This window comes from Streptomyces sp. NPDC006923 (genome assembly GCF_040635655.1).
Lineage (GTDB): Bacteria > Actinomycetota > Actinomycetes > Streptomycetales > Streptomycetaceae > Streptomyces.
Map to the genome: position 1 here is coordinate 57672 of NZ_JBEYIF010000002.1, position 56145 is coordinate 113816.

At 71.2% G+C, this 56145-nt stretch carries 56 protein-coding genes (2 of these 56 running past the window's edge); 27 read left to right on the plus strand and 29 right to left on the minus strand.

Going from position 1 to position 56145, the window contains the following annotated elements; translation table 11 throughout:
- Positions 1 to 329, minus strand: the 5' portion of a protein-coding gene (locus tag ABZ707_RS03665) for a helix-turn-helix domain-containing protein (protein WP_360167140.1). 604 nt of this gene lie to the left of the window's left edge; only the first 329 of its 933 coding nucleotides appear in the window; its start codon is at positions 327 to 329; the stop codon falls past the left edge of the window.
- Positions 330 to 410: 81 nt separating this feature from the next.
- Between ABZ707_RS03665 and ABZ707_RS03670 the strand changes: the two genes are divergently transcribed.
- From ABZ707_RS03670 to ABZ707_RS03680, 3 genes are all read left to right on the plus strand, one after another.
- Positions 411 to 800: a cupin domain-containing protein gene (locus ABZ707_RS03670; RefSeq protein ID WP_360167143.1), complete on the plus strand. Its 390-nt coding sequence runs from the start codon at positions 411 to 413 to the stop codon at positions 798 to 800.
- A 517-nt stretch (positions 801 to 1317) separates the two neighbouring features.
- Positions 1318 to 3561, plus strand: coding sequence for a M4 family metallopeptidase (locus ABZ707_RS03675; RefSeq protein WP_360167146.1), 2244 nt, complete (start codon positions 1318 to 1320; stop codon positions 3559 to 3561).
- Between the two features lie 160 nt (positions 3562 to 3721).
- Positions 3722 to 4435 (plus strand): 1,4-alpha-glucan branching protein, encoded by a 714-nt coding sequence (locus ABZ707_RS03680; protein WP_360167149.1) that lies wholly within the window; start codon positions 3722 to 3724, stop codon positions 4433 to 4435.
- 89 nt (positions 4436 to 4524) lie between these two features.
- Here ABZ707_RS03680 and ABZ707_RS03685 read toward each other — a convergent pair whose 3' ends face one another.
- From ABZ707_RS03685 to ABZ707_RS03695, 3 genes are read right to left on the minus strand one after another with little or no spacing between them, the layout of a single operon-like run.
- Positions 4525 to 4806, minus strand: a complete 282-nt coding sequence (locus ABZ707_RS03685; protein ID WP_360167152.1) for a hypothetical protein — start codon at positions 4804 to 4806, stop codon at positions 4525 to 4527.
- Positions 4803 to 4991, minus strand: coding sequence for a hypothetical protein (locus tag ABZ707_RS03690; protein ID WP_360167155.1), 189 nt, complete (start codon positions 4989 to 4991; stop codon positions 4803 to 4805). Before ABZ707_RS03690 ends, ABZ707_RS03685 begins: the two co-directional genes overlap by 4 nt.
- Positions 4988 to 5335, minus strand: a complete 348-nt coding sequence (locus tag ABZ707_RS03695; protein WP_360167158.1) for an ATP-binding protein — start codon at positions 5333 to 5335, stop codon at positions 4988 to 4990. The genes ABZ707_RS03690 and ABZ707_RS03695 overlap by 4 nt, the downstream gene beginning before the upstream one ends.
- Between ABZ707_RS03695 and ABZ707_RS03700 the strand changes: the two genes are divergently transcribed.
- The 5 genes from ABZ707_RS03700 to araD all read left to right on the plus strand — a co-directional run bounded on the left by ABZ707_RS03700 (position 5259) and on the right by araD (position 9678).
- A complete protein-coding gene (locus ABZ707_RS03700; protein ID WP_360168471.1) occupies positions 5259 to 5588 on the plus strand; it encodes a hypothetical protein in 330 nt (109 codons plus the stop codon). The genes ABZ707_RS03695 and ABZ707_RS03700 overlap by 77 nt on opposite strands.
- The gene (locus ABZ707_RS03705) at positions 5585 to 6115 is read left to right on the plus strand and encodes a GNAT family N-acetyltransferase (RefSeq protein ID WP_360167161.1); all 531 of its coding nucleotides are present in this window, start codon (positions 5585 to 5587) and stop codon (positions 6113 to 6115) included. Before ABZ707_RS03700 ends, ABZ707_RS03705 begins: the two co-directional genes overlap by 4 nt.
- A gap of 295 nt (positions 6116 to 6410) precedes the next feature.
- Positions 6411 to 7055: a GntR family transcriptional regulator gene (locus tag ABZ707_RS03710; protein WP_360167164.1), complete on the plus strand. Its 645-nt coding sequence runs from the start codon at positions 6411 to 6413 to the stop codon at positions 7053 to 7055.
- Entirely contained in the window at positions 7052 to 7963 is a 912-nt protein-coding gene (locus ABZ707_RS03715; RefSeq protein ID WP_360167167.1) for a dihydrodipicolinate synthase family protein, read from the plus strand. Before ABZ707_RS03710 ends, ABZ707_RS03715 begins: the two co-directional genes overlap by 4 nt.
- Positions 7960 to 9678: an L-arabinonate dehydratase gene (araD, locus tag ABZ707_RS03720; RefSeq protein ID WP_360167170.1), complete on the plus strand. Its 1719-nt coding sequence runs from the start codon at positions 7960 to 7962 to the stop codon at positions 9676 to 9678. The genes ABZ707_RS03715 and araD overlap by 4 nt, the downstream gene beginning before the upstream one ends.
- A 36-nt stretch (positions 9679 to 9714) precedes the next feature.
- Here araD and ABZ707_RS03725 read toward each other — a convergent pair whose 3' ends face one another.
- Together ABZ707_RS03725 and ABZ707_RS03730 are read right to left on the minus strand one after the other, a co-directional pair.
- Positions 9715 to 10554 (minus strand): SMP-30/gluconolactonase/LRE family protein, encoded by an 840-nt coding sequence (locus tag ABZ707_RS03725; RefSeq protein ID WP_360167173.1) that lies wholly within the window; start codon positions 10552 to 10554, stop codon positions 9715 to 9717.
- Entirely contained in the window at positions 10551 to 11321 is a 771-nt protein-coding gene (locus tag ABZ707_RS03730; RefSeq protein ID WP_360167176.1) for an IclR family transcriptional regulator, read from the minus strand. Before ABZ707_RS03730 ends, ABZ707_RS03725 begins: the two co-directional genes overlap by 4 nt.
- Before the next feature lie 184 nt (positions 11322 to 11505).
- Here ABZ707_RS03730 and ABZ707_RS03735 point away from each other — a divergent pair, with 184 nt between their 5' ends.
- From ABZ707_RS03735 to ABZ707_RS03765, 7 genes are all read left to right on the plus strand, one after another.
- A complete protein-coding gene (locus ABZ707_RS03735; protein WP_360167179.1) occupies positions 11506 to 12669 on the plus strand; it encodes a mandelate racemase/muconate lactonizing enzyme family protein in 1164 nt (387 codons plus the stop codon).
- Positions 12660 to 13679, plus strand: a complete 1020-nt coding sequence (locus ABZ707_RS03740; protein WP_360168405.1) for an alcohol dehydrogenase catalytic domain-containing protein — start codon at positions 12660 to 12662, stop codon at positions 13677 to 13679. The genes ABZ707_RS03735 and ABZ707_RS03740 overlap by 10 nt, the downstream gene beginning before the upstream one ends.
- Positions 13680 to 13782: 103 nt before the next feature.
- Entirely contained in the window at positions 13783 to 14760 is a 978-nt protein-coding gene (locus tag ABZ707_RS03745) for a hypothetical protein (protein WP_360167182.1), read from the plus strand.
- 7 nt (positions 14761 to 14767) lie between these two features.
- The gene (chvE, locus tag ABZ707_RS03750) at positions 14768 to 15874 is read left to right on the plus strand and encodes a multiple monosaccharide ABC transporter substrate-binding protein (RefSeq protein WP_360167185.1); all 1107 of its coding nucleotides are present in this window, start codon (positions 14768 to 14770) and stop codon (positions 15872 to 15874) included.
- Positions 15871 to 17412, plus strand: a complete 1542-nt coding sequence (gene mmsA, locus ABZ707_RS03755) for a multiple monosaccharide ABC transporter ATP-binding protein (protein WP_360167188.1) — start codon at positions 15871 to 15873, stop codon at positions 17410 to 17412. The genes chvE and mmsA overlap by 4 nt, the downstream gene beginning before the upstream one ends.
- 5 nt (positions 17413 to 17417) lie before the next feature.
- Positions 17418 to 18665: a multiple monosaccharide ABC transporter permease gene (mmsB, locus tag ABZ707_RS03760; RefSeq protein WP_360167191.1), complete on the plus strand. Its 1248-nt coding sequence runs from the start codon at positions 17418 to 17420 to the stop codon at positions 18663 to 18665.
- 81 nt (positions 18666 to 18746) lie between these two features.
- Positions 18747 to 20099, plus strand: coding sequence for a 6-phospho-beta-glucosidase (locus tag ABZ707_RS03765; protein ID WP_360167194.1), 1353 nt, complete (start codon positions 18747 to 18749; stop codon positions 20097 to 20099).
- Between the two features lie 93 nt (positions 20100 to 20192).
- Here the strand turns inward: ABZ707_RS03765 and ABZ707_RS03770 are convergent, their stop codons facing one another.
- The 3 genes from ABZ707_RS03770 to ABZ707_RS03780 all read right to left on the minus strand — a co-directional run bounded on the left by ABZ707_RS03770 (position 20193) and on the right by ABZ707_RS03780 (position 22198).
- Complete coding sequence (locus ABZ707_RS03770) at positions 20193 to 20993, minus strand: SAM-dependent methyltransferase (protein ID WP_360167197.1); 801 nt, start codon at positions 20991 to 20993, stop codon at positions 20193 to 20195.
- A gap of 104 nt (positions 20994 to 21097) precedes the next feature.
- The gene (locus tag ABZ707_RS03775; protein WP_319683252.1) at positions 21098 to 21334 is read right to left on the minus strand and encodes a DUF397 domain-containing protein; all 237 of its coding nucleotides are present in this window, start codon (positions 21332 to 21334) and stop codon (positions 21098 to 21100) included.
- Entirely contained in the window at positions 21335 to 22198 is an 864-nt protein-coding gene (locus ABZ707_RS03780) for a helix-turn-helix transcriptional regulator (protein WP_360167202.1), read from the minus strand.
- Between the two features lie 209 nt (positions 22199 to 22407).
- Between ABZ707_RS03780 and ABZ707_RS03785 the strand changes: the two genes are divergently transcribed.
- The 5 genes from ABZ707_RS03785 to ABZ707_RS03805 all read left to right on the plus strand — a co-directional run bounded on the left by ABZ707_RS03785 (position 22408) and on the right by ABZ707_RS03805 (position 24839).
- Positions 22408 to 22869 carry an ATP-binding protein gene (locus ABZ707_RS03785; RefSeq protein WP_360167205.1) on the plus strand — a complete coding sequence of 154 codons (462 nt, stop codon included), beginning with the start codon at positions 22408 to 22410 and terminating at the stop codon, positions 22867 to 22869.
- A gap of 8 nt (positions 22870 to 22877) precedes the next feature.
- A complete protein-coding gene (locus tag ABZ707_RS03790) occupies positions 22878 to 23309 on the plus strand; it encodes a hypothetical protein (protein WP_360168408.1) in 432 nt (143 codons plus the stop codon).
- A 195-nt stretch (positions 23310 to 23504) separates the two neighbouring features.
- The gene (locus ABZ707_RS03795; RefSeq protein WP_360167208.1) at positions 23505 to 23816 is read left to right on the plus strand and encodes a hypothetical protein; all 312 of its coding nucleotides are present in this window, start codon (positions 23505 to 23507) and stop codon (positions 23814 to 23816) included.
- The gene (locus ABZ707_RS03800) at positions 23813 to 24337 is read left to right on the plus strand and encodes a DUF302 domain-containing protein (RefSeq protein WP_360167211.1); all 525 of its coding nucleotides are present in this window, start codon (positions 23813 to 23815) and stop codon (positions 24335 to 24337) included. Before ABZ707_RS03795 ends, ABZ707_RS03800 begins: the two co-directional genes overlap by 4 nt.
- 67 nt (positions 24338 to 24404) lie before the next feature.
- Positions 24405 to 24839: a cupin domain-containing protein gene (locus ABZ707_RS03805; protein ID WP_360167214.1), complete on the plus strand. Its 435-nt coding sequence runs from the start codon at positions 24405 to 24407 to the stop codon at positions 24837 to 24839.
- 70 nt (positions 24840 to 24909) lie between these two features.
- Here ABZ707_RS03805 and ABZ707_RS03810 read toward each other — a convergent pair whose 3' ends face one another.
- From ABZ707_RS03810 to ABZ707_RS03865, 12 genes are all read right to left on the minus strand, one after another.
- Positions 24910 to 25920, minus strand: a complete 1011-nt coding sequence (locus tag ABZ707_RS03810; protein WP_360167217.1) for a sugar kinase — start codon at positions 25918 to 25920, stop codon at positions 24910 to 24912.
- Entirely contained in the window at positions 25917 to 26810 is an 894-nt protein-coding gene (locus ABZ707_RS03815; RefSeq protein ID WP_360167220.1) for an SMP-30/gluconolactonase/LRE family protein, read from the minus strand. The genes ABZ707_RS03810 and ABZ707_RS03815 overlap by 4 nt, the downstream gene beginning before the upstream one ends.
- Entirely contained in the window at positions 26807 to 27448 is a 642-nt protein-coding gene (locus ABZ707_RS03820; RefSeq protein WP_360167223.1) for a bifunctional 4-hydroxy-2-oxoglutarate aldolase/2-dehydro-3-deoxy-phosphogluconate aldolase, read from the minus strand. The genes ABZ707_RS03815 and ABZ707_RS03820 overlap by 4 nt, the downstream gene beginning before the upstream one ends.
- Before the next feature lie 26 nt (positions 27449 to 27474).
- Positions 27475 to 28332 (minus strand): hypothetical protein, encoded by an 858-nt coding sequence (locus ABZ707_RS03825; protein ID WP_360167226.1) that lies wholly within the window; start codon positions 28330 to 28332, stop codon positions 27475 to 27477.
- Complete coding sequence (gene dgoD, locus ABZ707_RS03830; protein ID WP_360167229.1) at positions 28326 to 29471, minus strand: galactonate dehydratase; 1146 nt, start codon at positions 29469 to 29471, stop codon at positions 28326 to 28328. Before dgoD ends, ABZ707_RS03825 begins: the two co-directional genes overlap by 7 nt.
- Entirely contained in the window at positions 29468 to 30211 is a 744-nt protein-coding gene (locus ABZ707_RS03835) for a FadR/GntR family transcriptional regulator (RefSeq protein ID WP_360167232.1), read from the minus strand. The genes dgoD and ABZ707_RS03835 overlap by 4 nt, the downstream gene beginning before the upstream one ends.
- Positions 30212 to 30265: 54 nt before the next feature.
- Complete coding sequence (locus ABZ707_RS03840; RefSeq protein WP_360167235.1) at positions 30266 to 31024, minus strand: SDR family NAD(P)-dependent oxidoreductase; 759 nt, start codon at positions 31022 to 31024, stop codon at positions 30266 to 30268.
- 79 nt (positions 31025 to 31103) lie between these two features.
- Positions 31104 to 33236, minus strand: coding sequence for an alpha-galactosidase (locus ABZ707_RS03845; protein WP_360167238.1), 2133 nt, complete (start codon positions 33234 to 33236; stop codon positions 31104 to 31106).
- On the minus strand, positions 33233 to 34144 hold the full coding sequence (locus ABZ707_RS03850; protein ID WP_360167241.1) for a carbohydrate ABC transporter permease: 912 nt from the start codon (positions 34142 to 34144) through the stop codon (positions 33233 to 33235). The genes ABZ707_RS03845 and ABZ707_RS03850 overlap by 4 nt, the downstream gene beginning before the upstream one ends.
- Positions 34144 to 35043, minus strand: coding sequence for a sugar ABC transporter permease (locus tag ABZ707_RS03855; RefSeq protein ID WP_319683268.1), 900 nt, complete (start codon positions 35041 to 35043; stop codon positions 34144 to 34146). The genes ABZ707_RS03850 and ABZ707_RS03855 overlap by 1 nt, the downstream gene beginning before the upstream one ends.
- A 1-nt stretch (position 35044) precedes the next feature.
- Positions 35045 to 36331, minus strand: coding sequence for an ABC transporter substrate-binding protein (locus ABZ707_RS03860; protein WP_360167244.1), 1287 nt, complete (start codon positions 36329 to 36331; stop codon positions 35045 to 35047).
- 180 nt (positions 36332 to 36511) lie between these two features.
- Positions 36512 to 38641: a glycoside hydrolase family 27 protein gene (locus ABZ707_RS03865; protein WP_360168411.1), complete on the minus strand. Its 2130-nt coding sequence runs from the start codon at positions 38639 to 38641 to the stop codon at positions 36512 to 36514.
- A gap of 223 nt (positions 38642 to 38864) precedes the next feature.
- On the opposite strand from ABZ707_RS03865, the gene ABZ707_RS03870 reads away from it, so the two are divergent.
- The gene (locus ABZ707_RS03870) at positions 38865 to 40103 is read left to right on the plus strand and encodes an ROK family protein (protein WP_360167247.1); all 1239 of its coding nucleotides are present in this window, start codon (positions 38865 to 38867) and stop codon (positions 40101 to 40103) included.
- Between the two features lie 83 nt (positions 40104 to 40186).
- On the opposite strand, the gene xylA is transcribed toward ABZ707_RS03870, so the two are convergent.
- On the minus strand, positions 40187 to 41356 hold the full coding sequence (gene xylA, locus ABZ707_RS03875; protein ID WP_360167250.1) for a xylose isomerase: 1170 nt from the start codon (positions 41354 to 41356) through the stop codon (positions 40187 to 40189).
- A gap of 316 nt (positions 41357 to 41672) precedes the next feature.
- Here xylA and xylB point away from each other — a divergent pair, with 316 nt between their 5' ends.
- Together xylB and ABZ707_RS03885 are read left to right on the plus strand one after the other, a co-directional pair.
- Positions 41673 to 43148 (plus strand): xylulokinase, encoded by a 1476-nt coding sequence (gene xylB / locus ABZ707_RS03880; protein WP_360168414.1) that lies wholly within the window; start codon positions 41673 to 41675, stop codon positions 43146 to 43148.
- A 254-nt stretch (positions 43149 to 43402) separates the two neighbouring features.
- Positions 43403 to 44488, plus strand: a complete 1086-nt coding sequence (locus ABZ707_RS03885) for a hypothetical protein (RefSeq protein ID WP_360167253.1) — start codon at positions 43403 to 43405, stop codon at positions 44486 to 44488.
- 54 nt (positions 44489 to 44542) lie between these two features.
- On the opposite strand, the gene ABZ707_RS03890 is transcribed toward ABZ707_RS03885, so the two are convergent.
- From ABZ707_RS03890 to ABZ707_RS03910, 5 genes are all read right to left on the minus strand, one after another.
- On the minus strand, positions 44543 to 45457 hold the full coding sequence (locus ABZ707_RS03890) for a LysR family transcriptional regulator (protein ID WP_360167256.1): 915 nt from the start codon (positions 45455 to 45457) through the stop codon (positions 44543 to 44545).
- A 99-nt stretch (positions 45458 to 45556) separates the two neighbouring features.
- Positions 45557 to 46756: a glycine C-acetyltransferase gene (locus tag ABZ707_RS03895; RefSeq protein WP_360167259.1), complete on the minus strand. Its 1200-nt coding sequence runs from the start codon at positions 46754 to 46756 to the stop codon at positions 45557 to 45559.
- A gap of 111 nt (positions 46757 to 46867) precedes the next feature.
- Positions 46868 to 47896, minus strand: a complete 1029-nt coding sequence (gene tdh / locus ABZ707_RS03900; protein WP_360167262.1) for an L-threonine 3-dehydrogenase — start codon at positions 47894 to 47896, stop codon at positions 46868 to 46870.
- Positions 47897 to 48019: 123 nt separating this feature from the next.
- Positions 48020 to 49234: a hypothetical protein gene (locus tag ABZ707_RS03905; protein WP_360167265.1), complete on the minus strand. Its 1215-nt coding sequence runs from the start codon at positions 49232 to 49234 to the stop codon at positions 48020 to 48022.
- Positions 49231 to 50037 (minus strand): phosphatase PAP2 family protein, encoded by an 807-nt coding sequence (locus tag ABZ707_RS03910; protein ID WP_360167268.1) that lies wholly within the window; start codon positions 50035 to 50037, stop codon positions 49231 to 49233. Before ABZ707_RS03910 ends, ABZ707_RS03905 begins: the two co-directional genes overlap by 4 nt.
- A gap of 159 nt (positions 50038 to 50196) precedes the next feature.
- Between ABZ707_RS03910 and ABZ707_RS03915 the strand changes: the two genes are divergently transcribed.
- The 4 genes from ABZ707_RS03915 to ABZ707_RS03930 all read left to right on the plus strand — a co-directional run bounded on the left by ABZ707_RS03915 (position 50197) and on the right by ABZ707_RS03930 (position 54831).
- Entirely contained in the window at positions 50197 to 50793 is a 597-nt protein-coding gene (locus ABZ707_RS03915; protein WP_360167271.1) for a TetR/AcrR family transcriptional regulator, read from the plus strand.
- 478 nt (positions 50794 to 51271) lie between these two features.
- Positions 51272 to 52354, plus strand: coding sequence for a hypothetical protein (locus tag ABZ707_RS03920; RefSeq protein WP_360167274.1), 1083 nt, complete (start codon positions 51272 to 51274; stop codon positions 52352 to 52354).
- 98 nt (positions 52355 to 52452) lie between these two features.
- The gene (locus ABZ707_RS03925) at positions 52453 to 53346 is read left to right on the plus strand and encodes a helix-turn-helix transcriptional regulator (protein ID WP_360167277.1); all 894 of its coding nucleotides are present in this window, start codon (positions 52453 to 52455) and stop codon (positions 53344 to 53346) included.
- Positions 53347 to 53499: 153 nt separating this feature from the next.
- Positions 53500 to 54831, plus strand: a complete 1332-nt coding sequence (locus ABZ707_RS03930) for a serine hydrolase (RefSeq protein WP_360167280.1) — start codon at positions 53500 to 53502, stop codon at positions 54829 to 54831.
- Positions 54832 to 54880: 49 nt separating this feature from the next.
- Here the strand turns inward: ABZ707_RS03930 and ABZ707_RS03935 are convergent, their stop codons facing one another.
- Positions 54881 to 55666, minus strand: coding sequence for a pentapeptide repeat-containing protein (locus ABZ707_RS03935; protein WP_360168417.1), 786 nt, complete (start codon positions 55664 to 55666; stop codon positions 54881 to 54883).
- Between the two features lie 156 nt (positions 55667 to 55822).
- On the minus strand, positions 55823 to 56145 hold the 3' end of the coding sequence (locus ABZ707_RS03940; RefSeq protein ID WP_360167283.1) for an AAA family ATPase. It continues 2335 nt past the right edge of the window; only the last 323 of its 2658 coding nucleotides appear in the window; its start codon lies off the right edge, out of view — the gene reads right to left on this strand; the stop codon is at positions 55823 to 55825.

Genomic DNA, 56145 nt, shown 5'->3' on the forward strand with positions numbered 1-56145 from the left:
CCGGCCGCCGCCAGCGTGAAGGAACCGGTGCAGAAGCTGACCAGCCGGGCCCCGCGCGCGGCGGCCCGGCGCACGGCGGCCAGGACCGCCTCCGATGGATCGTTCTCGGGGTCGGGACGGTTGGGAACGATCACGGTGTCGGCACGGTCCACGGCGTCGAGTCCGGCCACTCCGGAGAGCTGGAAGAAGCCGGAGTGCATCCGCACGCTCGGGGACTCGGCGCACAACTCGAAGTCGTACCACCGCCGGTCCAGTTCGGGGCGGGCGAGGCCGAAGAGCTCGGTGGCGATGCCCATCTCGAACGGATTGGAGCCATCCGCGACGATCATGACCACACGGTGCGAGGATCCTTGCGCCATATGCAATTCCTAGCACTCGCACACGCTCCTCGCCAGGCCGATGATCGTTCCATGAGCCCTCACCCCATCTCGCTGAGCAAGGCCCTCGACTCCTTCGACGCCCTGTGGAGCCCACGCATCGTGACCCGCGTCAATGACTACGACGTACGGGTCGCCAAGGTCGCCGACGAGCACGTCTGGCACGTCCACGACCACACCGACGAGTTCTTCCAGGTCCTCGACGGCGAGCTGCTGATCGCGCTGCGCGAGGACGGAGCCGAGCGGACCGTCGTCCTGCCCCGCGGCTCGGTGTTCGTCGTCCCGCGTGGCGTCGAGCACAAGCCGTCGTCGCCGGAGGGCGCCTCGATCCTGCTGTTCGAGCCGACCGGCACCCTCTCGGTCGGCGACCGCCATGACGAGCTGCCGGCCCATGTCGATGCCACGACGGGGCACGGCCTCTGACGACACGGGCGCCCGGGCCCGTCGCGGCACCCCGCGCGGCGACGGGCCGCCGGGCCGCCGGGCAGCGCAGGGCGGCACATCGCCACATCACCGAGATAGGTGACGGTGCCCTCGCGGCCACGCCCGGCAGACCATGGTCCAGAACAAGCCAAGGTGACTGGTAAGCGCCGTGTTGCCACCGCGTAAAGGCCCACGTGATCCACGGCGCGCCCGAGCGAACCCACAGCGAACGGCTGACCGACTTTCGGACAACGATCTCCGCTCTGGTGACAATCAGACCTCCCGCTGAAACTATCTGCATACCGCATGGACGTCGCATCGCACGTTTCTTCCCCGGAGGACTTCCAGCCTCCGGTTCCCGCTCGCCACCGGCCGCCCTCTCATGGCCGGACAGAAGGAAGCCGCAGGAGTGACGAACTTCTTCCGTAGCACCAGGACAACGTTGTCTCACGCCTCTCTCCCCGCCCCTCGCCGGACCTCCGCGCGGGGGCGTGTGGCGGGGACAGCCGCTGTCGCCATGGCCGCGCTCCTCGTCTCCGCGCTCCCCGCCGCGGGCGCTGCCTCCGCCGCGCCGGCCGGCGCGGATCGGGCCCCACGACAGATCGCGGCGAAGCCAAGACCCGGCGCCGCCGCCGTCCGGCTCTCTCCCGGACAGCGGACCACGCTGCTGAAGGCCGCCACGGATTCGGCGTCCGCCACCGCCCGTTCGCTGAAGCTGGGCGATCAGGAGAAGCTGATACCGAAGGACGTCGTCAAGGACGCCGACGGCACCGTGCACACCCGGTACGAGCGCACCTACGCCGGACTCCCCGTCCTTGGCGGCGACTTGGTCGTCCATGAGCGCGCCGGCGCCCGTACCGTCACCAAGGCGTCGAAGGCGAAGGTCTCGGTGCCGACGACCAAGGCCGCCGTCACGGCCTCGGCGGCGAAGAAGTCGGCCCTCGCCGTCGCGGAGACGGAGAAGACCGAGGAGGCCGCCCCGGACGGAGCGCCGAAGCTGGTCGTCTGGATGGGATCCGGTACGCCCACGCTGGCCTGGGAGTCCGTCGTCACCGGTGTGCAGGAGGACGGCACCCCCAGCGAGTTGCACATCGTGACCGACGCCAAGAGCGGCGAACGGCTCCAGAGCCACGAGCAGATACACGCCGGTACGGGCAACAGCCAGTACAGCGGCACGGTGCAGGTCGGCTCCGTCCGTAACGGCGACGTCTACGAACTGACCGACGCGCAGCGCGGCGGCCACAGGACGTACGACCTGACCCTGGGCGGGAACGGCACCCTGCTGACCGACACCGACGACGTCTGGGGCGACGGCACGAACGCCGACCGCCAGACGGCGGCCGTGGACGCCGCCTACGGCGCGCAGAAGACCTGGGACTTCTACCACGACCTGTTCGGCCGCAACGGCATAGCCAACGACGGCGTCGGCGCCTACTCCCGCGTGCACTACGGCGACGGATACGCCAACGCCTTCTGGGACGACACCTGCTTCTGCATGACCTACGGCGACGGCATCGGCAACGCCAGGCCGCTGACCTCACTCGACATCGCCGCACATGAGATGACCCACGGTGTCACCTATGCCACCGCCGACCTGGACTACGAAGGCGAGTCCGGCGGTCTGAACGAGGCCACCAGCGACATCATGGCCGCCTCCGTGGAGTTCTTCGCCAACAGCTCCAGTGACGTGCCCGATTACCAGATCGGCGAACTGGACGACGTCCGCGGCACCGGCAAGCCGCTGCGCTATATGGACCAGCCCTCCAAGGACGCCTCCGCCAAGGGCACCTCCCAGGACTTCTGGACCCCGGAAACCGACTCGCTCGACCCGCACTTCAGCTCCGGCGTGGGCAACCACTTCTTCTATCTGCTCGCCGAGGGCAGCGGGAAGAAGACCATCGGGGGTGTCTCCTACGACAGTCCCACCTATGACAACAAGCCCGTCGCCGGCCTGGGTCTGCACAACGCCACCAACGTCTGGTACCGGGCGCTGACCCTCTACATGACCAGCGACACCGACTACGCGGGCGCCCGGACCGCCACCCTCCAGGCGGCGTCCGACCTGTTCGGCAGGTCCAGTGACGCCTACGAGGCCGTCGGCAACGCCTGGGCCGCCGTCAACGTCGGTCCCCGCTACGTCAACCACATCGCCGTCACAGCGCCGTCCACCCGGGACGCGGCGGTCGGCCAGCCGACCAGCCGGCAGATCGAGGCGACGACCTCCCGTCCCGGGGTCCTGACCTACTCCGCCACCGACCTGCCCGGCGGCATGGCGATCGACCCCGTCACCGGCCTGATCTCGGGCACACCCACCACGGCGGGCACCTTCACGACCGTCGTGAGCGTCAGGAACTCGGCGGCCGAGACGCTCAAGGTCCCCTTCACCTGGACCGTCCTCGCCTCCGGCGGCGACTTCTTCGTCAACCCGGCGCGGTACGACATCCCGAACTGGGGCATCGCCAGGTCGCCGATCACCGTCACCGGCCGGGAGGGCAACGCCTCCAGCGACCTCAAGGTCACGGTCAACCTCTTCCACGGCTTCGCCGGCGGCCAGGTCATCGACCTGATCAGCGAGGACGGCACATCGATCCGGGTGAAGGACTTCGTCTACGCCCCCGGTCCGGAGCTGCACGCGACCTACACCGTCGACGCCTCCGCGGTGCCGGCCAACGGCACCTGGACGCTCAAGGTCGAGGACAACACACCCGGCATCTTCACCATTCCGCCGGGCTACCTCGACAGCTGGAGCATGACCTTCTGATCCCGCTTCTCCACCGCATCACGCTTCTCACCGCATCAGCCAGCCGCCGCGTCCGGTCAACCGGGCGCGGCGGTGGTGTTCCCCGGAAAAGGCTCGGCGCCGCGAAGGGCAGGACGCGAATGGCAGGATGAGGGCAGGCCCAGGGAAAAGGTGTCGAAACATGGCAGTTGTCCACCACACCACCATGACGCCCGGCAAGCTGGAGCTGCTCGCCTCCTGGCTGCCCGCGCAGCCCTGGTACCTCGGCACGGCGGACACGCCGCGGCTCACCAAGGCCGGCGGCTTCCGCCTCGACGATCCGCAGGGCGAGGTGGGGATCGAGTTCATGGCGGTCACCGACGAGTCCGGAGAGCGGCCGGTGACGTACCAGGCGCCTCTTAGTTACCGTGGCGCACCGCTCGACGGTGCCGACCACGCGCTGATCGGCACCGCTGAGCACGGCACGCTTCGACGTCGGTGGATCTATGACGGAGTCCACGATCCGGTTCTCGCCGCTCAGCTCTTCGCCCTGGTCCTCGGCGAGGCCGAACCGCAGGCCCAGAGCACAAGCGACACCCGCGATCCGTCCGTCACCAGCCACTTCAGCGGCACGAGCCCGGGGGCGTCGATCGGTCCCATGGAGGTGATCGACGGGCCGCACGGGACCGATCTCCTCGTGGGAACCCTCTCCGTTTCCGGGCTGCCGCGACCGGCCGAGGGGCTGACCCTCCGAGTGAATCGCGTCCTGCGGCCGGAGCGGGCCGAGCCGTCCGCCGGAGCGGCAGCGGTCCTGGGACATGTCACCGCCGACTGGCTTCTGCCGGACGGCACCACGGCACGCGGGCCCTACACCGTCGTGCGCGCCACCCCACTTTCCAGGAGAACATCTACTTGAGAGTTTTCGAGCCCCCGAAAAGGCCCCAACCGTCCTGATGCAGACAGTTGGGGCTTTCTCTCCTCACGGGCCGGGGGGAGCCTCCTGGATCAGGTGGCCTCGGCTCCGCGAGGGGATCGGGGGAGCTGGATCATCCGGAGTGGGGTGTCCATCCGCTCCATTTGGCGGTCGTGCATTGTCAGCAGTTCCTGGACGCACTCCCGGCAGGCGTACAGAGGGGTCACACCCTCGGCGCTGGAGATCTCGCCGAAGCTGGTCACCCGGGTCCCCTTGCGAGGGCAGCGGAAGCACGAGCCCATTTTGTAGTCGTATGCCGCGATCAGGACGCCCAGGCAGTCCGTCGGGGTGGGCTCGGGGAGGGGAACGGTCACCTCGCCCCTTGGGCCGGCCCGGTCACGGTGAGCTTCTCGGGGTCCTCAGCCACCCAGTTCTCGCCCATGCCCCAGATGGGCCGGAGGATGAACCTGCTCCCTCCCTGGACGTCGGTCACGATGGCCTTCCTGTCGGTGGCCCCGTCGTGCACCTGATCGCCAACCCACGCCTTCCCGTCCTTCACGCCTCCTCCACCCGCATCTCGCCCCAGACCTGCTTGCCCCAGTTGTAGAGATCGGTGCCCCAGCGTTGGGTCAGCGAGTCGACGATCACGAGGCCCCGGCCCCGGATCTGGTCGCCGTTGGAGTCGGTCCGCATCATCGGGATGACCTTCGAGCGGTCGACGACACCGAGGCGGACGCAGCTCTCCGAGGGGCGGGAGACGATCACGCGGATCGAGTCGAAGCGGCCGTGGTCCACGGCGTTCGAGACCAGCTCGGTGATGATCACCGTGGCGTCATCAATCCGGGACCGGGTCGGCGACTCAGCCGAAGCCGAAGCCGCCTCCCACAACGCCCTGGCCAGCATCCCGATGGAGTTCCGCAGGAACCGGGCCCTGGCCACCACACGCCTCGCGCTGTGCCAGCTCCACCAGCGCGACATCAACCAGGCATGCACCACGGCCGCCACGGTCTTCCCTCTGATGTCCGGTAACCCGATCCCCGGCCGGATGCGCTCCCTCCTCGGTGACTACTACCGGGACTTGATCACTCTTGCGCCGGACGCCTCAGTCGCCCGAGAGTGGGGCGACCGTTACCGCACCGAATGGAGCCGACTGTGAGCGCCGCTGAGCTGGACATCCGCCGCTTCGGGCATGACGACCTGCCACAGATCCGGCAGACGATCATCGACCTGCACGCCGCAGCGGCGGGCCCCGACCGGGACGACGACTTCAAGAAAAGGTTCCCCTGGTTCGTGGACCACTGGGGCGGCAACGAGGACTTCGCCTGCGTGATCGCGTACGACGGTGAGGAGGCGGTGGGCTTCGCGTACGGTGCTCCGGCCGCTGACGGCCGCGAGTGGTGGAGGGAGCACGTCGACACTCCGCCGGAGAAGACGCTGACCTTCTCGTACTCCGAGCTGGCCGTCCACCCGAAGAAGCGGAAGCAGGGCGTGGCGGACGCCCTCTCCCGGGCTCTCCTGGACGAGCGGCCCGAGGACCTCGCCGTCCTCCTGGTGGACGTCAAGCACCCCCGCGTGCAGGCGCTGTACGAGGACTGGGGCTTCCGGAAGGTCGGGGAACGTCAGCCCTTCCCGGACTCCCCGGTGTACGCCGTGATGCTCGCGGAGCTTCCGCTCTCCTCGTGATTCGTGCGGCCCGTCGCCGTCGTCCCCAAGAGCAGCGCGGGCCGCTCTGCTGAACATCTCCAGGGCCACTTCGACGTCTGAGGTCGCGGTGAACTGGCGCAGGTGCATGACCTCGTTCCTGAGCGCTGCGACAGCCGGCCGAGTAGATGTCCTCCAAGGAAGTTGTGCCACCGCGCCCGGCCCCACCAGGTGAGACGTAACGCGCCATTGACGCGGTCCCGGCCCAGGTCTAGCGTCCCTCTCCGGTCGTACTTCATACGTCATATATGAAACACGCTGCCCGAGATGAGCGCCGATGACCTTTGCGCCCGCCCCGATCCCCTCCCGCACCCAATACATTCTGGAAGCGGTCAAGCGCGCCATCCTCACCGGCGGGCTGCGCCCGGGACAGCCGCTGGTCGAAGCCGAACTGGCCGCACGGTTCGGGGTGTCGAAGACGCCGGTGCGTGAGGCGCTCAAGACGCTCGCCGGTACCGGGCTGGTCGTGATGAGCCAGTACAAGGGCGTCACCGTACGGACCGTGGACGCCACGATGGCGCGCGAGGTGTACGACGTACGGCTGCTGCTGGAGCCCGAGGCGCTGCGGCGCACCGTCGTCGGCGGCGCACCGCTCGGGGACGCCGCGCGGGCGCTCTCGCGCGCCGACGCGGCGGCCGACACCGCCGAACGGTCCCTGGCCAACCGGGACTTCCACCGTGCGCTGGCCCTGCCGTGCGGCAATCCGCTGCTGGTGCGGATGCTGGACGAGATCCGTGACCAGTCGGCGCTGGTGGCTTCCGTCGCCTGGGCCGCCGAGCCGACCTGGCATCGCGAGGCGGCCGAGCACCGGGACATTCTGCGGCTGGCCCGGGACGGCGACGCCGACGGCGCGGCCCGCGCCCTGCGTGACCACATCGCCCGCTTTGTCGAGCGGGCCTTCCCGGGAGGTGCCGTCGTATGACCACCGTGGATCTCACCGCCGTCCGAGCGGCGCTGGCGGATGTCGTCGCCATTCCGGTCACGCCGTTCGCCGAGGACGGGACCGTCGACCGTGACGCGTACCGGGCGCTTCTTCGCCGGCTGACCGGAAGCGGCGTGCGGACCCTCACCCCGAACGGCAATACCGGTGAGTTCTACGCGCTCTCACCCGAGGAGCGTTCGCTGCTGACGGAGCTGGCCGTCGCCGAGGCGGGTGACCGGGCCCAGGTGCTGGTCGGCGTCGGACACGATCTCAGCACCGCCGTCGCGGCGGCCCGGCACGCCAGGGACGCCGGAGCGGCCATGGTCATGGTGCATCAGCCGGTGCATCCGTATGTCGCGGAGGAGGGCTGGGCCGACTACCAGCGGACCGTCGCCGACGCCGTCCCGGAGCTGGGCGTGGTCCCGTACGTCCGCGATCCGCGGCTGAGCGGCGAAACGCTGGCCCGGCTGGGCGCGCTCTGTCCGAATGTCGTCGCGGTGAAGTACGCGGTGCCCGACGCGGCGCGGTTCGCGGCCTTCGCGCGTGACGCGGGTCTGGACCGCTTCGTCTGGATCGCCGGGCTCGCCGAGCTGTACGCGCCGGTCTACTGGGCGGCCGGTGCCACCGGCTTCACCTCGGGACTGGTCAATGTCGCCCCGGATCTGTCGGTCGCGATGCTGGCACGGCTGCGCGCCGGGGACTTTCCGGCCGCCATGGAGGTCTGGGAGCGGATCCGGCCGTTCGAGGAACTGCGCGCCGCCGGGCAGTCCGCCGACAATGTCTCAGTCGTCAAGGAGGCCCTCGCCTCGCTCGGTCTGTGCCGCCGCGAGGTGCGCCCGCCCAGCCGGCCGCTGCCGGACGCGCTGCGCGCCGAGGTCGCGACGCTGGTACGCAGGTGGGGACTGTGAAGGCACCGGAGGAGCTGCGCAGCCATCAGTGGTACGGAACGGACGGGCTGCGGTCGTTCAGTCACCGTGCCCGCACCCGGCAGCTCGGCTATCTCCCGGAGGAGCATCTCGGCAAGCCGGTGATCGCGATCCTGAACACCTGGAGCGACATCAATCCCTGCCATGTGCATCTGCGGGAGCGGGCGCAAGCGGTGAAGCGCGGTGTGTGGCAGGCCGGTGGATTCCCGCTGGAATTCCCGGTCGCCACGCTGTCGGAGACCTTCCAGAAGCCGACGCCCATGCTGTACCGGAATCTCCTCGCCATGGAGACCGAGGAGTTGCTGCGCTCCTATCCGGTGGACGGCGCGGTGCTGATGGGCGGCTGCGACAAGACGACCCCGGCGCTGCTGATGGGCGCGGCGAGTGTCGATCTGCCCGCGGTGTTCGTCCCGGCGGGCCCGATGCTGCCGGGTCACTGGCGAAACGAAGTGCTCGGTTCCGGCACCGACATGTGGAAGTACTGGGACGACCGGCGGGCCGGGCTGATCGGTGACCGTGAGCTGGCGGAGCTGGAGAACGGCCTGGCCCGCTCCCCCGGTCACTGCATGACGATGGGCACCGCCTCCACCCTCACCGCGGCGGCCGAGGCGCTGGGTGTCACCGTGCCGGGCGCCTCGTCCATACCCGCGGTGGACTCCGGGCACGAGCGGATGGCCGCCGCGTCGGGCCGGGTGATCGTGGATCTCGTCCGGCGGGATCTGCGGCTGTCGCGGATTCTGACGCGGGAGGCGTACGAGGACGCGGTCACCACCGTGCTCGCCCTGGGCGGTTCGACCAACGCCGTCATCCATCTCATCGCGATGGCCGGGCGTTCGGGTGTACGGCTCACGCTGGACGACTTCGACCGGGTCGCCCGGGCGGTGCCGGTGCTGGCGAATCTGCGCCCCGGCGGCCGCTATCTGATGGAGGACTTCCACTTCGCGGGCGGGCTGCCGGCGTTTCTGTCGCGGCTGACGGATCTGCTGCATCCGGACCGGCCGACCGTGGCGGGACCGACGCTGCGTGCGCAGCTCGACGGCGCGCGCGTGCACAATCCCGAGGTGATCCGTCCTCGTGACCGGCCGCTGGCGCCGGAGGGCGGCGTGGCCGTGCTGCGGGGCAATCTCTGTCCCGACGGTGCGGTGATCAAGCACATCGCCGCGGATCCGGCGCTGCTGAGGCACACCGGGCCCGCCATGGTCTTCGACGACTACCGGACCATGCAGCGGACCATCGACGATCCCGCGCTCGGTATCACCGCGGACCATGTGCTGGTCCTGCGCAACGCGGGCCCCCGGGGCGGGCCGGGTATGCCGGAGTACGGGATGCTGCCGATTCCGGACCATCTGCTGCGGCAGGGGGTCCGTGACATGGTGCGGATCTCCGACGCCCGGATGAGCGGCACGAGTTATGGCGCGTGTGTACTGCATGTGGCGCCCGAGTCCCATGTCGGCGGACCCCTCGCGCTGGTGCGCACCGGCGATCCGATCACCCTCGATGTCGCCGCGCGCACCCTGCGGCTGGAGGTCGCCGACGAGGAGCTGGCCCGGCGGCGCAGCCGCTGGACACCGCCGCCGGAGCGGTACGGACGGGGCTACGGGGCGCTCTACAGCGAGCAGATCACCCAGGCCGACACGGGGTGCGACTTCGCGTTCCTGTCCCGTCCCGGCGAAGTGCCCGATCCGTACGCCGGCTGACCGCCGGGGCGGTCGGCGGGTCAGCCGGCCGGCGGGTCAGCCGCCGAAGGCGGTGGCGGGCAGGCCCTGTCCCGCGTCCGGCAGGACGAGCAGGGAGCCGGAGAGCGGATGCGGGCGCTCGATGCCGGTGCGGGCCGTGGTGATGTAGAGGTCCCGCAGTCCGGGGCCGCCGAAGGCGCAGGAGGTGGGGCGCCGTACGGGCAGTTCCACGGTGCGGTCCAGCGCGCCCTCGGGGGTGTAGCGGCGTATCTGCCCGCCGTCCCAGAGGGCCGCCCAGACACAGCCGTCGGCGTCGACGGTGAGCCCGTCCGGGACACCGGCGCCGGGCTCGACGGTGGCCAGCGCCCGCCGGCCGGTGATGCGGTCGCCCTCCATATGGAAGCGGTCGATACGGCCGGTGGGGCTGTCGATGTAGTACATCGTCCGGCCGTCGGGGCTCCAGCCCGTGCCGTTGCCCACGGTGACGGTCAGTGCCTCGGCGGCCGATCCGTCCGGTGCCACCCGGATCAGGGTGCCGCCTCCGGGGGCCTCGTCGTAGCGCATGCTGCCGGCCCAGAGCGATCCGTCCGGGGCGACGGCCGCGTCATTGCCGCGGCGGCCGGGCACCGGATCGTGGAGCAGCCAGGAGAACGTCCCCGCGGCGTCGTACACGCCGATGCCGTCCCGGAGGTTGACCACCAGACCGCCACCGGCGCGCGGTTTGGCCGCGCCGACATGCTGTCCGGTCACCAGGACGGTACGGCCGCCGTCGGACGGGTCGTAGGTGTGGACGCGTGAGGAGAGTATGTCGACCCAGATCAGCCGGCCGGACGCGGCGTCCCAGGTGGGGCCCTCGCCGAGCCGGGCGCTCGCCCGTACGGCGACCTCGGCCCTCATGGCCGCACCCGGTGGCCGAGGCGCCCGGAGAGCGCGCCGGCGCCCTTGACGGCCAGCTCCGCCAGTTCGGCCTCGCGCTCGTCGCTCCAGCGGATCATCGGCACGGAGATGGACAGGGCCGCGACGACCCGGCCCGCGCTGTCCCGTACCGGCGCGGCCACACAGCTCACATCGGGGTTGGACTCGCGGTGCTCTGCGGCGACACCGCGCTCCCTGATCCCGGCCAGTTCGGCGCGCAGGACCTCCGGGTCGGTCACGCTGTTGGGTGTCATCGCGGTGAACTCGTGCCCGGCGAAACGGACTTCCAGCTCGGACTCGGGCAGTGAGGCGAGCAGCATCTTGCCGACCGAGGTGCAGTGTGCGGGCAGCCTGCGTCCGGCGGCGGAGACCATCCGGACCGCGTGGGTGGAGTCGACCTTCGCGATGTAGATGACGTCGGTGTGTTCGAGGATGGCGACATGGACGGTCTCGTCGCAGGTCTCCGCGACCTCGCGGGCGACCTGTTCGCCCTCCGCGGCGAGGTCGAGCTGTTCCGCGTACCGGCTGCCGAGCTGATAGGTGCGCACACCGAGCCGGTAGCGGCCGGGCTGTCCCGGCACAGGCACCACATAGGAGCGGGCGGCGAGCGTGGTGAGCAGCTCGTGGGCGGTGGTGCGCGGCAGTTGGAGCCTGCGGATCACATCGGGAGCCGAGAGTGTGCCGTCGCCCTCCAGGAACAGTTCGAGTATGTCCAGGGCCCGCGTCACCGCGGGGACCAGCCGTCCCATGGCCGACCACCACCCTTTCTGTTCGGTGCTCCGGCATTTCGTTCGGTACTCCGGCCAGTGGCCGGAATGACGAACAGGCTAGCCGTTGCGCAACCCATTGACACCCCCCGGACTGCCTGAATACGGTCGCGCCACCATTTCGAACGTGTGACGAAATACCGAACACACCCTGAGGACTACTGCCTTGCGCATTACCGGAATCACCACGCATGTCGTCGGCACGCCCTGGCGCAACCTCACCTATGTGCTCGTCCACACCGACGAAGGTCTCACCGGAGTCGGTGAGACCCGGATGCTCGGCAGGACGGACGCGCTGCTCGGCTATCTCCGCGAGGCCGAGGCCAATCACATCGCCGGGTCCGATCCGTTCGCGGTCGAGGACCTGGTACGCCGCATGAAGTACGGCGACTTCGGGCGGGCCGGCGAGATCGTGATGTCGGGCATCGCGGTCGTCGAGATGGCCTGCTGGGACATCAAGGGCAAGGCGCTCGGCGTGCCGGTGTGGCAGTTGCTCGGCGGCAAGGTCACGGACCGGGTGAAGGCGTACGCCAACGGCTGGTACACCACCGAGCGCACCCCGGACGCCTACCACAAGGCGGCCGGGGCGGTGGTGGAGCGCGGCTACCGGGCCCTGAAGATCGATCCGTTCGGCACCGGGCACTTCGAGCTGGACCGGGCGGCGTCGAACGACGCGGTGGCGCTGATCGAGGCGGTGCGGGACGCGATCGGGCCCGACACCGAGCTGATGCTGGAGATGCACGGGCGGTTCAGCCCGGCGACCGCGGTCCGGCTGGCGCGCGAGCTGGCGCCGTACGCCCCGGCCTGGCTGGAGGAGCCGGTCCCGCCGGAGAACCTCAAGGCGCTGCGCAAGGTGGCCGACAAGGTTGAGCTGCCGATCGCGACCGGCGAACGCATCCATGACCGCATCGAGTTCCGTGAGCTCTTCGAGTCCGGCGCCGCCGACATCATCCAGCCGGACGTCGGGCACATCGGCGGCATCCTGGAGGCCAGGAAGCTGGCCGCGACGGCCGAGACTCACTACACACTGATCGCGCCGCACAATGTCGGCGGCTCCGTGCTGACCGCGGCCAGCCTGCAACTCGCCGCCTGCACACCGAACTTCAAAATCCTGGAGCACTTCAACGACTTCGCGGACGCGGAGATCAAGAAGGTCGTCAGGGGCGCTCCGCGGGTCGATCCCGCCACGGGCTGCTTCGAGGTGTCGCACGCGCCGGGTCTCGGGGTCGAGTTCGACGCGGAGGCGGCGGCCGAGTTCCCGCAGCAGCAGGCCCGGTTCGACCTGTGGGCCGAGGGCTGGGAGAAGCGCGACCCCGGGGCATCGAGATGAGCAGCCGGGCGATCGTGCTCGACCGGCCGGGTGTCCACCGGCTGGTGACCGGGGCCGAACCGGTGCCCGGCCCCGGCGAGGTGCTGGTACGGGTCGCGGCGGCCGGTATCTGTATGAGCGACCGCGAGGTGTACGACGGCCGCCGCGACGCGGCCTATGTGCGCTATCCGGTGACACCCGGCCATGAGTGGTCGGGGACGGTCGAGGCGGTGGGCGAGGGCGTCGATCCGGCGCTCACCGGCCGCCGGACCGTCGCCGAGGGGTTCCGCGCCTGCGGGAGCTGCGCCCGGTGCCGGGCCGGCGAGACCTCGCTGTGCACCGCCGGTTACGACGAGACGGGCTTCACCCGGCCCGGCGGCTTCGCCGACCATGTCGTGGTGCCCGCCGCGCTGTTGCATCCGCTCGCCGATGACGCGGACCTGCGGGCCGCCGCCCTGCTGGAGCCCGCCGCGGTGGTGGCCGCGGCCGTGCGGCCCTGCCGTCCCGAGCCGGGCGAGCGGATCGCGGTGGTCGGAGCGGGGACGCTGGGCCTGCTCGCCGTACAGCTCCTCGCCGCCCACTCCCCCGGTGAACTGACGGTGATCGACCCGCGGACCGAACGCACCAGGCTCGCCCGGCTGTTCGGGGCGACCGGGGCCCGCGCCCCGGACACCACGGAGGAGCTGCACGGCCGGTACGACCTGGTCGTCGAGACCGCCGGGGCGCCGGCCACCGCGGCCTCCTCGTGTCTGCTGGCGCGGCGCGGTGGCCGGGTGGTGCTGACCGGGCTGTTCGCGCCCGGCGCGACCGGTATCGACCCGGTGCATCTGTCGCTGAACCAGCTCACCGTGCGGAGCGTCTTCGGAGCGCCCTCCGCCGCCTGGGCCTACGCCGTACGGGCGTTCACCGCCGGCCTGCTGGACCCCGGGCCGCTGGTCACCCACGAATTCCCGCTGGAGCGGTACGCGGAGGCCGTGGCGCTGGTCGGCGGGGGTGATCCCGGCACCGGAAAGGTGCTGCTGCGTCCGTGACCGGGCCGCGCGCCGGAGCGTACCGAGGCGCGCGCCATCCCCCGAACCTCGTTCGGCATACCGAACACGACAGACCCGCAGGACCGAACCAAAGGACGTGTCCGTGACCGACGCATCAGCCCCCGGCCCCCGCCGCCCCGGCGAGCAGGCGCTCGCCGCGCTCGGCCTGGCCGCGCCCGACGACAACCCCGCGGACGCCTCGCTCCACACCTTTCCCGACGGCGGGCGCTGGCGCACCGAGATCCCCTCCGTCGAAGGGCCCGAATCCCTGGCCGAGGTCCTGAAGGAGTCGGCCCGGCTGGATCTGCCGGTCCACCGCGTCAGCCAGGGCAGCGGCGTCTGGATGCTCTCCGACGCCGACATCACCGAGATGGCCGACGCGTGCGCGGCCCGTTCCATCGAGCTGTGCCTCTTCACCGGGCCGCGCGGGACCTGGGACACCGGCGGTTCGACCCGGAGCGACTCGGGCGGCGCCGGGCTGCGCGCCCGCGGCCATGACGCCGTGGCCGGCTGTGTGGAGGACGCGCTGCGCGCGACGGAGCTCGGTGTGCGGTGTCTGCTCGTCGCCGACGAGGGGGTCCTGTGGTCCCTGCACCGGCTGCGCGCCCGGGGTGTCCTGCCCGCCGACACCACGCTCAAGGTCTCGGCGCTGATCGGCCCCGTCAATCCGGCGTCGTACGCGGTGTTCGAGCACCTCGGGGCCGACTCCATCAATGTCCCCTCGGATCTCACCCTCGCCCATCTCACCGAGATCCGCCGGGCCAGCCGAGCGCCCATGGACCTCTACATCGAGGCGCCCGACGACCTCGGAGGGTATGTGCGGATGTACGAGACGGCGGAGCTGATCCGGCGCGGCGCGCCGCTCTATCTGAAGTTCGGCCTGTCGAAGTCGCCCGGCATCTATCCGTACGGCGCCCAGCTCCGCGAGACCGCCCTCAGCAGCGCCCGGGAACGGGTGCGGCGCGGTCGGCTCGTCCTCGATCTGCTCATCCGGCACGGGGCCGACGGCGGGATGTCACCGCTCGGGTCACGGCTGCCGGGCCCGCTCAGCCGCTTTCCTCTCACCCACGACAAGGACTGATGCCCCCATGCGTACCCGCCGAGCCGCACTCACCGTCACCGCCGTCTCCCTGGTCCTCTCCCTCGCCGCCTGCGGGCAGAGCAGCGAGGGTGGCAGCAAGGAGGAGAAGAAGGGCGGCGAGAGCGCCACCATCGGTATCGCCATGCCGACCAAGTCGTCGGAGCGCTGGATCGCCGACGGCGACAACATGGTCGCCCAGTTCAAGCAGCTCGGCTACCAGACCGACCTCCAGTACGGCGAGGACAATGTCGCCCAGCAGGTCTCCCAGGTCGAGAACATGATCACCAAGGGGGTCGACGTCCTGGTGATCGCGGCCATCGACGGCCGGGCGCTCAGCGATGTCCTCCAGCAGGCCGCCGACCGGAACATCGAGGTGATCTCCTACGACCGGCTGATCCTCGGCACCGAGAACGTCGACTACTACGCGTCCTTCGACAACGAGAAGGTCGGTGTCCTCCAGGCCACCTATCTCATCGACAAGCTCGGTCTGAAGGACGGCGCCAAGAAGGGGCCGTTCAACATCGAGCTGTTCGCGGGCTCGCCGGACGACAACAACACCCGCTACTTCTTCGACGGCGCCTGGAAGACCCTCAAGCCGTACATCGACAAGAAGCAGCTCGTCGTCAGGAGCGGCCAGACCGCGCTGGACCAGATCACCACCTTGCGCTGGGACGGCGGCACCGCGCAGAAGCGGATGGACGACCTGCTCACCAAGGCGTACGGCTCGCAGCAGGTGGACGCGGTCCTCTCGCCGTACGACGGCATCTCCATCGGCATCCTGTCGGCGCTGAAGTCCGACGGTTACGGGACGTCCGCCAAGCCGTATCCGCTGGTCACCGGGCAGGACGCGGAGGTCGCCTCGGTGAAGTCGATCGTCGCGGGCCAGCAGACGCAGACCGTCTACAAGGACACCCGGGCGCTGGCCAAGCAGGCCGTGCAGATGGCGGACGCCGTGCTCAACGACAAGAAGCCCGAGGTCAACGACGACAAGACCTACAACAACGAGGTGAAGGTCGTCCCGGCCTATCTGCTCGACCCGGTCAGCGTCGACAAGTCCAACTACCAGTCGGTGCTGGTGGACTCCGGTTACATCAAGGCGAGTGACCTGACGTGACGCCTCCCGTCCTGGAGATGCGCTCCATCGTGAAGACCTTCCCGGGGGTCAGAGCGCTCTCCGACGTCAGTCTGACCGTCGCCCCGGGCGAGGTGCACGCGGTCTGCGGGGAGAACGGGGCGGGCAAGTCCACCCTGATGAAGGTGCTCAGCGGCGTTCATCCGCACGGGAGTTACGAGGGGGAGATCCTCTTCGAGGGCTCTCCCTGCGCCTTCCGGGACATCAGGGCCAGCGAGGCCCAGGGCATCGTCATCATCCATCAGGAGCTGGCGCTCATCCCCTATCTGTCGATCGCCGAGAACATCTTCCTCGGCAACGAGCACGCCACCAGGGGCATCATCAGCTGGAACGAGACCCTCAGGCACGCCGCGTCGCTGCTCAGGCGGGTGGGGCTGCGGGAGCATCCCGGGACGCGGGTCGCCGACATCGGAGTCGGCAAGCAGCAGCTCGTGGAGATCGCCAAGGCGCTCGCCAAGAAGGTGAAGCTGCTGATCCTGGACGAGCCGACGGCGGCGCTCAACGACGGTGACAGCGCCCAACTGCTGCGGCTCATCCTTGAGTTGAAGTCCCAGGGCATTGCCTCGATCATCATCTCGCACAAGCTGAACGAGATCGCCGAGGTGGCCGACTCCGTCACGATCCTCCGGGACGGCAGGACCATCGAGACCCTCGATGTGAAGGCCGAGTCGACCACCGAGGACCGGATCATCCGGGGCATGGTGGGACGCGACCTCGACCACCGCTTCCCCGAACGCACGCCCTACGAAGGCGACCCCGGGGCGCGGCCCGCGCTCGAAGTGCGCGACTGGACCGTGCACCACCCCATCGATCAGCAGCGCAAGGTCGTCGACGGCGTCTCGGTCACGGTCCGCAGAGGCGAGATCGTCGGCATCGCGGGACTGATGGGCTCGGGCCGCACCGAGCTGGCGATGAGTGTCTTCGGGCGCTCGTACGGCCGCAACATCACCGGGACGGTCTTCAAGGACGGCCGGGAGATCCGTACCCGGACGGTGCCCGAGGCGGTCGGGCACGGCATCGCGTATGTCACCGAGGACCGCAAGCGGTACGGGCTCAACCTCATCGACACCATCGCCAGGAACATCACGATGAGCGCCCTGTCCAAGGTGGCCCGGCACGGGGTGGTCGACGAGCACGAGGAGAGCCGGGTCGCCGAGTCGTACCGCGCGAGCATGAACATCAAGACCCCGTCCGTCTTCGAGCAGGTCGGCCGGCTCTCCGGCGGCAATCAGCAGAAGGTCGTCCTCAGCAAATGGATCTTCGCGGGTCCCGATGTGCTGATCCTCGACGAGCCCACCCGGGGTATCGACGTCGGCGCCAAGTACGAGATCTACACCGTCATCGACCAGCTCGCCGCGCAGGGCAAGGCGGTCGTTTTCATCTCCTCCGAACTCCCCGAGCTGCTCGGTATGTGCGACCGCGTCTACACGATGGCGGCCGGCCGGCTCACCGGTGAGATCCCGAGGGCCGAAGCGACCCAGGAAGTCCTGATGCGCCATATGACCAAGAACACGAGGTAGTCGCCATGGGTCCGGTCACCACCGACACACCGAGGGACGGCACGCCGAAGGGCGGCCCGCCGTCCACCGCGTCCGGGCGCGGCACGGGGGCGCTGCTGCTGGAGGCCGCGCGGCGCAATATGCGGCAGTACGGCATGCTCGTCGCGCTCGGTCTGATCGTCGTGCTGTTCCAGATATGGACCGGCGGTGTGCTGCTCAAGCCGAACAACGTCACCAATCTGGTCCTCCAGAACAGCTACATCCTGGTGCTCGCCATCGGCATGATGATCGTCATCATCGCGGGCCACATCGATCTGTCGGTCGGCTCGCTGGCCGCGTTCGTCTCCGCCGCCTGCGCGGTGATGATGGTCGAGCACAAGGTCCCGTGGGTGCTCGCCACGGTCCTTGGCCTGCTCATCGGCGCGGTCGCCGGGGCCTGGCAGGGCTTCTGGATCGCGTATGTCGGCATCCCGTCGTTCATCGTCACCCTCGCCGGGATGCTGCTGTTCCGCGGCGGTACGCAGATTTTCCTGGGATCGCGCTCGCTCGGGCCATTCCCCGAGGGGTTCCAGAAGATCTCGACCGGCTATCTCCCCGAGATCGGACCGGCGACCAACTACCACAATCTGACACTGCTGCTGGGTGTCGCGCTGCTGGCCTTCGCACTGCTCCAGGAGGTCAGGGACCGGCGCCGGCAGCGGGCGTACGACCTGGAGGTGCTGCCCCGCAATCTGTTCCTGGTCAAGTGTGTGGCGCTGGCCGCCGCCGTGCTCGCCTTCACCATGACGCTGGCCAGCTACCGGGGTGTGCCGGTCGTCCTGCTGCTGCTCGCCGCGCTGCTGATCGGCTTCGGCTATGTGATGCGCAACGCCGTCGTCGGCCGTCATGTGTACGCGCTGGGCGGCAACCAGGCGGCGGCGAAGCTCTCCGGGGTCAAGGACCGGCGGGTCACCTTCCTGGTCTTCGTCAATATGGGCGTGCTCGCCGCGCTGGCCGGCATCGTCTACGCGGCCCGGCTCAACGCGGGTGTCCCCCAGGCGGGCGTGAACTTCGAACTGGAGGCCATCGCGGCCGCGTTCATCGGCGGCGCGTCGATGAGCGGTGGCGTGGGCACGGTGTTCGGCGCGATCATCGGCGGGCTGGTCCTGGGGGTGCTCAACAACGGTATGTCGCTGGTGGGCGTCGGCACGGACTACCAGCAGGTCATCAAGGGACTGGTGCTGTTGGCTGCGGTGGGCTTCGACGTCTGGAACAAACGCCGGGTGGGCGCCTGACGGCCGCTCGCGAGCGCCTCGGGGATGATCGCCTCAGGGATGATGAGGCGTGCTGGGGCACCGAGAGAGGGCGGTTGGGGCATGAGGCTGACGATTCTGGGCGGTGGTGGCTTCCGGGTGCCGCTGGTGTACGGGGCGCTGCTCCGCGACCGGGCCGAGGGCCGGGTCACCCGGGTCACGCTGTACGACGTGGACGCCGGCCGGCTCACCGCTGTCGCCCGGGTGCTGGCCGAGCAGGCGTCGGGCGTGGCGGACGCGCCGGAGATCAGGGTCACCACCGACCTCGACGAGGCCCTGCGCGGCGCGGACTTCGTCTTCTCCGCGATCAGGGTGGGCGGCCTCGAAGGACGCGCGGCCGACGAGCGGGTGGCGCTGGTGCAGGGCGTGCTGGGCCAGGAGACGGTCGGCGCGGGCGGGATCGCGTACGGACTGCGTACGGTCCCGGTCGCGGCCGACATCGCACGGCGGGTGGCGGCGCTGGCTCCGGACGCCTGGGTCATCAACTTCACCAATCCGGCGGGGCTGGTCACCGAGGCCATGTCGCGGATCCTGGGCGACCGTGTCATCGGCATCTGCGACTCTCCGGTCGGTCTGGGCCGCCGTGTCGCGCGGGCGCTGGGAGTGGACCCGGAGGAGGCGTGGTTCGACTACGTCGGGCTCAACCACCTCGGCTGGCTGCGGGGCCTGTGGGTCGGCGGGCGCGACGAGCTGCCCCGGCTGCTGGCCGACTCCGGGGCGCTGGGCTCCGTGGAGGAGGGCAGGCTGTTCGGCGCGGACTGGCTGCGCTCGCTCGGTGCGATCCCCAACGAGTACCTGCACTACTACTACTTCAACCGCGAGACGGTCCGGGCGTACACGGACGCCGAGCGGACGCGGGGCGCGTATCTCCGGGACCAGCAGGCCGGTTTCTACGCGGAGCTGAGCGGCACGGGCGGCGCGGCGGGGTCGGCGCTCGACGCCTGGCACCGTACCCTCGCCGAACGCGAGGCCACCTATATGGCGACCAACCGGGACGCCGCCGGGGTGGGAGACCGGGACGAGGAGGATCTGGAGTCCGGTGGCTACGAGAAGGTCGCCCTCGCGCTGATGCGGGCCGTCGCACGCGACGAGCGCGCCACGCTCATCCTGAATGTCCGCAATCGCTCCACGCTCTCCGTGCTGGACGCGGACGCGGTCGTCGAGGTGCCCTGTCTCGTGGACGCGAACGGCGCTCATCCGGTGGCGGTGGATCCGCTGCCGTCGCACGCGGTCGGTCTTGTCACGGCGGTCAAGGCGGTCGAACGCGAGGTGCTCGCGGCGGCGGAGAGCGGCTCACGGGCGAGCGCGGTGAAGGCGTTCGCGCTGCATCCGCTGGTCGACTCGGTGTCCGTGGCCCGGCGGCTGCTCGACGGCTATACGGAGGTGCACCCCGGGCTGGCCTACCTCCGGGGCTGACCCGCCGGGCGGCGAAGAGCGGCGGCACGCGCGCGGCGCCGCAGCACACCTGAAAGTGCTGCGACGCCGCGCGGTGGTGCGTCACCGAAGTCGTCAGAGCTTACGAGCCACTCCCGCGTAGCCCGGCACCGGCTCGTCGCCGGGGACCGGCACGACCTCGCCCAGCTCGGGACGCCAGTCGGCGGCCAGCGAGACCCCCGGCTCGACCAGTTCAAGTCCCTTGAAGAACTTGGCGAACTCCTCGCGCGAGCGCGGGGCCAGGGTCAGCCCCCGCTGTTTGTAGAGCTCGCGGGCCTTGTCCGCGCTCCCCCGGTCGAAGTCGCCGGTGACATGGGAGAGCACCAGATAGCTGCCGGAGGGCAGCGGGTCGAGCAGACGCCCCACCAGCTCGTAGGCGCCGTCCTCGTCCGAGACGAAGTGCAGCAGCGCGACCAGGGAGAGCGCCACCGGCTTGTCGAGGTCCAGGATCTTCCCGGCCTCCTCGATGATGTTCTCCGGCTCCCGCACATCGGCCTGGACGTACTCCGTGACGCCCTCCGGGGTGCTGCGCAGCAGCGCCTCGGCGTGACGGAGCACGATCGGGTCGTTGTCGGTGTAGACGATCCGGGACTCCGGAGCGACCTCCTGGGCGATCTGATGGAGATTGGGCTCCGTCGGAATGCCCGTGCCGATGTCCAGGAACTGGCGTACCCCGGCGGCGCTGCCGAGCCAGCGGGTGGCGCGGTGCATGAAGGCCCGGTTGACCCGGGCCATGTCCGGACCCCTGGAATCGATGGCGAGAAGCTGCTGCGCCATCTCCTCGTCCACCGGATAGTTGTCCTTGCCTCCGAGTAACCAGTCGTACACCCGCGCCGGGTGGGGCTTGCTGGTGTCGATGGAGTCTTGCCCGGTCATGTGCGCTCCGTGAGTCTCAGGATCGGTGAGCAGGTTCTGTGGAACGGATGGGGCCTGTGGAACCGTGCGTTGCCCAGCGTGTGCGGATCCGAGCCGACCCCGGATCAGGTGAGGAGGAAGTCCGCCTGGCCCGCCTTGGCGCCCTGGATGAAGGCGGCGATCTCGCCGGTCGTGTAGATGAGTGCGGGGCCCTCAGGGTCGGTGGACTGGCGCACGGCGACTCTGCCGTCGGCCAGCTTCATGGCCTCGACGCAGTTCCCGCCATTGCCGCCACTCCACGGCTTGTGCCAGCCCTCGGCACCGAGGTCGGTGGCGGGCATGCCGTTGTATATGGGATCCATTCACAGCTCCTTGCGGACATCCCTGAGGATCTCCTTCGTGCGTTGTGCAGTTGCGGCCTGAGCCGCCATCCGGTCCATGACCTCCAGATGAGTGGCCACCTCGGGACGCGCGTCGAGATAGACGGCCCCGGTCAGGTACTCGCTGTAGATCATGTCCGGCAGTTCGGGTACGGCGAAGCGGAAGATCACGAACGGCCCGTAGGTACCGGGATGGTGCCCGCTCGCGAATTCCGCGACCTGCAGTGTCACATTGGGCATCGCCGCGGCTTCGAGCAGCCGGTCGATCTGCGCCCGCATGACGTCCGGGCTGTTGCCCACGGGGCGGCGCAGCACGGTCTCGTCCATGATCACCCAGAATCTGGGCGCGTCCGTACGCGTGAGCAGGGACTGGCGCTCCATACGGAGTGCCACATGGCGTTCGATCTCCTCGGGCCTGGCCTGTCCCACGGCCCCGGCGTGCATGACCGAGCGCGCGTACTCCTCGGTCTGGAGCAGTCCCGGCACGAAGTGCGGTTCGTACGCCCGCACCAGGGCGGCCGCGCCCTCCAGACTGACGTACATGCTGAACCAGTCCGGCAGGATGTCGTGGAAACGCTGCCACCAGCCGGGTTTGTTGGCCTCCTCGGTGAGTTCGACAAAGGCGTCGGCCTCCGTCTCGGGGATTCCGTAGGCCCTGAGCAGTATCTGCACATACGGGATCTTGAGGGTGACTTCGGCCGTCTCCATCCGGCGGACCGTGGCCGGAGCCACCCTGAGCAGCTTGGCGGCCTCTTCGCGTTTCAGGCCGGCACGCTCGCGCAGATCCTGCAGACGTCTGCCGAGTACGACCTGACCCACGGTCGGGGCTGACCGCGGTTCGCTCACTTTTGAGACCTCCCCATGCACGGTTGCCAGCAGTCTGCCATGCCTCCACGACGAAGAACACGGCACTCTGAAATTTTCAGAGTGCTACTTGCCAAGTGTCCCTGGACGGGTGGAGAGTGGATCGGTGAACCAGTACATGCGGTTCCAGCGCCGTGCCGAGGGAGAGGTATTGCGCATCGCCGCTGCTCCCCCCACCGTTAGGATCGGTCGTGGCACCTGGTAACGCGCTCACTTCACAGCCCACCGCCCTGTGCTCTGGCAACGTTGTCCGGCGCTATGGGTTCGAGCTTCCCGCACGTGTGGAGTCCGTCGGGCGGGCCAGAACGCTGACCCGGGACCGGCTCGCCCAGTGGGGCGTGGCCGACGACACCGCCGAGACCGCCGTGCTGGTCGTGTCGGAGCTCGTGACCAACGCCATCGTGCACGCGGCGGGCGAGCATGTGATCTGTGAGATACGGGAAGGCCGGGGCCACCTGCGGATCGCGGTGGAGGACCAGGGATACGGTCCGACCGGGCCGCAGCTCCACCGGGTCTCCGACGGGGAGGGCGGCCGGGGCCTGCTCCTCATCGACACACTGTGCGACGGCTGGGGAGCGCACGACACCTCGGAGTACAGCCCCGGGCGGGTCGTCTGGGCCGAGCTGCCGTACGGAACGGGGCAGCCGTGTTGAGGACCGCGCTGCACCGTCTCACCCGCGGCCTGCGGACCGAGTACGGCGCCGGACACCCCGGCCGCCGGATCCCGCTCCCCCTGCCGCCCACACTGCCCGCCTCGCTGGGCTGTGACGCGGTGGGCGTGCCCGCGCGGCACGGCTTCCGGCTCATGGCGCGACTGCCCAGGACCGGCTGTGTCTTCGCCGACACCGACTGGTGGTGGTGGATCGTCCCGGCGGGCTCGGACCTGGACCTGACCTGGCCGGCCCCGGCCCGCTACATCGCCGGTACGAACGTGCCCGCCGTCCGCCCGCGACTGATCCACTGGCCCGACGCCCCGACGCCGTACACCCCGCCGATCCCCTTCTACCTCATGGTCTGCCAGCTCGCCGGCACGGCTCCCGCCTGGGCGCCGCACGAAACGCCGGGGACGGTGCCCGTCCGGCAGCACGGCTGATCCACGCCTGTTGGCTCCGGGCGCCCGGTGCGAACAGGCGGGCGGCGGGCAAAGGCGTTACGTTTTTCTGGATGTGTTCCTGTCGGCAGGGCCGGCCGGGAAGGCGGAACGCCCCGGAGCGCGCGGGACGCCTCCGCCGAACGGGACGTTCGTGTCGACGCCCGGACCGGCGGCGCAGCAAAGGACATCCGTGCCATGGACGGACAGGAGTGGCGGCGCCTGCGCGTCCGATTGCCCGGCACCATCGCGACGCACAACCCCGAGCAGGTCTTCTACTACGACACCGACATGACGCCGCGGCGCATGGACTATGTCACCGAGATCCTCGGCGGCACGCTCGTCGCACACTACTCCGGCCGGCCGAAGACCTTCGACGGTCTGGTCTTCCCCACCTGGCGCCGTGTCTTCCGGCGCGATCAGGACGGGACGTCCAATCTCACCATGCCCTCGATAACCATCGACATCGACATCGACAGCATCACGGTCGGACGAGGCGGCTCATCATGACCACTTCCGAGAACCACACCACCGAACACCTGACCCACCGGCTCGATGTGGCACTGCCGGCCCCCTACGAACGGGCCGTCCGGCGTTACGAGGAACTCGTCCCCGCCTACGACGCGGCGCGGTTCGGCCAACTCGCCTCCTGGCAGGCGGTGCTGGACCTCGCGGAGATAAACGCCCCGCATGGGTTCATGATCTACTGGCGCACCGATGTCACGTCCGCCATGGCCGGATCCGGTTCCGGCTGGAAGTGCACCGCGTATCTGATGGGCAATCACACCATCGCCGAGCGCATGTTCCGCCATGATCCCGCCACGATGCTGCACGCGCCGCTGCGCACGGTCATCTACGCGGACGCGCACGGCGGCACCCGGTTCGTGGTGGACCGCCCCAGCTCACTCTTCGACAGCTACGACAACCCGGCCATCGCCGCGGTCGGCGGGGAACTCGACCGGCTCGTCGCCGGTCTGCTCACCCTGCTGGGAGCGACAGTGCCGAAGGAACTCACCGGGGACAGCCCTTAGCATCGGTGCCGGGAGTCTCCGGGGCCTTCCCGGCGGCAGGCGTGTCTTCTGAAAAGAGCCCTCACTCATGCGCAATCTGTTACGCGTAGGACTGACCGGAGTCACCGTGGCCGGTCTGTCCCTCTCGGCGGGTACCGCCACCGCGACGCCGGGCGGTCCGGGTGTCACCGGCCGGATCGTCACCCAGACCACCGTCGCGGGCACGGACTACATCCTGCGGGAGATCACCGTCCCGCCCGGCGAGAGCACCGGCTGGCACTTCCACGACGGGCCTCTCCTCGCGTACGTCAAGCAGGGCACCCTGAGCCACTTCGGCCACACCTGTCAGTCCGACGGCGTCTACCGGGCCGGCAGCGTCGTCACGGAGCCCAGCGGCGCCGGGAATGTGCACATCGGCCGCAACCTCGGCACGATACCGATCGTCCTCGAAGCCCTCTATGTCCTCCCGCACGGCAAGCCGCTCTCCGAGGACGCACCCAACCCCGGCTGCGACTTCCAGTAGCCGCGACGGCGCTCGCGCGCGCCCGAGCGGCCCGGCCACCCGAGGGCCCCGAGCCGCCGGAGGCCACCGGTCAGCCGCGCGCGGGCGCCGGTTCGCCGATCGTCGCGGCGGACCAGGTCCTCCCGTCCGCCGCCAGCAGCTCCGCGATCCGGGCCGGCGGCGGCAGCGGACCGTGGTCCGCCGCTACCCCCAGCGCGGACGCCGCCGTCAGATGGCCGAGCCGCAGGGCGCGCACCGGATCGCCGGACTCACGCAGACCTGCCAGGAAGCCCGCGGCGAAGGCGTCTCCCGCGCCCACCGGTTCGACCACCCGGACCCTCAGGGCCGGGACGGTGTACGGCTGCGGCCCGACAAACGCGGTCGACGCCCGGGAGCCGTCCTTGACCACCAGTGTCCCGGGGCCCGGCAGGAGGCGGCGCACCGACGCCGCGTCGGTGACGGCTCCGCCCCACAGCTCCTGTGCCTCGTCGAGGCCGACAAAGACGATGTCCGCGCGGCCGGCGAGCGAGAGCAGCACCTCCGCGGCCGGTTCGGCGGCGGGCCCGGCCGGCCACAGCGCGGGGCGGTGGTTCACATCGAAACTGACGGGGTGGGGCCGGCCGGGCGACAGGGCCTCCTCCACCAGGGCGCGGCAGCTCGGTGACAGCGCCGGGGTGATACCGGTGAGATGGACAAGTCCCGCGCCCCGTACGGCTTCCGCGCGCAGCACCTCGGGGGTGAGCGCGGAGGCGGCGGAGCCGCGCCGGTAGTAGTGGACCCGGGTGCCGTCCGCCCCGGGGTTCTTGATCAGCAGTCCGGTCGGGCGCGCGGGGTCCGTGCGTACGCCGGAGACATCGACGCCGAAGGCCGCGATCCGTTCCCGGACCCGCCGCCCGAAGGGATCGTCGCCGAGCGCGGACACCCAGCGCGCGGGCACTCCGTGGTCGGCCAGGTACACCGCCACGTTCGACTCGGCGCCCGCGATGTCGACCCGGAGCAGTTCGGCGTCGTCGAGCGGGGCGACCGGGTCGGGGGCGAGCGCGGCCATCGTCTCGCCGATACAGACGACCGGGCCCCGCTCCGGAATCACCGGTGTGTTCATGAGCCGTGCTCCGGGCGGTACGGCGCCGTCGCGAGGCCCGGCACCTCGACCCGTGCGGTGAACACCGCGCCGTCCAGCGGGCCCGGCCGGGACATACCGACGAGGGCGCTGGTGATGTACAGCGTGCGGCCGTCGACGCCGCCCAGGCAGACCCCGGCGGGCTGAGCCGCGGGGACCGCGAGCACCCGGTCGAGAGTGCCGTCCGCCCGGTAGCGGTGGACCGCGCCCTCGCCCCAGACTGCTGTCCACAGCCCGCCCTCCGCGTCGAGGGCCATCCCGTCGGGGCTGCCGGAGTCCAGCGTCGCGAACACCGAGGGACCGCCCAGCTCGCCCGTCGCCGGGTCGACCGGATAGGCGCGGATGACACCGCGGGCGCTGTCGGCGAGGTACATCGTCGTTCCGTCGGCCGAGAAGACCGGGCCGTTCGGCACGGTGAGGCCGTCCAGCACCCGGGTCACCGTCCCGTCGCGGTCGGTCCGGTACAGGGACCCGGCGCCCTCGACGGCGTCGTACGCCATGCTGCCCGCCCAGAACCGGCCGGACGGATCGGCCGTGCCGTCGTTCATCCGCGTCGGTACGGCCGCGGAATCCTCGGGGCGCGCCAGCCACTCGGCCGTACCGTCCGCGCCGAGCAGGCAGATACCGGTGCCCGCGGCGGCGATCCAGTCGCCGGGACGGCCGTCCACCGGTGCCACCGCGCCCAGTGGCACCGGGAGTTCGGCGACGACGTCCAGCCGGTCCGTCTCGGCGGGGCCGTCACCGGCCGGCGCGGAGAGCAGCCGGCCGGCCAGGATGTCGACCAGGACGATCCGGCCGCCGGTCCAGCGGATGCCTTCGCCGAGTTCGAGCCGGTCGGCCCAGCGCGGGGCGGGTGTGTACGCGCCGTTCATCGGCCGTCCTCCGCCGCCTCGCGTATGACATCGAGGAACTCGCCCGCGCGTGTGCGCAGTTCGTCGAGGCCGCCGCCGTCGGCCGCGTCCCCGATCAGCGGCGAGCCGACACCCACGGCCACCGCGCCCCGCGCCAGATACTCCCGCGCGGCCACCGCGTCCACTCCTCCGACGGGCACGAAGGGCAGCTCGGGGAAGGGGCCGCGCAGCGCGCGCAGATAGCCGGGACCGCCTGCCTGCTCCGCCGGAAAGATCTTGAACGCGTCGGCGCCGAGCCGGCGCGCGGCCAGGATGTCCGACGGTGTCATCACCCCGGCGAGGACCGGAAGCCCCAGCTCCCGGGCCGCGGTGATGCCGTCGCTGACCGCCGGTGTGACAACGAAGTCCGCGCCGGCCCGGTGGGCGGCGCGCGCGTCGTCGGCGCTGAGGACCGTCCCCGCGCCGAGTGGCGCGTCCGGGCCGAGCGCGGCTCTGGCGCGGGCGATGACATCAAGTGCGTCGCGGCCGCTGAGGGAGACCTCGACCAGGGTGACGCCTTCCTCGATCAGGGTCAGTACGGTCTTCAGCGCCGCGTCGGCGTCGCCGCCGCGCACAATGCCCAGAAGCCGGTGGGAGCGCAGGGCTGCCAGCAGATCCACGGGAGGGGTTCCTTTCCTGTGTGTACTCACGAGTGGTGGGTCGCCGTCAGCACGAGCCGCCAGCGGACCTCGCCGGACGCCGGGACGCACGCGGCGTCTCCCGCCCCCGCGGCGGCCAGGTCGAAGACCCGCCCGAGCATCGGCTCGACACCGATGGAGCGGTACGGGGCGTCCTCGGGAAAGCCGCCGAGATTGCGCCACAGGGCGACGGAGACGGGCTGGCCCCCGGCCTCGACGGCGAGGCTCAGGACGTCGGCCCCGTCCCGTACGGACACCTCGGCGGTGTCGACCACCGCGCCGAGGGCCGTGCCGTCGTCCGGTCCGAGCCGGTCGAGGGGTACGCCGTCCACCTCGGGCCAGACGCCCGGCGTCCAGCGGGAGCCGCCGTCGGGATAGAGCCGGACGGCCGCGCCGTCCCGCAGGATCACGCGCCCCCGCTCGGAGACGTCCAGCAGCGCGTGCCCGGCCCACAGGAAGCGGTAGCCGGGCTCGGCCGTCAGCCGGTAGTCGACGACCAGCCCCCCGTCCGGGCCGTCATGGATCCGCCGGACCAGCCGGAAGCCGGGACCGCCGACGGACTCCTTGTCGCCGTCCCGACGCCAGGGCCGCGCCCAGGCGTCACCGTGGTCGGGTGTCCCGCGCACGGTGGGAACGCACTCCTCCAGACCGCCCGCGTCCGCGAAGGCGTCTCCGGGCCGGACACCGGCCCTGCGTGGCTCGTCCCGGTGCCAGAGCCATTCGCGGCCGACGCCGTCACCGGCGCCGACCGAGCGCAGCGAGGTCCAACGCCCGCCGTGGGCCGGGTCCGTGCTGATCCGGAGCCGGGACGGTCGCCCGCCCCCCGCCGCTCCGCCCGCCGTCGCATCGCCCGGTTCGCTCACCATTCCGCGAAGGACCCGTCCGTGTGCCGCCACACCGGATTGCGCCAGGCGTGCCCCGTACGGTCGGCCGCCCGTACCGCCCGCTCGTCGACGGTGATACCGAGCCCCGGCAGATCCGTCCTGCGCGCCTTCCCCCCGGTGAACCGGAACGGCTCCGTGTCGACGAGATACGACAGCAGATCGGCGTCCTTGTTGTAGTGGATGCCTCTGCTCTGCTCCTGGATGAGGAAGTTCGGTGTGCTGAAGGCGAGTTGCAGACTGGCGGCGAGCGCGATCGGTCCGAGCGGGCAGTGCGGCGCGAGCTGCACCCCGTAGGTCTCGGCGAGCGTGGCGATCCGGTGGACCTCCGAGATGCCGCCGGCGTGCGAGAGATCGGGCTGGGCGACGGCGATGCCCGCGGCGAGCGCGGGCAGGAACTCCGCCCGCCCGTAGAGGCGTTCACCCGTGGCGATGGGCACCGGGCTGGCGGCCACCAGCGAGGCCAGCAGATGTCCCTGCTCCGGCAGCAGCGGTTCCTCCGCGAACAGCGGGTGCAGCGGGCCGATCTCGCTCAGCACCCGGCGGGCGGAGGCGGGACTGAACCGGCCGTGGAAGTCGACCGCCACATCGCGGTGCGGCCCGAGGACCTCCCGCGCCGCGGCGACCCGTTCCACCACGGCCGCCGTCTCGGCGGGCGTGGTGATCGGCGAGGTGCGCCCGGCCGCGTTCATCTTGACGGCGGTGAACCCGGCCTCGACCTGTTCGGTGATCTCCTCCGTGAGCCGGGCCGGTTCGTCGCCGCCGACCCAGGCGTACACCCGGATCTCGTCCCGTACCGGTCCGCCGAGCAGGCCGTGCACCGGCGCGCCGTAGGTCTTGCCCGCGATGTCCCACAGCGCCTGGTCGATGCCGGCGACGGCGCTGGAGAGCACCGGGCCGCCGCGGTAGAAGCCGCCCTTGCTCAGTACCTGCCAGTGGTCCTGGATCCGCAGCGGGTCCTGGCCCACGAGGTATTCGGCGAGGACGCCGACCGCGGCCCGTACCACCTCGGCCCGGCCCTCGACCACCGGCTCGCCCCAGCCGACCACACCGTCGTCGGTCTCGATGCGGCAGAACAGCCAGCGGGGCGGGACGAGGAACGTTTCGACGCGAGCGATCTTCACTTCGCCTCGGAGCCTTTCGTGTGGGGGGTGCCATGGACCTTGTCCAGGTCACGTACCGCCTGGTCGAGCAGGACGCGCATGGCGTGTTCCGCCGCGTCCCGGTCTCTCGCCCGGACGGCGTCGAGCACGGCGCGGTGGCTGGGCACCGGGTCCTCGCCGTGCGGGGAGCTGTGCACGATCTGGTCGCGGTGGGCGAGACCGGACTCGATGACCATCTCCATGCGTTCCAGCAGTTCGTTGTGGGTGGCGGCGAGCAGCGCGCGGTGGAAGGCGAGGTCGGCCTCGACCGCGTGGGCGGCTCCGCCGTCCTCCTCGCCCATCGCCGTCAGCGCCGCCTCCAGCGCGGCGAGATCGGCGTCGGTGCGGCGCTCGGCGGCCAGCCGCACGGCGGCCGGCTCGATGATGCCGCGCACCTCGCCGAGGTTGTGCAGCAGCCCGATGTCGGCGCCGGCCCCCGCGCCGGTGCCGCCGGCGAACTGCCAGCGCAGTACGTCCGCGTCCAGCAGATTCCAGTCGGCGCGTGGCCTCACGAAGGTGCCGCGCTTCTGCCGTGCGTCGACCATCCCCTTGGCCGCGAGTACCTTCAGCGATTCGCGCAGTGCGGTCAGACTGACGTCCAACTCGTCCTGCAACGCCACGAGATCGAGTGTCGCCCCCTCGGGAATCTCCCCGCTGAGCACCCGGCGCGCGAGAGTCTCCACGGTCTGGCCGTGCACTCCGCGGCGCGCGTACGGCGTCATGTCGTTATGCCTTTCTGCTGGTCGGGTGGGGTACGGCGATCTGCTGCACGCCGGTCAGGCCGAGGCCTTCACAACGCTCCAGCCGCCGTCCACGAGCAGGCTCGTTCCCGTGATGTAGGAGGCTTCGCCGGCCGCGAGGAAGGCGATCGCGGCGGCGACCTCCTCCGGGGTCCCGAAGCGGCGCGCCGCGGTCTCGGCGACACTGCGCTCCCGGTCCTCGTCCGGCACCCGGTCCCAGGCGGCGGTGAGGATCGGGCCGGGCAGCACGGCGTTGACCCGTACGTCCGGCCCGTACTCCACGGCGAGCTGTCCGCAGAGCGAGAGCAGCGCGCCCTTGGAGGCGGCGTAGGCGGGGTGTCCCGGGATGCCCTTGTGCGCGTGGACGGAGGAGGTCAGCACCACCGCGCCGCGCTGTGCGCGCAGATCGGGCAGGACGGCCCTGAAGCCGAGGAATCCGCCGGTGAGATTCACGGCGAGCTGCCGTTCCCAGGAGGCGAGGGACATCTCGTGGGCGGGAGCGACCTCCACCGTGTAGGCGTTGCTGACGAACACACCGACGGGTCCGAAGCCGTGTGCGGCGGCCACGATCCGGTCCCAGCCACCCTGGTCCGCGACGTCCGCCGGGACGGCCACGGCGCGGCCGCCGTCCGCGCGGATACGCGCGGCGACGCCTTCCGCGAGGTCCCCGGCGACATCGGCGAGCACCACGGCGGCGCCCTCGGCGGCGAGGCGCTCGGCGGTGGCGGCGCCGATGCCCTGGGCTGCTCCGGTGACCACGGCGACGCGGTCGGTGAAGCGTGCGGTTCCGTTCATGAGACGGGTCGACTCCTTGGGGTGCGAGGGTGCCTGCGGCGCCCTGGCGACTGTAATGACTGCATGGTCCGTGGCCGGTCTACTGCCGTACGAGCACGACGAGTTCCGCGTCGTACTGTGCGGTCCAGGCGAACGGCAGCCCGGAGTGGACCAGATGGGCGCCGCTGTAGACCTGGCCCGACGCGGCGTCACGGTAGCGGGTGGCCGCGTCGAGGCCGCGCAGCCGCAGCCGGGCCGGCCGTCCCGGCACCAGCGGAGCGCCGTCGAGGCGGCCGGTGTTCCAGGCCGTGACGACGATCCGGCCGCCGCCGGGCTCCTCGTACTGCACTCCGCAGGTCGCGTCGGCCGGTGTGTTCAGCAGGCCGACCTCTCCGTGATGGATCACCTCGCGGATCTCCTTGTAGCGGGCGATCCACGCCGCGGCCTCGGCGCGCCGCTCCATGGACCAGGTGCGGATGTCCGCGCCGATTCCGAGCACACCGGCCATCGAGCTGACGAACCGGAAGGCGAGCGAGCGTGGTCGGGGGTCGAAGACCCCGGGTGAGTCGGTGACCCAGGAGCTCATGGTGTGCGGCGCGTGGGCGTGCAGGTAGCCGTACTGGATGGAGAGCCGGTCGAGCGGCGCGGTGTTGTCGCTCGGCCACACCACGTCCGTTCGCGCGATGGTGGCGTGCTCGATCCGGCCGCCGCCGCCCGCGCAGCCCTCGACGGTGACATGCGGGTGCTGGGTCCGCAGATGGTCGAGGACCCGCAGATAGCCGGCCACATGCGCGGCGTCCAGGTCCTGTCGCTCGACCGGGCCGCCGCCGGGCCGGCCGCGTTCGGTCGGCGGGCGGTTCATGTCCCACTTGAGATAGCTGATGTCATGGTCGCCGAGGAGCCGGTCGAGGGTGGCGAGGACGAAGTCCTGGACGTCCGCGCGGCCGAGGTCGAGCAGGAGCTGGTTGCGTACGAGGGTGGCGGGCCGGCCCTCGACGCGGTAGACCCACTCGGGGTGTTCGGCGTACAGCGCGGATTGGGGGCTGATCGCTTCCGGTTCGACCCACAGGCCGAAGTCCATGCCGAGGTCGCGCACCCGTGCGATGAAATGGTCGAAGCCCTCGGGGAAGGACGCCGGGTCCGGGTGCCAGTCGCCGAGGCCGCCGGTGTCGTCGGGCCGGCCGGGGAACCAGCCGTCGTCGACGACGAACAGCTCGGCGCCCATGTCGGCCGCGATCCATGCCAGTTCGAGCTGGCTCGCGGCGTCGACCTCGAAGCCGGTGGCCTCCCACGAGTTGTAGAGGACCTTGCGGGGGCGGGCCATGCGGTCGCCGGTCAGATGCCGTTCGTAGCGGTGCCAGACCCGGGCGAGGCCGTCGAGTCCGTCCGGGCTGAAGGAGCAGGCGAGCCGGGGGGTGGTGAGGGTGGCGCCGGGGGCGAGCAGGACGGCGCTCTCGTGGGGCAGCCGTCCCGCCCGGACCCGGACCGCCCCGCCGGGCTCGGCGTCGGCGGTGATGTGCCAGTTCCCCGACCACTCCAGGGCGATCCCGTAGGTGGGGGTGGCGCCCTCGGCGGGGCTCGCGGCGTCCTGGACGGCGAGCCAGGGCGCGTACGCGTGGCCCGGTACGCCCTGGGTGGAGGCCATCTCGTAGCGGCCCCGGACCAGTTCGAGCTGGGTGAGCTGGAACTCCCGCGCCCACTGGCCGGTGAGGCAGGTGAGCCGCGCACCGCCCTCGGCCGGGATGTTCACGGCCGCCGAGTCGAAGCGCTCCAGGCGGAGTTCGGAGTCGCCGGTGCAGGTCAGCTCGGTCCAGCGGAGGATCACATCGGTGCCGGGGACGGTCTCGTAGCAGAGCGCCGCCGTCAGCCCGAGCAGCTCGTCGGTGAAGACCAGCCGCAGCGCCCGGTCGCCGTCCTCGGTGGCGCCGGTGAACCGCCACCACACGCCGCGTTCCTCGCCGGGCCGCTGGGCGACCAGGTCGGCGCCGGTGAACGGCCGCAGCCCGTACGGGATGTACTCGGCGGGCGCGGCGTCGGCGGGCGTGATGAAGTGCGTACGGCGGGACCAGTCGAGTGCCGAGGGACCGGTCTCGACGCCGTGCGGCCCCCAGGCGGTCAGCTCGGCCCACCGGCCGTCTCCGGCGAGTGCGACCGCGTAGGTGGTGTTCTCGGTGCGCAGGACCCACTGGTCGTGCGCTTTCCCGTCGTGCGGTCGCCGGTCGTGCGGGGTCACTTGACTGCTCCCAGATTGAGTCCGGCGACGAAGTGGCGCTGGAACCGCAGGAATACCAGGACGGTGGGGGCCGCGGCGATGACCGAGCCCGCCGCGATGACGTTCCACATGGAGACGTACTGGCCCTGGAGTCCGATGAGCGAGGCGGTGATGGGCATCTGGCTGTCCGTGCGCAGCACGGTGATGGCCCACAGCAGATCGTTGAAGATCCAGGTGAAGGAGAGGGCGCTCAGCGCGGCGAGGGCGGGGGTGGCCAGCGGCAGGATGATGCGCCGGTAGATCTGCCAGGGTCCGGCGCCGTCGATGACCGCGGCCTGCTGGATCTCGGGCGGGATGGAGCGCATGAATCCGTGCAGGACAAAGACGTAGAAGCCGACGCCGAAGCCGACCTGGACGCCGATGAGGGCGTACAGGCTGTCGTAGAGGCCCAGTGTCTCGCTGATCCGGGAGACCGGGATCAGCAGGATCTGCGGGGGCAGCAGATTGCCGCCGAGCATCAGGAGCAGCAGGGTGCGGCGGCCCGGCAGGTCGTAGCGGCTGAGTCCGAACGCGGCCATCGAGGCCAGGAGGAGAGACAGCAGCACGGTGGGGACGGTGACCAGCAGGCTGTTGATCAGTGCCCGCTGCTGGCCGCCGTCCACCCATGCCTGGCGGAAGCCGTCCAGGGTGAAGGAGTGCGGCAGGCCGCCCAGGCCGTTGGCGGAGATGTCGTCGAAGGACCTGACGCTGGTGACCAGCACAAGAGCGATCGGCAGCAGCCAGAGCAGGGACAGCAGCCCGGCGCTGAGATGGAAGCTCGCGGTCGCCCAGGCGCGGCGCCGCGCGCGCGGGCCGGCACCGGGCTTCGGACCGGGGTCCGCGGTGTCCCGCTGCTCGGTGACCGGCGCGGAGGCGTGGGTGACGGTCATCAGTCGGCCTCCCGGAAGGCGCGGACGAGATAGGACGCGATGACCCCGAAGGCCAGCACGAAGATCACGACGGCGAGGGCGGAGCCGTATCCCAGCCTCAGCGACTGGAAGGCGGTGGAGTACATATAGGTGCTGAGCAGCTCGGAGGAGTGGTACGGGCCGCCGCGGGTGAGCGCCCAGACGACATCGAACGAACGCAGCGAGTCGATGACGATGACCGACAGGACAACGGCGTTGACGCTGCTGAGCTGCGGCAGTGTGATGTGGCGGAACTGCTGCCGGCGGGACGCGCCGTCCATCTTCGCCGCTTCGTAGAGCACCGGGTCGATGCCCTTGAGCCCGGCGAGGTACAGCACCATCACATAGCCGATCTGGCGCCACAGGGCAGGCACGATCACGGCGTACAGCGCGGTGTCCTGGTCGGCGAGCCAGGCATGGGTGAGGCTGCCGAGGCCGACACCTTCGAGCGTCTTGTTGATCAGACCGTCCGGCTGGTACATGGCCTGCCACACCAGCGCGGTGGCGACGAGCGAGAACACGACGGGCAGGAAGAGCGCGGCCCGGTAGAAGCCGACTCCCCGCCGTTCCTGCTGGAGCAGCAGCGCGGCGCCGAGGCCAAGGATCGCGGAGAGCCCGCCGAAGAGCAGCAGCCAGAGCACGGTGTCGACGACGGCGGTACGGAAGACGCTGTCGCCGAGCATCTCGCGGAAGTTGCCGAGGCCGATGAACTCGGGGGCCGAGACGCCGTCCCAGTTGGTCAGGGACAGATAGAACCCCTGGAGGGCCGGCCAGAACACCCAGAACGCCTCGGCGAGCAGTGGTATGAGGACGAAGGCGAGGACCACGGGCGGGACCCGGGTCGCTCCCTTCCGCCGCCGTACCGCGGTGAGGACCGCCATCTCACTGGCTCCAGATCTTCTGCGCGTCCCGCTGCCAGGTGGTGAGGATCGAGCCGATCTCCTTGGGCTTGGCGAGATAGCGGGTGAGCGCGTTGTCGGCGGAGGGCTGGAGGGCGTCGCTGGAGTCGCGGTTGAAGAACTGGGTGACCTCCGCGGCGCTCTCGACCAGTGCGCGGCCCTTCTTGACCAGGGGCGTTCCGCTGTCCTTGGCGTCGGGGTGGGTGGGCAGCGCGGTGCCGGAGGAGCCCTTGAGGTAGATCTCCTGCGCCTCGGCGGTGGCCAGGTAGCGCATCAGCTCCTTGACCTCGTCCTCGCGGCCGGTGCGGGCGCTGGCGAAGTAGCCGTCGGTGGGCGCCTCTTCGGCCGTCGGGACCTTCGGGTCGATGACCGGGAAGCGGAAGAAGTCGATGTCGTCCAGCTCGCCCTTCGGCGCGGCGTCCGCGAAGAAGGTGCCGATCAGCATCATGCCGGTACGGCCCTGGAGGAGGGCGGTGGTGGCGTCCTGGAACGGGATCGCCGTGCCGTTGGGGTCGAAGAACGGCAGTGCCTCGTCCCACCGGTCGAAGACCTTGCGGATCTCGGGGTCGTCGAAGCGGTGCTTGCCGGCCAGCAGGTCGCGGTGGTATTGCGCGCCGTTGATCCGGATGTTGAGGTAGTCGAACCAGGAGGAGGCCACCCAGGCGGTGTTGCCGCCGGCGCCCAGCCCGATCGGCGCGACGCCCTTGGACTTGAGCTTGTCGCACAGGTCCAGGAACTCGTCCCAGGTCTTGGGCTCCTGGACGCCCCACTTGGCGAAGTTCGACTTCCGGTAGAAGACGCCCCACCAGTAGTAGGAGGTCGGGACGAAGACCTTCTTGCCGTCGGTGGAGGTGCAGAGCTTCTTCTGGGCGTCGGAGTAGCCGGCCAGCTCCGGCTTGGTCCAGATGTCGCTGACGTCGAGCAGCAGGTCCTTCTTGGCGTACGACTCGGCGACGGACCCGGGGTACCAGGTGAGGAGGTCCGGGGGGTTGGCCGAGGTGAGGTACGTCGGAAGCTGGGTGCGGAAGGTCTCGGACGCGACCGTGTTGAGCTTCGCCGTCGCGCCACCGCGCTTGTTGAACGCGGCGGTGAGCTGCTCCATCGCGGCCTTGGCCTGCGGTGACGAGAGGTTCGACTGCAGGGTGACCGCGCCGCCCGACTCGCTCTTGCCGCTCGGGCCGGCGGTGACACAGCCGCTCATCAGCGCGGCGGCGCCGACGGCGCCGGCCCCCGCGAGGAACCGGCGGCGGCTGGGTTCTGAGGTGATCATGGAAGAACTCCCTATACGCCCACGGAACGGAGCCGGGCCCCCTGACGGCCGGGCTCTCGTTCGGCGGATACAGACTGACGCGCTGCCGTGGCAGCGTCAAGATTAATTACTAATTTATTTATGACCGGGTGCCGCCGGCCCTGAGGCTTCCGGCGGCACCCGGTGTGCCTGCCCGACGGGTCAGAGAGTGCTCTGGTGGACCAGTCCGTCCACGCCGCGGAACACCGTCAGCACCGTGCCGTCCGGGCCCGCCGTCGCTCCGAGCGCGCCGTTGAAGACGCCGCTCACGAATTCGGTGCGGGGGGACCAGCCGCCCCAGCCGTCTGTGGCCGTGTAGGACCGCGTCCAGAGGGTGTAGTCGCTCGCGCGGACGAACAGCCGCACGGTGTCCCCGGACGCCACCAGCGTCGGGCTGCCGCTGACCGTACCGCCCAGCGAGGACCACTCCGACCAGTCGCCGGACGCGTCGCGCACCCGCTCCCAGACCGAGTCGTCCGAGGTGCGTACGGCGACATGGGTGCGGCCCGCCGAGTCCGTGACCGCCGAGGGACGCCCGTAGACGGGCAGGCCCTGCGGCGCGCTCAGCGCGCTCCAGTCACCGCTCGGACCGCGCGACCAGATGAGCCCGTCCAGACCGCGGGCGAAGAGGGTCCAGTCGTCGGGCCCCCGGAAGGCGACGCCCGGCGCGTCCGTGATCCGGCCGCCCAGGTGCTGCCAGCCGCCCCAGCGTCCGCCGCTGAAGACCCTGCGGTACGTCGCGTTGTCCGTGCCGCGCACGAAGACATCGACACGGCCGTGCGCCGAGCCGTACGCGGCGGGCTGGCCGAGGATCCCGCCCCGGGTCGGTCCGCCCAGACTCGTGGTGCCGGACGACCAGTGACCGTCACGTCCCGTCTGCTGCCGCAGCGAGCCGTCCGTACCCCGGGTGAACGCGGTGAGCCGGTCGCCGTCGCGCACCAGCGCGGGGCTCGCCGAGGAACGTGAGCCGAGCGGGACACCGGGAGCGGCGTCCTCGCCGGAGAGCTTGAAGAAGGCCGTGCCGTGTGCCGGGACCGTGACCGTGTACGAACCCGTGTGCGTACCGGCGTTCTTCCTGGCCCGCAGGTCGCGGACGGCCACCTTGCCCGTCAGACCGGCGTCGGCGAATTCCACCGTGCGCTCGACGGCCTGCTCGGAACGGTTGAGCAGGACGACCGCGCGCTTGCCGGAGCCCTGGAGCACCTTGCTGTAGACATCCCCGGTGGCGTCGGTGGCGACCCGTACGCCCTGAATGGCGAGCGGGTCCTGGTCGACGGCGATGATCTCCGGGTTGCGCAGTGTGTCGATCATCGACTGCGGCAGTGTGCGCGGGTCGGAACCGATGACCAGCGGAGCGCCCATCTCGGCCCACAGCACGAGCTGCGTGGTGGACTCCTCCTGGGTCAGCTCGTACGAGCCGTCCGCCAGCTTGCGCATCGGGATCAGGTAGTCGGGGTCGTTGTAGTGGCCGGGGCCCTGCGCCTCCGGATGCCAGGCGTTGGCGTCGGCGCTGCGCAGGATGTTGGGCCACTGACCGGCCGTGGGGGTGCCCCAGGCGAGATCGGTGCCGGTGCGCCAGGAGTCGCCGGTCGTCGGACCGTAGGTGTACGCGTTGTGCGCGTCCTGTGCCGGGGTGTGCGGCACACCCCAGTCGTCGGTGAGCGGATTGCAGAGGTTCAGCAGCATCCGCCGGCCCGACTTGGCGACCGCGTCGCTGAACTCCTTGAACGCGGGTCCGGGATCGAGCTTCGCGGAGATCCCGCACAGGAAGTCGACCTTGATCGCGTCGAACTTCCAGTCGGCGAACTGCTTGGCGTCCTGCTCGTAGTGGCCGCGGCTGCCGAGTCCGCAGCTCTTGCCGCCGTCGTACGTCCCGGCGTCGGTGTAGATCCCCGCCTTCAGTCCACGGGCGTGGAGATAGCTCACCAGCGAGGGAAGGCCGGACGGGAACCGTTCGGCGTGGGGCGTCAGCCGTCCCCGGCTGTCGCGCGGATCGTCGGCCTGCCAGCCGCCGTCCAGCCAGACGATGTCATAGCCGGTCTTCTGGAGGCCGCTGCTGACCAGGTAGTCCGCGACGCTCTTGACCTGGCTCTCCGTCGGAGCGCCCAGACCGTAGTAGGTGTTCCAGCCCATGTAGGGCGTGGGGGCCAGACCGCTGTCGTAGTAGCGGGGTGCGCCCTGGTCGTCGGCGCCGGCCGGGGCGGGGGCGCCGGTGGCGTGTGCCGCGGGCACCGCCACCCCGATCAGGGCGGCGGCCCCCAGGGCCGCCGCCGCACGCCGGGCACGCATCATCCCTGCACGATGCGAAGTCACGTGATGTCTCCCGAGAGTTGGGGTTTCCGGGCGCCCCGCCGACCCGAGATCACGGCGACGGCGCCACGACGAAGACTGTGACCGCGTGTCCGTACGCTGTCAACGATTATTACTAATTAACTTAAACAAGCCGTGGTCCAGCGGATTCGCCTGCCTCGATGCCCCCTACACTCGATGCGGATCACATAGGCTCGTTCGCGAGATGAACACCAACCACACTTCCCTCGGCCCCAAGGCCGACAAAGAGACGGTGCGCCGGCACAATCTCAGCCTTGTGCTGAGGGCGGTACGGGACGAGGGCGAGGCGACCCGGGCCGGTGTGGCGGCGCGCGTGGGCCTGACCCGGGCCGCCGTGTCCTCGCTGGTCGAACAGTTGCTGGAGAGCGGTTTCCTCTCCGAGTCCGGCAAGACGTTCAGCGGCCAGGCCGGGCGTCCGGGCACCGTGCTGAAGGTGACGCGCTCCGGGCCCGCCGGCATCGGCGTGGAGATCAACATCGACTATGTGTCGGTGTGTGTGGTCGACCTGTCCGGCACCGACCGGGTCCGGCTGACCGAGCACATCGACAACCGCGGCGCTCAGCCCGCCGAGGTGCTGGCCCGGGGAGCCCGGATCGCCGCGCGCACGCTGGAGTCGGCGGCGGAGCAGCAGTTGTTCCCGGTCGGCGCGCAACTCGCGCTCCCCGGGCTGGTGTCGGAAGGCACCGTCCGGCAGGCGCCGAATCTGGGCTGGAACCGGGTCCCGGCCGAGGAACTGTTCGCCAAGGCACTGGCGGAGCTGCGGCCGGACGCGCCCGCGCTGCCGGTGAGTTCGGAGAACGAGGCCAATCTGGCGGCGCTGGCCGAGCTGTGGTTCGGCGGCCCCGGCCCCCTGCGCACCTTTCTCTATCTGACCGGTGAGATCGGGGTCGGCGGAGCGTTTGTGCTGGACGGCGAGCTGCTGCGTGGAGCCCACGGCTTCGCCGGCGAGATCGGCCATGTGGTGGTCGACGCGTCCGGTCCGCTGTGCCGCTGCGGCTCCCGGGGCTGCCTGGAGCAGTACGCGGGCCAGTCCGCGCTGCTGCGCGCGGCCGGGATCGACGAGAACGCCGGTGTGCCGGGGGTGGCGGAGCTGGAGCGCCGTGCGCGCGACGGTGACGCCCGGGCTGTGGCGGCGGTCGAGCAGGCCGGGCTGATGCTGGGCCGTGTGCTGTCGGGCGCGGTGAATCTCTTCGATCCCGACGCCGTGGTGCTGGGCGGGATCTACCGGGATCTGATGCCCTGGCTGTCTCCGTCCGCCGACCGGGAGCTGACGGCCCGCGTGGTCTCGGGTCTCTGGCCGCGCGACAGCGGGCGGCTACGCGCGTCATCCTCGGCCGGAGACGCCGCGCGCGGCGCGGCGGCACTGGTCGTACGGGCGGTGCTGGCCGACCCGGTGGCGTATGTGCGGCGCGGCACGGACTGACGCGCGCGGCGCGGCGGCATAAGAAAGCGCGGGGCGGGCCGTCCACCGGCCCGCCCCGCGCCCCCGTTCCGCGGAACCCCTGGTCAGCGGGCGCCGAGCAGGTGGTCCATGGCGAGCTGGTCGAGCTGCTCGAACGCCATGCCGCGAGCGGCGGCGGCGTCGACGTCGAAGTCCTCGTAGGCGCTGCGGTCGGCCAGCAGCGCGGCCACGCCGTCGGCGGCGGTCGGCTGGGCCAGCTCGTCCAGGCGTGCGGCGCGCAGCGCCTCCTGGACCTGCGGGTCGGCGCGGAAGGCGGCGGCGCGCTCCTTGAGGATCAGGTAGTTGCGCATACCACCGGCGGCGGAGGCCCACACACCGTCGAAGTCCTCGGTGCGCGGCGGCTTGAAGTCGAAGTGCCGCGCGCCTTCCCAGCCCGCGGACTCCAGCAGGTCGACGAGCCAGAAGGCGGCGCGCAGATCGCCGGCGCCGAAGCGCAGGTCCTGGTCGTACTTGATGCCGTTCTGACCGTTGAGGTCGATGTGGTAGAGCTTGCCGGCCCAGAGCGCCTGGGCGATGGCGTGCGGGAAGTTCAGCCCGGCCATCTGCTCGTGGCCGACCTCCGGGTTGACGCCGTACAGCTCGGGGCGCTCAAGGCGCTCGATGAACGCCAGGGCGTGGCCGACGGTGGGCAGCAGGATGTCGCCGCGCGGCTCGTTCGGCTTGGGCTCGATGGCGAACTTGAGGTCGTAGCCCTGCTCGACGACATACTCGCCGAGGAGGTCGAAGGCTTCCTTCATACGGTCGAGGGCGACCCGTACGTCCTTGGCCCCGCCCGACTCGGCGCCTTCGCGGCCGCCCCAGGCGACAAAGGTCTTGGCGCCCAGCTCCACCGCGAGGTCGACATTGCGCAGCACCTTGCGGAGCGCGTAACGGCGCACGTCGCGGTCGTTGGCGGTGAAGCCGCCGTCCTTGAACACGGGGTGCGTGAAGAGATTGGTGGTGAGCATCTCGACCACCAGGCCGTGCTCGTCGGTCGCCTGCCGGAAGCGCTTGATGTGCGCCTCGCGCTCCGCGTCCGAGGAACCGAACGGGATGAGGTCGTCGTCGTGGAAGGTCACGCCCCAGGCGCCCAGCTCAGCGAGGCGCTTTACGGACTCGACGGGGTCGAGGGCGGGGCGGGTGGCGTCCCCGAAGGGGTCCCTGCCCTGCCAGCCCACGGTCCACAGGCCGAAGCTGAACTTGTCCTCGGGGGTGGGAGTGTAGCGTTCCGTCATTGCTCTGGCCGCCTTCGGTACCTCAGGTCCGGCACGTGCCGACCTTTTTGTTTCCTGACATGACTAATAATGCACGCCGACACGGGTGCGCAAAACCCCCCGCCTGCGCTCATCTGTGTCCGGATGCGTCCGACCCACCGAACACATGCGTGCACACTCTGGCACGGACGATGATCGGCATCACAGTTCCCGTGCGCCGCACCATCGCGTAATTTGTTTTTCGTACGTCCAAAACCGCTCCGCCGAGACCGGCGGCGCGGGTCGGGATCAGTCGGGGAATCCAGTCAGGGAAAGAGGTACGCCCATGTCCACGGCCATGTCGCAGAACCCGGTCGTGATCGGCGTGGACAGCTCCACCCAGTCCACGAAGGCCGCCTTCACCGACGCCGTCACCGGACGGCTGCTCGCGGTGGGCCGCTCCCCGCACCGGGTGACGGGCGAGCACGGCGCGCGCGAGACGGACCCGGAGGTGTGGTGGAACGCACTGCGCGAGGCGGTCGCCGCCGGGCTCAAGGAGTCCGGAGTCGCGCCCTCGGCCGTGACCGGTATCGCGGTCGCCGGGCAGCAGCACGGACTGGTCGTCCTGGACCGGACGGGCCGGCCGCTGCGCCCGGCTCTGCTGTGGAACGACACCCGGTCCGCCCCGCAGGCCGCCGCGCTCACGGAGGCACTGGGCGGCCCCGACGCCTGGACGGCGCGCACCGGATCCGTACCGGTGGCGTCGATGACCGCCTCCAAGTGGCAGTGGCTGCGGGAGAACGACCCCGCCATGGCCGACGCCGCGGCGGCCGTCAGGCTCCCCCACGACTTCCTCACCGAACGCCTCGCGGGGACAGCGGTCACCGATCCCGGAGACGCCTCGGGCACCTGCTGGTACTCGACGGCCACCGGTGAGTACGACCCCGAGCTGCTCGCGCTCCTCGGCCTGGACCCCGGCCTGCTGCCGGACGTCGCCAAGACCGGCGGCGCCCGGATCGGCTCGCTCACCGCGGGGTCGGCGGCGGAACTCGGCCTGCCCGCCGGCATCGCCGTCGCCGCGGGCACCGGCGACAACATGAGCGCCGCCGTCGGCCTGGGCCTGGGAGGCGCCGGGCTGCTGGACCATCCGGTGCTCAGCCTCGGTACGTCGGGCACGGTGTTCGCCGCGACCCGCACCCGCCCCGGCTCCCCCGCGCTCTCCGGGTTCGCCGCGGCCGACGGCACCTACCTGCCGCTCGGCTGCACCCTCAACTGCACGCTCGCCGTGGACAAGGTGGCGGAACTGCTCCGGCTGGACCGCGAGGACGCGGTGCCCGGCGGCGAAGCCGTCCTGCTGCCGTATCTCGACGGCGAGCGCACCCCCGACCTGCCCGCCGCCTCCGGGCTGCTGACGGGGCTGCGTCATGACACCACCCCCCAGCAACTGCTGGGCGCGGCCTACGAGGGCGCGGCCGTCACGGTGCTGCGCGCGCTGGACGAGGTGCTCCGCGCCTGCGGTCTCGACCCGGCGGCGCCGGAGGTCGCGAACCGCCCGCTGCGGCTGATCGGCGGCGGCGCGCAGGGCCGTATGTGGGTGGAGACCGTACGACGGCTCTCCGGCCGCCAGTTGATCGTGCCGGAGAGCGGCGAACTGGTCGCACTCGGCGCCGCCGCGCTGGCCGCCTCGGCGGCGACGGGCGAGGACCCGGTGGCCGTCGCGACGGAGTGGCAGACGGGCCAGGGGCCCGGACTTCCCCCGGTGGAGCGGGACATGGAGACCTGGGACCGGGTGACCTCGGTGCTGGACCGGGCGGCGCCCAGCCTGCTGTCCTGAGGTCCGGCGGCAGCGTGCCCCGGCAGCCGTGAGTCGACGGCCGCGCGCCCGGCGGCGGTTGAGCGCCGGGGCCGCCGGGGCCTGGACGGGGCGCGGCAGGCACGGAGGAGGCGGGTGGGCGCGGGGGCCACCATGCACGCGCCCCCGCCGCACCACAATGAGCGCCCCCCTCCGGGCACTTGAGGACAGATCGGGCACCCTCTACCCTTCGGTCTGCGCGGCACGGCCCGCGCCGGGGACGGAGGAAGGCTGCCATGGCCGAAGCACCACCCGAGGAAGAGCTACTCAAGGCCGTCTCCCAGTGGATCGGACCGTCCCGCCGGGGCGCGAGTCCGGTGCTCCAGAGTCCGCGGATCGTACGGTCCCAGATCGTCGAGTGCTCCATCGTCCGGTCCGTGGAGACCCGCACGGAGCGCGAGCGGACGGAACACGGCTCGGTCGATCTGTCCTCGCGCCCGAGATACGAAGGACCCATCGGGGACCATCCCGTCGACCCGCCGGGCAACCCCGCGACAGAGCGGAGACTGACGCTGGTGCTCCGCGACTCGGAGCGCGAGGCCGTCTGCGCGTGTGACGACGGCAGGATCCAGTGTCCGCGCTGCCTGGGGCGGGGACGGCACGACTGCGCGCCGACGGCCGTCTGCGCGGACTGCCTCGGAGTGGAGTCGTGCACCGCCTGCGGGGACGCCGGGAAACGACGGCGCGAGCGCGGCCGGCCGTCGTCGGCGCGGCCCGCGTCCGGCGCGGCGAGCGAGCGGATCACCTGCGCCACGTGCGGCGGCCGGGAAGCGGCCTGCGCCGGCTGCCGCGGGCGCGGTGTCACCCCCTGCGCGGAGTGCGCGGGCAAGGGGTCGGTGGGCTGCGAGCACTGTGACGGCTCCGGTCTGGTGGCGCACCCGGCCTGTGGCGGCAAGGGCAGGACCACCTCCTGGACCGAGGGGACCGTCCGCCACACCCCCGGCAGCGAGAAGCTGTCGCTGCCGGTGAAGCGCGCGCCCTATCCGGTCCGGCGACGGATGGAACGCGACGGTGACTGGCACAGCGCCGTCCTCACCGGATTCCGCGAGCCGCCCGACGAGGTGGCGTCCGAACACCGCCCCGGGATCGAGCGGCTGCTCGTCCGGCGGAAGGGGGAGGTGGCCCGGCGCGTGGATCTCCGCTCTCTCCCACTGGCCCGGGTGGAGGTCATGACCCAGCCGGACCGGGTCTTCTACGTCTTCCCCGGCAGGGAGCGGACCGAGGTGGTCTGGCTGCCCTCCCGCCGCCGCGTCTCCCGGCTGACGACCATGGCGGTCGGAGTGGCGACCGTCCTGGTCCTCGTGGTGTCGCTGCTGCGCTGAGCTGTCGCCGCCCCGCGTGAGCCGCCGCCCGTTCGCCGCCGCCCTCCGGGGCGCTCAGCCGGTCGTCAGCCCGGCCGCCTCCTCCGCCAGCGCGTCCAGGACGGGCCGGATCAGCGGGTGGTCCTGCGCGCCCCGGCGTACCGCGGCGAAGACTCTGCGCGTCGCGGCCGGGCCGGACACGGGACGTACGACCGTGCCCGTCAGCTCCATGGCGCGCAGCGCGGAGCGCGGGACGAGAGCGACCCCGGCGCCCACGCCGGCGAGGGCGACAACGGCACGGAAGTCGTCGGAGGAGTGGAGCTGGCGGGGCTGGAAGCCCGCCAGCTCGCAGGCGAGCTGCATCACGTCGTGACAGGGGTTGCCCGGATACGGACCGATCCAGTCGCTGTCGGCCAGTTCCGCGAGGGCGACCTCCGGGGCGAGAGCGAGCGGGTGCGCGGCGGGCAGGACCGCGTCGAACGGCTCCGCGTACAGCGCCACCCGGGACAGCCGCAGGTCGTCCTCGCGCGGGGCGCCCCGGTACTCGACCGCGACCGCCAGGTCCGCCTGTCCGTCGAGCACCATCGGCAGGCTCTCGTCGCCCTCGGCGTCGCGGACCCGGACCCGGATGCCGGGATGCGGTCCCGCCAGCCGCCGGAGGGCCGGGGCCAGTACCTCCGCGATGCCGGTGGCGAACGCGGCGACCGTCACCTCACCCGCCGCGCCCCCGGCGTACGCCGCCAGCTCGGCCTCGGCCCGTTCCAACTGGGCGAGGACGGCGTGCGTGTGGGAGAGCAGGATCTCACCGGCCGCGGTCAGCCGTACGCCGCGGCCACTGCGCGACAGCAGCGCATGGCCGCTCTCCTGCTCCAGCGCGGCGAGCTGCTGGGAGACGGCGGAGGGGGTCAGATACAGCGCGGCGGCCGCGGCGGTCACCGTCCGGTGGTCCGCCACGGCCCTCAGGATGCGCAGCCGCCGGGGGTCGATCACCCACCCATTTTGCCAGTCCAGGGCGGCATGGCGGACGCGGGCCCGCCCCTGGCGGCGGTCCGGCGGGCCCGCCGCCCGGGGCGCGGGCCGGCCGGCCCGTCAGCTCTCCCGCTTCATGGCCTCCCGCGCGTCGGTGAACGCCGCGACCGCCCGCTCCACATCGGCCGTGGAGTGCGCGGCGGAGAGCTGCACCCGGATCCGCGCCTGGCCCATCGGGACGACCGGATACGAGAAGCCGATCACATACACACCGCGCTCCAGGAGCAGCTCCGCCATCCGGCCCGCCTCGGCGGCGTCGCCGATCATGACCGGCGCGATGGCGTGGTCGCCGGGCAGGATCTCGAAGCCCGCCTCGGCCATCCGGGTGCGGAACAGCGCGGTGTTGGCGTTCAGCCGGTCCCGCAGCTCGCCCGCGCTCTCCAGCAGGTCGAGGACCTTGATGGACGCGGCGGCGATGACCGGGGCGAGGGAGTTGGAGAACAGGTAAGGACGGGAGCGCTGACGCAGCAGCGCGACAATCTCGGCGCGGGCCGCGACATAGCCGCCGGACGCGCCGCCGAGGGCCTTGCCGAGGGTGCCGGTGATGATGTCGACGCGGTCCATCACGCCGTGGAGTTCGGGGGTGCCCCGGCCGCCGGGGCCGACGAAGCCGACGGCGTGCGAGTCGTCGACCATGACCATCGCGTCGTAACGGTCGGCGAGGTCGCAGATCTCGGCGAGCGGGGCGACATAGCCGTCCATGGAGAACACGCCGTCCGTGACGATCAGCCGGCGCCGCGCGTCCTGCGACTCCTTGAGCCTGGTCTCCAGGTCGGCGAGGTCGCGGTTGGCGTACCGGAGGCGGCGGGCCTTGGAGAGCCGGATGCCGTCGATGATGCTCGCGTGGTTGAGGGCGTCGGAGATGACGGCGTCCTCCGGGCCGAGGAGCGTCTCGAAGACGCCGCCGTTGGCGTCGAAGCAGGACGAGTAGAGGATCGTGTCCTCCTGGCCGAGGAACGCGGACAGGCGCTGCTCCAGCTCCTTGTGGATCTCCTGGGTCCCGCAGATGAACCGCACGGAGGCCATGCCGTAGCCCCAGCGGTCGAGGGCGTCCTTGGCGGCGGCGACGACCTCGGGGTGGTCGGCGAGGCCCAGGTAGTTGTTGGCGCAGAAGTTCAGGACGGCACCGGGCGCACCGCCGGCGGTGACGGCGACGGACGCGCTCTGCGGAGTGGAGATCACTCGCTCGGGCTTGAAGAGACCGGCGTCGCGGATCTCGTCGAGGGTGGTACGGAGGTCGTCCCGGACGGACGCGTACATGAGGGGCTCCTTGGAAGGCGGGTGAGTGGCGGGAGAGGCACGCCGCCGCGCTGCGCGTGACACGCCCCGGACCGTCCGACTGCCGGGCCGGACGGCCTGAAGATCGGAGGGTCAGACGGTCCAGTCGAGAATGATCTTGCCGCTGCGGGCGGTGGCCGCCTCGTCGAAGGCGGCGTCGAAGTCCTGGTAGCCATAGCTCCCGGTGATCACCGGGGTGAGGTCGAGGCCCCCTTCGAGCAGCACGGTCATCGCGTACCACGTCTCGAACATCTCACGGCCGTAGATGCCCTTGATCGTGATCATGGACGTGACGATCTTCGACCAGTCGACGGCGAACTCGTCGGCGGGCAGGCCGAGCATGGCGATCCGGCCGCCGTGCGTCATGTTGTCGACCATGTCGCGCATGGCCTCGGGACGCCCGGACATCTCCAGGCCGATGTCGAAGCCCTCCTTGAGGCCGAGCCGCCGCTGTGCCTCGGCGATGTCGGTGTCCGACACATCGAGGGCGAGGGTGGCACCGGCCTTGCGGGCGATTTCCAGGCGGTGCGGGCTGACATCGGTGATCACGACATTGCGGGCACCGGCGTGCCGGGCGACGGCCGCCGCCATGATCCCGATCGGGCCCGCGCCCGTGATCAGTACGTCCTCGCCGACGAGCGGGAAGGACAGCGCGGTGTGTACGGCGTTGCCGAAGGGGTCGAAGATCGCGGCGACATCGAGGCTGACCTCGGTGCGGTGCACCCAGACATTCGAGGCGGGCAGCGCGACGTACTCTGCGAACGCGCCGTCGCGGCCGACCCCGAGGCCGACGGTGCTGCGGCAGAGATGCCTGCGGCCCGCGAGACAGTTGCGGCACTTGCCGCAGACGAGATGACCCTCGCCGCTGACAAGATCGCCGACGGCGATGTCCTGTACCCCGGCGCCGACGGCGGCGACCTCGCCGACGAACTCGTGGCCGAGCACCCGGGGTGTTGTCACGGCCCCCTGCGCCCAGCCGTCCCAGGAGCGGATGTGCAGGTCGGTGCCGCAGATACCGGTGCGCAGGACCTTGATCAGTACATCACCGTCGCCGGTCTCCGGCTCCGGCACGTCCATGAGCCACAGCCCCGGCTCGGCCGTCCGCTTCACAAGTGCCTTCATGGATGGTGCTCCCGGGGGTGATGGGGCCGGCCGGAAAGATCACCGGCCTTGTCACGCACCAATCTGCCCAGCGCCGGCCGTCCGGTCCATCGAGGATTTCTTAAGCGGTCCGACAGCGCAGCTTCACACCCCGGCGCGGCAACGCCTGCGGCGCCTTCGGGGCCAGTGCGCCCGGCCCCCGGAATCCGCGCCGCCGCGGCCCCCGGCGCCGACGTCACGGCGCAGCGGCACGACCGGGTCGGGGATCCCCCAGACAGCGGCGCCGTACACGGCCAACCGGGCGACGACCACGGCGGGCACGGTCGGCCGCGCGGCGGAGAGGACCGCCGGCGCGACGGGGGCGCGGGGGGACGGTATCGCGGCGGCGGCCGACTCCGGCCGGGACACCGGGGCCGTCGACCGCGGGCGCCCCACGGCCGATGCCGCCGGTGCCGGTGCCGGTGCCGGTGGGACGGAAGGCGGTGCCGTCGCCGGGCCTGAGGCGGCCGGCGCCGGTTCCGCCGCGCGCGCCACCGCCGTCGTCCGGGTCAGCAGGACCACCCCGCGTGCGGCGACCACGGCGCCCGCGAGCGCACCCGCCACCCCCGCGGCGCCGCCCTGGAGCCGTTCGCCCAGGAGCGTCATCCCGATGACGGCGGCCGCGACCGGGTTGGCCAGGGTCAGTACCGCGAGGGGGGCTCCGAGTCCGCCCCGGTAGGCCGTCTGGGACAGCAGCAGACCACCCGAAGCGAAGGCCGCGACCAGCAGCGCCACGGCGGCCGTCTGCCAGATCGGCGGCGTGTCGGTGCCGCGCGCCGTCGCGGCGACGGTGACCGTCTGGGTGAGGGCGGAGGCGACACCCGAGGTGATCCCGGAGGCCGCCGCGTGCCGCAGGCCCGGACGGGCTCCCGGCCTGGTCAGCAGGGCGACCAGCGCCATCGCCACGCCCGCCGCGCCCAGTGCCTGCGGCAGCGTGAGCGTGTCGGTCGGAGCGGTGCCCGCGGCCGTGAGCAGGATGATCCCGAGACCGGCCAGCGTGAAGAGCGTGCCGCGCCACTCACCGCGGCTGACCTGCCGGCCGGCGCGGCGCGCGCCCAGCGGTACGGCCGCGACCAGGGTGAGCGCGCCAAGCGGCTGGACGACGGTGAGCGGCCCGTACGTCAGCGCCACCACATGGAGCAGGGCTCCGCCGGCGTTCAGCCCCACCGCCAGCCACCAGGCACCGCGGCCGAGCAGCCGCAGCAGGCCCGTCCCGGTCTCCGTACGGGCGGCGAGCCGCTCCTGCGCCACGGCCGCCAGCGCGTACGCGACCGCCGAGACCAGTGACAGCGCTATGGCCCCCGCCATCGCGCCGCTCACCGGGCGGTCCCCGAGGCCACGAGCGGAGCGGTGCGTTCCGGGACGGCGGACCGTACGACCAGGGATCCGCGCCGCCGCTGCCGCGGCAGCCCGATCACCGCCAGGGCGCCTGCCAGCAGGGCGACCGCGACGATCGCGTCGAGCCAGTAGTGATTGGCGGTGCCTACGACCACCAGCAGTGTCACCAGGGGGTGCAGCAGCCACAGCGGACGCCACCGCGAACGCGTCGCCGCGATGAGCCCGACGGCGACCATCAGGGCCCAGCCGACATGCAGCGACGGCATCGCGGCGAACTGGTTCGCCATCGAGTCGGCGGCGGGAGCCGCGCCGTACACCGTCGGCCCGTACACCTGGCCGGTGTCCACCAGCCCGGTCGCCGCGAGCATGCGCGGCGGCGCGAGCGGCAGGAGCAGATGCAGGACGAGCGCGGCACCGGTCAGCACGGTGAGGACCCGGCGCGACCAGACGTAGTGACCGGGCCGGCGCCAGTAGAGCCACGCGAGGAAGAGAACGGTCGCCGGGAAGTGCACGCTCGCGTAGTAGGTGTTCGCCAGCCGGACCAGCGTCTCGCTGTGCAGCAGCACGCCCTGGACGCCGCCCTCGCCCGGCAGATGGATGTCGCGCTCCAGGCCCCAGACCCGGCGGGCGTTGCGGAATGCCTCGCCGGTGTGGCCGTTCGCCATCTGCCTGCCGACTTTGTAGACGAGGAACAGCCCCGCGACGAGGAGCAGTTCGCGTACGAGGGGCGGTCGGGCGGAAGTGTCCTGCTTCCGTTCGGCGGGCCCAGTGCGGTCGGTACTCACCCGACCCCCTTGCATGGACGAGGTGCATGAATGACGTGCAACGGCGGCGGCGTGGTCTGGACCACGCCCTATCGATACGCCAGTGTACCGATACGCCTCCGTATCGGTACACTGGCGTATCGGTACACTGCCGTATCGATGACGCGAGAAGGAGAGACGATGACGCCGCCGCGCCGCTCCAAGATCACGCCGGAACGGGAGATGGAGTTCTACGACGCAGCGCTGGACCTGCTCAGAGAAGGCGGTTACGACGCACTGACCATGGAGGGCGTCGCGGCCCGCACCCGGTGCGGCAAATCCACGCTCTACCGGCAGTGGCGTACGAAACCTCAGCTCGTCGCGGCCGCGCTGCGCGGCACCCGCTGCGGCCAGCTCGCGGACGTCGACACCGGCACCCTCGTCGGTGATCTGCTGGCGGTGGCCCGCTCGGCCACCGCAGGCTCGGGCCGCGACACCGCGCTGATGCACGCGCTCGGCCATGCGGCCCTGCAGAATCCCGAACTGAAGCGAGCGCTGCGCGAGACCCTCATCGAGCCGGAGATCGCCGCCATCAATGCGATGATGGCCCGGGGCGTGGCGCGTGGCGAGCTCGCGGCGGACAATCCCGCCGCCGAGTTTGTGGCCGCCCAGCTCGTCGCCATGACGCGCGCGCGGCCGATGCTGGAGGGGCGATACGCGGACGAGGCGTATCTCACGCGCTTCCTGGAGGCCGCGATCTTTCCCGCGCTCGGCCTGCGCGTCGCAGCGCACCCCTGAGCGGCGGGCCGTCGTCCGAGCGGATGACGACGGCCCGCCCGCGCCGCACCGTGGGGACGGGGGCGGCGCACTTCCCGGCCGGTGGGCCTCTTCCTCGGAAGGGGCCCACCGGCTTGTCGGAACCCGTGCGGCCCGGCCACCGGCGGCGGCGGAACGAATGCGGAGGCGGACCACGCACTTCCGTCCCACCACGACACCGCACAATGACGTAGCAAGAGTGATCACATCGCTGCGCGCATGCGATACGAACGGTCACCGGAACACACGGCCGATCGTGCTCCCGGCGCCTCTGGGAGGGCGCCGCCCCCGGGCGGCACCGCACGCCGGCCGATAAAGCTCACAGTCCGTCAATTCCAACAGGCAGTGGCCAGTTGCATAGTTGTTGACGATCAGACACGGGCATATACGCTCCACCCGAACGGCACACCACCTTGTCCGCGCAGCGCGTCACGCACTTCTCCGCACCAGGAGGCCGATCATGACCTGTGTCTCGGAACAGAGCTTGGTCCAGCAGCTTCCCGCTGTGCCGTTCTACTGTCCGGTGCCGCCCGCCAGGCACCCCTCCGCGGAGGTCCTCAACGACCGCACGGTGCACTGGATGCTCGGACAACACCTCGACACCGAAGAGCATCAGCGCAAACGGCTCGCCCTCTGCGACTTCGGCGGCCTCGCCGCCTCGACGATGCCGTACGGGCCGCTCGACACGCTCACCGTGGTGTCGAAGTTCTACGCCGTGCTCTTCTCACTCGACGACGGAGTGTGTGACGAGACCGGGGCCACTCCGGAGCTGCTGGCCCAGGAGACCTCGCGCATCATGCGCGCGATGGAGGCTCCGACGGCGCGCTCCACCGGCGACTCCCCGCACACGGCCGCGCTGCGCGGACTCCGGCTCGAACTGGAACGGCTCGCGTCACCCCGGCAGCTCCGCCGTCTGACGGACGCGATGCGGGTCTACACCTCCGGGCTGGTGTGGGAGGCGTCCTGGCGCCGCGATCCGAAGCTGCCCTCGCTCGACGACTACGTCACCCTGTGGATGCGGGCCATCGGAATGTCGCCGTTCACGGCGCTGATCGAGGTGGCCGGTGGCTTCTCGGTGCCGGACGAGGACCTGGAGGACCCGCGGGTGCGCGCCCTCACCGAGATGGTCTGGACGCTGGTGAGCTGGGACAACGACCTGTACTCCCGTAACAAGGAACTGGAGCGGGCCGGCGACGATCTCAATCTGATCGATGTGCTGTGCCAGGAGCTCGGCTGCGATCCGCACCACGCTCTCATACGGGCCGTGGCGATGCGGGACCGCGTCATGGTGCTCTTCGACCGGCTGGCCACGCAGGTGGCGAAGGACGCGGACGACGATCTCCGCCGGTATGTGGAAGGGCTCGGCCAGTTCATCCGGGGCCATCTCGACTGGGCTGCCGACTGCCCCCGTTACGCGGTGGCGTCGGCGCCGAGGGTGGCACCGGGCGGATGGTGGAAGCAGCGTCCGGCCGACGACAGCGCCGAGCCGCTTCCGATCCCCACGATCTCCTGGTGGTGGGACCAGCTCGACACGGCGCGCTGACCGTACGGCCCCGCGCCCCGCGCGCGCACTCCGCGCGCGCGTTTCCCGTGTACTCGCGGTACCAGGCGGCACTCGCCGTACGCGCTGATACTGGCTCCATGACCCGACACGGAGAGCTGGGCACGGCTCTGCAGCGCTGGCGTGACCGGATCGCACCGGCCGAGGCGGGGCTCCAGGCGGGCGAGCCCGGCCGGGAGTCCGGGCTGCGCCCCGCCGAGCTGGCCCAGCTCACCGGTCTGTCCGTGGACTACATCATCCGGCTGGAGCAAGGGAGGGCGACCTCACCCTCCGTCCAGGTCCTCACCTCGCTGGCGCGTGCCCTGCGGCTCTCCGACGACGAACGCCGCCATCTGTTCCTGCTGGCCGGGCAGTCCCCGCCCGCCCTCGACCGGGTCTCGGACCACATTCCGGCCAGTGTGCGGCGGCTCCTCGACCAGCTCGCGGCCGTCCCGCTCGGTGTCCATGACGCCTCCTGGAATCTGATCACCTGGAACCCGCTGTGGGCCGCGCTCGTCGGAGACCCGTCGACGGTGTCCGAACGCGGCCGTAACGCGGCCTGGCAGCACTTCACCGCCCTGCCCAGCCGGATCACCCACACTCCCGAACAGGAGGCGCGGTTCGAGGCGGCCATCGTCTCCGACCTCCGGTCCGCGGCGGTCCGCTATCCCACCGACGTACGGCTGCGCTTCCTCGTCGGGCAGTTGAGGCGCGCCAGCAGCCGCTTCGCGGGGCTGTGGAACTCCCGCATCGTCGGCTTCCACGACACCGACACCAGGACCGTCCACCACCCCGACGTGGGTCCGGTGGCCGTGGACTGCGACACCCTCATCGTCCCGGGCTGCGATCTGCGGATCGCGGCCTACTCCGCGGCTCCGGGCACCGAGGCGGCGGACAAGCTCAGGCTGCTCGGCGTGATCGGCGTCGAGGCGATGCCGTCGCCCGCCGGGCCGGACGCGGGGACCGGCCCGGCCACCGCTCCCGCCGACCGGTGAGCCGGGAGACCGACCGGTGGGACGAACCACAATTCGACGGCACCACAAGGCCGGAGCCGGGTGAGGGCGGGTCGTGGGCCGGACGGGGCGCAGATACATCCGGTCGGCTCATGCGCCGTGCGCACGGCACGGTCCGTTCCTAAAGTCAGCGGAATGATCATCAGATCCGTGATGCGCTCCGCACTCTCCGGGACGGTGGCTTTCTCCACCGGCCTGCTGGTACTCCTGCCTGCGCCCACACAGGCCACCGCGGATTCCCGAACGACCCCGGTCGTGGGGGCCGGCAGACGCGGTGCCCCCGCGGCCGCGGCCTCCGCGTCGCCCAAGGCATCCGCCTCGGCCAAGCCCTCCCGTCCGGCCAAAGCCTCGGCGTCGCCCACGGACCCGGCCTCCCCGGCGGGCGGCAACGGCGGACCCCTGTACAAGCCGGGTACGCAGGTGCGGCTCCCGCCCGGCGTCCCCGCGCCGCCGCGCGACCTCTCCGCGCTGTCCTGGCTGGTCGCCGACGCCCGCTCGGGTGATGTTCTCGCGGCCCACGAAGCCCATCTCAAGCTGCCGCCCGCCAGCACGCTCAAGACGCTCTTCGCCGTCACCGCGCTGCCCCGTCTGCCCGCGCGGACCGAGCACACGGTCACCGACGCCGAGCTTGAGGATGTCGGCGACGGCAGCAGCCTGGTGGGGCTCTCCGCGGGCCTCTCCTACGAGGTGTCGGACCTCTGGCGGGGCGTCTTTCTCAGCTCGGGCAATGACGCGGTGCATGTACTGGCCCAGATGAACGGCGGCTGGGACTCCACGGTCGCCCAGATGCAGAAGAAGGCGAAGCAACTCGGCGCGCTCGACACCCATGTGGTGTCGCCGGACGGCTATGACGCCCCGGGACAGGTGTCCTCCGCGTTCGACCTGGCCGTCTTCGGCCGGGCCGGGCTCGCCTCCCGGGACTTCGTACGGTACAGCTCGACCCGCGAGGCGGAGTTCCCCGGGAACGGCTACACCTTCGACATCGAGAACACCAACCGTCTGCTGAGCGGTGAGGACGGGGTCGAGCCCTACCGGGGCCTGATCGGTGTCAAGAACGGCTACACCACGGACGCCGGATACACCCTGGTCGCGGCCGCCCGCCGGGGTGGCCGCACCATCCTCGCGACAGTGATGAACCCGCAGTGGGGCGGTGTGCACGCGGTCTACGAAGAAGCCCGGGAGCTGCTGGACTGGGGCTTCAAGGCCGGCGCCCGTGTCACCCCGGTCGGCTCGCTCAAGCCCCCGCCACCGCCCGCCCCGCCGCGTCTGGCCGCGAAGGCGGGCCACAGTCCGGGCCCGGTCGCCAGGGCGCTGAGAACCGCGCCGGTGGCACGGCCCACCCCCGTCGCCGTCAAGAAGGACACCGAGCCCGCATACCTGCCCCTCGCCTTCACGGGCTCCGCGAGCCTCGCGGGATTCGCGCTCTTTCTCGTCCATCGCGCGAACCGGCGCCGCGACACGTTGTGAGCGCCGAGGGCGCGCCGGAGGCGGCGGAAGCCAAGAAGACGGGACGGGTCTACCAGTGGGCGGGGCGGACGAGCGACGCCGACAGCAGCGTGCCGGCGTCGCCATGTGCGGCGTTGACCTGCGTCTGGGTGAGGAAAATGCTTCCTGTGAGGTCGGCGCCCCGCACATCGGCGTCCCTGAAGTCCGCTCCGATGACATCGGCCAGCCGCAGATCGGCGCCCCGCAGGTCGGCGGCGATCAGATACGCGCCCCGCAGATCGGCGCCGCGCAGATCGGCGTCCCTGAGCCTGGCCCCGAAGAGATCGGCTCCTCTGCGGTTCTTCTTCCTGCCCGGCACCTGGGCCCGTACCGACGCGCTCGTACGCAGCAGCAGGGTGTTGACGTCCGCGCGGTGCGCCGCCACGTCCAGTTCCAGCAGGGCTTCGGGACCGGTGCGGGTGAGGGCCTCGGTCCTGTCCAGGGCCAGCCGGATCTCACCGTGGACCGCACGGGCCGGCTCCAGCGTCAGGGCTTCGTTCAAGTACCAGAGCAGCTCGTGGAGTTGGCGCATGACCGGAAGCGCGGCGAACATCTGCCCGGCGGTGTCCGGGGCCCCCCGCCAGTCCCGGCCGCCAAAGGTGACCTGGGAGACCTGCTGACCGGCGCCGAAACAGTCGTACACCGTGCATCCCCGGAAGCCCTGCTGCCTGAGGCCCCGGTGAATGCCGCAGCGGGAGTCCGTGCCGAGATGCCGGCAGGGTTCTCCGGCGGCCTTGTCGACCGGGAAGTCCGCCGAGACCGAGAAGGTGAGCGCGACACAGCAGAGTCCGAAGCAGTTCTCGCAGTCGGCCCGCAGACCGGGGCCGGGAGCGGTGACCGCTCCTTCGAGCGGTGGATCCGTGAGGTCGGGCTGGTCGGACAAGGGCGCTGATCTCCTGTTGAACTGAGCGGCCGGCGCTTCGGTCACCCTGAGCGTACCGCCGGGGCGTGTGGGGAAAACCGCGGTGTCCGGTCAGCGCGACATGTGATCCGCCTTCAGGGCCCGGCGCGCCCGGGCCGCCAGTCCGTCGGCGCCGCAGCGCTCGGCCAGCTCCAGACCGCCGGCCAGCTCGGCCGGGCATCCCGCCGCGATGCCGTAGTCGACGCGTGCCGTGGCGCGTTCGTAGGCGCAGGGTGAGGCTTCGAGATGGGCGACGGCCTGCGCCAGCAGCTCCACCTGGGCCGGCCCTTCCTTCAGGGACGCCGCGCAGCACAGGGCGACACCGATGGCGGTGTGTGTGCCGAAGCGTTCCGCCCTGTCACGGGCGTAGGAGGCGAGCCGGGCGGCGCGGCGCG

Excerpts from the sequence above, each read along its gene's own strand:
- ABZ707_RS03670 (WP_360167143.1), top strand. The coding sequence starts at position 411 with ATGAGCCCTCACCCCATCTCGCTGAGCAAGGCCCTCGACTCCTTCGAC.
- ABZ707_RS03675 (WP_360167146.1), top strand. The coding sequence starts at position 1,318 with ATGGCCGCGCTCCTCGTCTCCGCGCTCCCCGCCGCGGGCGCTGCCTCC.
- ABZ707_RS03680 (WP_360167149.1), top strand. The coding sequence starts at position 3,722 with ATGGCAGTTGTCCACCACACCACCATGACGCCCGGCAAGCTGGAGCTG.
- ABZ707_RS03695 (WP_360167158.1), bottom strand. The coding sequence starts at position 5,335 with ATGCTGGCCAGGGCGTTGTGGGAGGCGGCTTCGGCTTCGGCTGAGTCG.
- ABZ707_RS03710 (WP_360167164.1), top strand. The coding sequence starts at position 6,411 with ATGACCTTTGCGCCCGCCCCGATCCCCTCCCGCACCCAATACATTCTG.
- ABZ707_RS03715 (WP_360167167.1), top strand. The coding sequence starts at position 7,052 with ATGACCACCGTGGATCTCACCGCCGTCCGAGCGGCGCTGGCGGATGTC.
- ABZ707_RS03725 (WP_360167173.1), bottom strand. The coding sequence starts at position 10,554 with ATGAGGGCCGAGGTCGCCGTACGGGCGAGCGCCCGGCTCGGCGAGGGC.
- ABZ707_RS03730 (WP_360167176.1), bottom strand. The coding sequence starts at position 11,321 with ATGGGACGGCTGGTCCCCGCGGTGACGCGGGCCCTGGACATACTCGAA.
- chvE (WP_360167185.1), top strand. The coding sequence starts at position 14,768 with ATGCGTACCCGCCGAGCCGCACTCACCGTCACCGCCGTCTCCCTGGTC.
- mmsB (WP_360167191.1), top strand. The coding sequence starts at position 17,418 with ATGGGTCCGGTCACCACCGACACACCGAGGGACGGCACGCCGAAGGGC.
- ABZ707_RS03765 (WP_360167194.1), top strand. The coding sequence starts at position 18,747 with ATGAGGCTGACGATTCTGGGCGGTGGTGGCTTCCGGGTGCCGCTGGTG.
- ABZ707_RS03770 (WP_360167197.1), bottom strand. The coding sequence starts at position 20,993 with ATGACCGGGCAAGACTCCATCGACACCAGCAAGCCCCACCCGGCGCGG.
- ABZ707_RS03775 (WP_319683252.1), bottom strand. The coding sequence starts at position 21,334 with ATGGATCCCATATACAACGGCATGCCCGCCACCGACCTCGGTGCCGAG.
- ABZ707_RS03795 (WP_360167208.1), top strand. The coding sequence starts at position 23,505 with ATGGACGGACAGGAGTGGCGGCGCCTGCGCGTCCGATTGCCCGGCACC.
- ABZ707_RS03800 (WP_360167211.1), top strand. The coding sequence starts at position 23,813 with ATGACCACTTCCGAGAACCACACCACCGAACACCTGACCCACCGGCTC.
- ABZ707_RS03805 (WP_360167214.1), top strand. The coding sequence starts at position 24,405 with ATGCGCAATCTGTTACGCGTAGGACTGACCGGAGTCACCGTGGCCGGT.
- ABZ707_RS03810 (WP_360167217.1), bottom strand. The coding sequence starts at position 25,920 with ATGAACACACCGGTGATTCCGGAGCGGGGCCCGGTCGTCTGTATCGGC.
- ABZ707_RS03815 (WP_360167220.1), bottom strand. The coding sequence starts at position 26,810 with ATGAACGGCGCGTACACACCCGCCCCGCGCTGGGCCGACCGGCTCGAA.
- ABZ707_RS03825 (WP_360167226.1), bottom strand. The coding sequence starts at position 28,332 with ATGGTGAGCGAACCGGGCGATGCGACGGCGGGCGGAGCGGCGGGGGGC.
- ABZ707_RS03835 (WP_360167232.1), bottom strand. The coding sequence starts at position 30,211 with ATGACGCCGTACGCGCGCCGCGGAGTGCACGGCCAGACCGTGGAGACT.
- ABZ707_RS03840 (WP_360167235.1), bottom strand. The coding sequence starts at position 31,024 with ATGAACGGAACCGCACGCTTCACCGACCGCGTCGCCGTGGTCACCGGA.
- ABZ707_RS03850 (WP_360167241.1), bottom strand. The coding sequence starts at position 34,144 with ATGACCGTCACCCACGCCTCCGCGCCGGTCACCGAGCAGCGGGACACC.
- ABZ707_RS03855 (WP_319683268.1), bottom strand. The coding sequence starts at position 35,043 with ATGGCGGTCCTCACCGCGGTACGGCGGCGGAAGGGAGCGACCCGGGTC.
- ABZ707_RS03860 (WP_360167244.1), bottom strand. The coding sequence starts at position 36,331 with ATGATCACCTCAGAACCCAGCCGCCGCCGGTTCCTCGCGGGGGCCGGC.
- ABZ707_RS03865 (WP_360168411.1), bottom strand. The coding sequence starts at position 38,641 with ATGATGCGTGCCCGGCGTGCGGCGGCGGCCCTGGGGGCCGCCGCCCTG.
- ABZ707_RS03870 (WP_360167247.1), top strand. The coding sequence starts at position 38,865 with ATGAACACCAACCACACTTCCCTCGGCCCCAAGGCCGACAAAGAGACG.
- xylA (WP_360167250.1), bottom strand. The coding sequence starts at position 41,356 with ATGACGGAACGCTACACTCCCACCCCCGAGGACAAGTTCAGCTTCGGC.
- xylB (WP_360168414.1), top strand. The coding sequence starts at position 41,673 with ATGTCGCAGAACCCGGTCGTGATCGGCGTGGACAGCTCCACCCAGTCC.
- ABZ707_RS03885 (WP_360167253.1), top strand. The coding sequence starts at position 43,403 with ATGGCCGAAGCACCACCCGAGGAAGAGCTACTCAAGGCCGTCTCCCAG.
- ABZ707_RS03895 (WP_360167259.1), bottom strand. The coding sequence starts at position 46,756 with ATGTACGCGTCCGTCCGGGACGACCTCCGTACCACCCTCGACGAGATC.
- tdh (WP_360167262.1), bottom strand. The coding sequence starts at position 47,896 with ATGAAGGCACTTGTGAAGCGGACGGCCGAGCCGGGGCTGTGGCTCATG.
- ABZ707_RS03915 (WP_360167271.1), top strand. The coding sequence starts at position 50,197 with ATGACGCCGCCGCGCCGCTCCAAGATCACGCCGGAACGGGAGATGGAG.
- ABZ707_RS03920 (WP_360167274.1), top strand. The coding sequence starts at position 51,272 with ATGACCTGTGTCTCGGAACAGAGCTTGGTCCAGCAGCTTCCCGCTGTG.
- ABZ707_RS03925 (WP_360167277.1), top strand. The coding sequence starts at position 52,453 with ATGACCCGACACGGAGAGCTGGGCACGGCTCTGCAGCGCTGGCGTGAC.
- ABZ707_RS03930 (WP_360167280.1), top strand. The coding sequence starts at position 53,500 with ATGATCATCAGATCCGTGATGCGCTCCGCACTCTCCGGGACGGTGGCT.